Here is a 41,602-nt window from a genome sequence, read left to right as displayed (position 1 = left end):
GGCGCCCCCCCCCCCCCGCCCCGCGCCCGGGCGGGCGCGGGGGGGGGGGGGGGGGGGGGGGGGGGGGGGGGGGGGGCCCCCGCCCCCCCCCCCCCCCCCCCCCCCCCCCCCCCCCCCCCCCCCCCCCCCCCCCCCGGGGCCCCCCCCGCGGCCGGCCCGCCTCAGTGGGGACCCCGCAGGGTCCCCACTGGTCGCGCGTTGACCCGTTGTCAACCCAGGTATGGGGAGTCTCGACGCTCCAAGTGATGCCGGATGCGGAGTTGTTGTGTGTGGTGCATGGGCAGTTGGGCCAGTTCTGTCGGCGCTACGAACCGCAGCTCCGTGGACTCGTCGGAGATGGTCAGCGCACCGCCCGTGATGCGTGCGGTGAAGCACACATTGAATTGCCTACGCACTTCGCCATCCGTATACGCGATGACGTGACGCGGATCGGTGTACGTGCCCACCAGTCCCGTGATCTCCACGTCAAGGCCCGTCTCTTCCTTGACTTCGCGCACCGCGCACCCCGGCAGGGAGTCGCTCATGTCCATGCCTCCGCCCGGCAGTGCCCAGAGGTTGTTGTCCCGGCGGCGCTGGAGCAGGATGCGTCCCTCCTCGTCGGTCACCACGGCGGACGCTGCCACGACCATGCTGTTCGGCTCGGGTGCGTCCGGATCGTCGTAAAACTCGGAGCGTGCCACGTTCAATCCTCCTGGCGAACGGGATCGGCAGAGTTCCAGACTGCCGTGAAGCTGTCGGCATAGGTGTCGAATATTCCAGCCGCACCGGCCCGTTTGAGGTGCCACATAGGCGCCGCGTATGCGCTGACCCCCACACATGGACCGGAGTTGACGTCAAGAGCTGACCTACCGCCGCGGCGCGCCCACCAGGGGGCGCGCCGCGTTCGGCCCGCCTCAGTGGGGACCCCGCCGGGTCCCCATGGGTCGCGCGTTGACCAGCAGCAACCATGGCGCCGACAGCCAGTTGACATCGCTAAGCCCCGCTAAACCAGTCCAGCTCAGGGGTGGGCCGGTCGCCACAATGCGGTTGTCAGCCATGACGGCACCGCATTACGTTGCCGATGTGGATCTCTTCTCACGCTCTTGGGCGGCATTACGCGCGGCGGTCGCCGATCTCTCGGACGAAGACTTGGCGCAACCGTCCGGCTGCGCCGGCTGGCTCGTGCGGGACCTGGTGTGCCATCTGATCATCGACGCTCAGGACGTCCTGATCACCCTCGCGACCCCCGCCGAAACGGAACCGACCCGCGACGCGGTGACCTACTGGGAAGTCGCCCATACGCCGCCGACCGGCGACGATCCGCTCGACGCGCTGACCGTCCGACTAGCCGCCGCGTACGAGGAAGCCTGGCTGCTCAAGTTCCACCTCGACGACGTCGGCTCTGCCGCCGGCCGAGCCGCCCAACTCGCTCACCCTGCCCAGCGCGTGAGCACCCGCGATGAGGTCCTGACCGTAGGCGAATACCTCTCGGTGTACGTCCTGGAGTGGACGCTGCACCACCTCGACCTGATCGCGCACCTCACCGACGCGGCCCAACCGCCGGCGGAAGGGCTCGCCAGGACCCGTGAGTCGCTGGCGAAGATCGCCGGGTTCTCCTTCCCCTCGTCGTTCTCCGACACGGACGCGCTGCTGCTAGGCACCGGACGGCGCGCCCCGAGCGCAGCGGAGACGGCCGAACTGGGCGAGTTGGCCGGCAGGCTGCCGATCACCCTCGGATGATCGGCTAGCCGAACGAGGCCCTTGGCGTGGGCAGGGCAACGACGGTACGGGGGGCCGGGCCCCGCTCACCCCGGGCCAACCCCCGCGCGCCCCCGCGCCCTCAATGCCCCCGTGCTACGCCGACAGGTCCTCCGGAAGGAGGAGGCGCAGGTCGGTTACGTCGGGGGCGGTCATGGTGCCAAGGCGGCGGGCCTGGCGGGTCATCATGGTGTCGAGGAGGCCGCGGGCCGTGCGGGCGTTGCCGAAGGAGCGGTCGCGTGGCAGGGCCTGGACGTGGGCGCGTAGCGTCTGGAGCGTCTCCGGTGCGCAGTCGTAGCCGGAGTCCGACGCATGCCGCGTCAGGATGCTGACCAACTCGTCCGTCGTGTAGTGCTCGAACTCCACCGTGCGCGAGAATCTTGAGGCGAGGCCCGGGTTGGAGGCGAGGAAGCGCCCCATCTCCTCGGTGTAGCCGGCGGCGATGACGACTACGTCGTCGCGGTGGTCCTCCATCAGCTTCAGCAGCGTTTCGACGGCCTCCTTGCCGAAGTCGGACGTCGCCCCCTCGGGAGTGAGGGTGTACGCCTCGTCGATGAACAGCACACCGCCCAGGGCGCTTTCGAATACCTCCTTGGTGAGCTGCGCGGTATGCCCCACGTAGCGGCCCACCAGGTCGGCCCGTGCCACCTCCACGAGTTGGCCCTTGGCGAGCACGCCTAGGGAGTGCAGCAGGCCCGCATAGAGTCGGGCCACCGTGGTCTTGCCGGTGCCGGGTGGGCCCGAGAAGATCAGATGGTGGCTGATCTTCGGCGCGGGCAGACCGGCGGCTGCGCGCTGCCGGGCTGCGGCGAGCAGCGAGACGAGGTCGGTCACCTCACGTTTGACGGCGCCGAGGCCGATCATCGCGTCGAGCTGGGACAGCAGTTCATCGGAGCGGTGCGCGCCGTCTTGCGCGCTCCCCACGTCCTCCGCAACGTCCTCGGGTAGCAGCAGTGACAGATCGCTTTCGGCGGGATCGGCCATGGAGCTCAGTCGGTGTGCCTGGCGGTCCACCATCTCCTCGAAGACCCGTCGGGCGGCCCGGCCGTTGCCGAAGGTGGCGTCCCGTGTCATCTGCGCGTAGTGCACGGCCAGCGCGTCCAGGGTGCGTGGGTCCAGTGCGTACCGGTGCGCCTCACACATCGACTCGGTGATGGTGACCAGTTCGTCCACCGAGTAGTTGGCGAACTCGATGGTGCGGGTGAACCGGGACGCGAGGCCCGGGTTGGAGGCGAGAAAGGACCCCATCTCGTCGGTGTAGCCGGCGGCGATGACGACGACGTCCTCGCGGTGGTCCTCCATCAGCTTCAGCAGCGTATCGACGGCTTCCTTGCCGAAGTCGGCGCCGGAGCCCTTGCCGTCGGAGAGCAGGGTGTACGCCTCGTCGATGAACAGCACACCACCCAAGGCTTCGTTGAACGCCTCGGTGGTCTTGATGGCCGTGCCGCCGATGATCTGCGCCACCAGGTCGGCTCGGGAGACCTCCACCAGGTGCCCGGAGCGCAGCACGCCGAGTTCGGCCAGGATGCCGCCGTAGAGCCGGGCGACGGTGGTCTTGCCGGTGCCGGGCGGCCCGGAGAAGATCAGATGGCGGCTCATCGGTGGCGCGGGCATGCCGAGCCGGGCCCGGCGCTGGGCGAGTTGGTTGAGGTTGACCAGCGTGAGCACCTGGTGCTTGACGTCGGCGAGGCCGACGAGGGCCTCCAACTCTTCCAGCGGGCCCTGGGGGGCCTTGCGGGCGGCCGAGGTGCCGGGCCTGGCGCCCGGTCCCTTCGACAGGTTGTCGGCCAGGGTCTCGCCCCAGGCGTCGGGGACCGCGTTGCCCGCGCTGATCAGGCCCTCCACCGTGAGCCGTTCGCTGACTCGGGTCTGGCGCAACCCCGCGCCGCGGTTGTCGCGTACGGCGCAGTCGGTTGCGGAGACGGGCTCCGCACTGTCGACCCGGATGCCGTCTCCCAGGCTGCCGGTGACCTGGCAGGAGGTGAGCGTCGCCCGGGCGCCCTCAGCGAGGAGCACACCGTGTGCGCCGGCCTCCGCTATCTGGGTACGGAGCACGGTCAGTTCGCCACCGCCGTCCACGACGATGCCCGACGCGGAGGCCGCGTGCACCCGGCAGTCCCGCAGCGTGCCCATGCCGTCGCGGGCGGCGTGGATGCCCGCTTCGGCGGCGCCGCTCACGGTCGTGTCCCGCACCTCGGGATGGCCGCCCAAGGCGATCCGTACGCCCGCGCCGCCCGCACCCTCGATCGCACAGTTCTGGAACTGCCCGCGGCCGTCGTCGATGACCTCCACGCCATGGCCACCGGGGGAGACGATCCGCGCGTGGCGTATCAGCGGATGCGCGCCGGAGCGCACGAGCAGGCCCGTACCGGCCGCGTCCGTCACCTCCAGGCGGTCGAACTCGGCCACCGAATCGCCCTCGATGAGCACGGCCCCGGCCGGGTCGGCGCAGTCTCGGACCCTGGTGTCGGTGAGCGTCGGCGTGCTGGAGCCCAGGACCCGAATTGCTGGGGCAGCGGCCGTGTCGAACTCGCACTCGCGGAAGGTCCCGCGGGAGCGCTCGGTGACGGCTAGGCCGTTGCCCTCGGTGCGGCTGGTGCGGCAGTGCAGGAGCTCCGGATCGGCGCCGGAGGCGAGTGCGAAACCGGGTCCCGTCGTGTCGGTGACCGTAACCTCTTCGAGGGTGGGGCGCGAAGCGCTGGTCACATAGACGCCGACCGCCGTGTCATGGACGGTGGTACGCAGCACGCGGGTGCTGCTGCTCCCCTCCAGGGCGATGGCGGGCTTTTCCGCACCGGAGACGTCACAGTCCTCGATCAGCCCGCGCGCCTCGCCGCTTGCCAGGATGCCGTTGCCGCGGGCGTCGCGCACCCGGCAGCCGCGCAGGGTCGTACGGGCCTGTTCGCTGAGCACGACACCCGAGGTGCCGAGGTTTTCCACGACACAGTCAGCTATGACACTGCCGGTGGGTGCGGTGTCCACAATGCCCGCGCCGCTGGGGTTGCTCACCCGGCAATCCCGCATGGCGACGGCGCCGCTCTCGCGGGCGAGTACCGCGGTCCAGCCGGAGCCTATGACCGTGCAGCCGTCCATGGCGACCTGCCCGCGGGGCGCGTCCACCACGGGCAGGTCCTCGGTGCCGCCGCGCAGCGTCAGATCGGTGAGCATCACCGCGTCCGCGACCAGGACGAGCGCGGTGCCGCGGCGCGGGCAGATCTCGACGCTGCCCCGCTCACCATCGGCGACGATGGTGACCCGGTTTCGCACCGTGATGTTCTCCGGGTACCGGCCGGGCCTGACCCGGATCACCGCTCCCGTGCGGGCCTTGGCCAGGGCATCGCCGATCGTCGGGAAACTGTCTGGTTGATCCGCGCATACCGTGAGCATCTGCCGTGACACGCTCGCACCTCCTCTTTCTCGCCGCCAGCGCCGATCCTCCCTGTCCGAGGGGGCCCGAGAGGGAGGGGCCAGTGGAACGCCGGTATTTCTCCGGTGAATGCTAGGCAAACGGAAGCCTCATCACGCGTGCACACTTGGCGAGTTGATGTGCAGAGCGCGTCGGCGTGCCCTCACCTTGATTGCATAATATGCGGATCATGCGACGCGCCCGTATACCTCGGCTCCGTGCAGCGGGAGCGCTGACGGCTGCCACGCTGCTGACGGCCGCCGGACCACCGGCCGCCCTGGCGGCGGAGCCCGTAGAATTACCGGTCCTACGCAGCACTTTGACATCCGATGAGCCATGCGTACGCGCCTCCACGATCAGGGCCAAGGCCCAGCCGTGGACGGTTCCCGCCTTGGGGCTGCCGCGCGCCTGGTCGCTTTCGCAGGGTTCGGGGGTGACCGTCGCGGTGGTGGACACCGGGGTTGGGCGCGATGTCGCTGCGCTGGTTGGCCGGGTGGAGGCGGTCGATGGCGCGGACGAGGACTGTGTGGGGCACGGGAGCTTCGCGGCCGGGTTGATCGCTGCTGCCCGCCTGGATGGTGTCGGTCCTGCCGGGGTGGCGCCGCAGTCGCGCATCTTGGCCGTACGCGGCACGGACGCCCGAGGTGTCCCCACCCCTCAGCGCCTCGCGGACGGTATCCGGGAGGCCGCCGACGGCGGGGCCCGCATCATCTACGTGGGGTACGCGCTGCCCACCGGCAAGGCAGAGCTGACCGCCGCCGTCGCCCACGCGAGTACGCGTGACGCCCTGGTCATCGCGCCCGCCTTCCCTGACCCGGTGAGCCGCGAGCGGGGCAAGCCCGATGTGCCTGTCCCCACGACGCCCTGGTATTGGCCGGCTGCCGTGCCCGGAGTGGTGGCCGTGGGCAGCTACGGTCTGGACGGCGCATCGCCGGCCCGGGCCCCGCAGCCCCCGCGGGTCGCCCGCATCGATCTCGTTGCGCCGGGTGACGCGGTGGTCAGCGTCGGGCCCAGCGGATCGGGGCACTTCCTTGGCTCGGGGGCGTCGCTGGCCGCCGCGCAGGTGGCGGGGGCGGCGGCGCTGGTGCGGGCGCAGCGGCCCGAGCTGACGGCCCCCCAGGCCGTACGGCAGCTCACGGCCGCGGCCTATCCGGCGTCGCCGCCGCGCCTTGACCCGTACGCGGCGATGACGGCGGTGCTCGGCGAAGAACGCCCCACCGTGCCGCATCCAGCAGCCGCGCGGGTCCCGGAGCCGGGCTCCAGGGCGCCGCGTGACCGGGCGCTGATCGTCGCGGCTGCCGGCGGGGGCCTGGTACTCCTCACGGCGGCCCTGATGGTGGTCGTCCCCCGCGGCAAGGCGCGCGGCTGGCGCCCCGAAGGCGGATAGAGCGGGCGAACGGCCCCTGCAAGCTGGAGCGGACGCGTAAAGCCGCGCATCCGCTCCCTGCGGGGCCCGCAGCAAGCGCTAGACCCCCGCCCGGCAGCGAGTGCCCCGCGCCCCGCGGCCTGTCGGTCTCGCGGCGTGTCAGGTCTCGGGCGTGCTGCCTTCCAACAGAGCCGTCTGGACGCGTACCGTCTTGCGGCGCGCGACCCGGGTGCCGCGGCCCGCGGGCAGGATGCGGCCCTTCGTGTTGCCGAAGACGTAGCCCTCCGATGGCGGGCAGGACAGCAGCAGGCCCGGCGTGTTGACCTCCTGGAGCCGGCGGAGCAGATGGTCGCCGCCCAGACTGCGGCCGGCGCCCGACGCGGAGCGCGCTACGACGATGTGCAGGCCCACCTCGTACCCGAGTGCCAGCTGGTCCAGTAGCGGATCGAAGGGGGCGTTCATCGGGCCCGTACCGACCATGTCGTAGTCGTCCACCAAGATGAACAGCCGCGGACCCGTCCACCAATCGCACAGCCGCATCCGCGCGGGGGAGATCTCCGGGCCAGGGGCCCGCGTTTGCACCGCCCGGGCCACTCCGTCGATCAAGTCTCGCAGCGCGTCGATGGACACGGCGTGGCCGAGTCGGTACTCGTCGGGGACGGCCCCCACGAGTTCACGCCGGTAATCGACCACCATGATCCGTGCCTCCGCGGGGGAGTATCGACTCATGATGGCCTGGGCCGTCAGCCGCAGCAGGTTGGTCTTGCCGCTCTCCGTGTCGCCGACCACGATCATGTGCGGGTGCTCGCTGAAGTCGTGCCGTACGACCGACAACTCGTCCTCCTCAAGGCCGATCGGCACCCGGAAGTCGCCATCGGGCGCGGGCAGGTCGGCCACGGGCAGGACGGCCGGCAGCATCCGCACCGGCGGCGCCGGCTCGCCCAGCCAGCTCTCCTTGACGGCGGACACCAGGGCGGCGACACCCTCGCTGAGATCATCGGACCGCTCCACGCCGTCGATGCGGGGCAGTGCGGTCAGATAGTGGAGCTTCTCCTCTCGGGTCAGCCCGCGTCCGGGCAGCCGCGGAACGGTGGCGGCGCGCCGCATGTCGATTCCGGAGTCCATGGGGTCCCCCATCCGCAGCTCCAGGTGGGTGGCGGCCTGGTCTCGCACCGCAGAGGAGAGCTCCACCCAGCGTGCGGTGGTGACGATGAGGTGAATTCCGTAGTTGAGGCCGCGGCTGGCGATCGCGTTGAACGTCGCGAGGTGCCGTTCGTAGTCCTGCCGCACGGTGGACCAGCCGTCGATCACCAAGAACACATCGCCGTGCCGCTCGTCGGGGAACTCACCCGCTGCGCGACGGCGGCGGAAGGTCGCCATCGAGTCGATGCTGTGGTCGAGGAAGAACCGCTCCCGGGCCGCCAGCAGCGTGTTGACCTCGGCGATCGTACGGCCCACGCGCTCGCCGTCCAGCCGGGCTGCAACCCCGCTCATGTGCGGGAGGTCCGCAAGGCCGGCCAGCGTGCCGCCACCGAAGTCCAGGCAGTAGAACTGCACTTCCCGCGGCGAATGGGTCAGGGCGAGCGCGGTGAGGATCGTACGGACCATGGTGCTCTTACCGCTCTGCGGGCCGCCCGCAATGGCGATGTGCCCGCCCGCGCCCGTCAGATTGATCTCCAGGAGATCGCGCAACTGGTCAAAGGGGCGGTCGATGATGCCGATGGGCACCCGCAGCCCGCCACGCCCTGCCCAGCCGACCGTGGTCAGTCCCAGCTCGGGATCGGGGGTCAGCGGCGGCAGCACCTGGTCGAGCGTCGATGGCAGGTCCAGCGGCGGCAGCCACACCTGGTGGGCGGGCGGCCCCGCGCCGAGCAGCCGTTCTACGGCCACCGAAAGGAGCGTGTCGCCGCCCTCATCCGGCTCCGGGTCGGGAGGCGGCGCGGGCAGATGACGGGGCACCACGTAGCCGGTCGTCCACGGCACCGTCTGACTGGCGACCCTGGCCTGATGCGCGCTGCCACCACGCCGCCGGTAAGGACCCGATACGTACGCGGCGCGAAAGCGGGTCAGCGCTTCGACGCCCGATTTCAAGAAGCCGCTGCCCGGCTGCGAAGGCAACTGGTAGGCGTCCGGCACCCCAAGAACCCCGCGGCTCTCCATGGCCGAGAAGGTGCGCAGCCCGATCCGGTAGGACAGGTGGCTCTCCAACTGGTGCATCCGACCCTCGTCGAGCCGCTGCGAGGCGAGCAGCAGATGGACGCCGAGGCTGCGCCCGAGCCGTCCGATCATGACGAAGAGCTCCATGAACTCCCGGTGCGCGGCAAGCAGCTCGCTGAACTCGTCCACGATGACGAACAGACTCGGCAGCGGCTCCAGGGGCGTGCCCGCCGTCCGCGCCTTCTCGTAGTCCAGGGCCGAGGTGTAGTTGCCCGCGGAGCGCAACAGCTCCTGCCGACGTATGAGTTCACCGTGCAGGGCGTCCTGCATCCGGGAGACCAGGGCCGCCTCGCCGGCGAGGTTGGTGATGACAGCCGAGGTGTGCGGCAGCGTGTCCAAACCGAGGAAGGTCGCACCGCCCTTGAAGTCCACCAGCACGAAGTTGAGCGTCTCGGACGAGTTGGTCAGCGCCAGCGAGAGCACGAGCGTGCGCAGCAACTCGCTCTTGCCGGAGCCGGTCGCGCCGATCAGCATGCCGTGCGGCCCCGTGCCGCCCTGCGCCGACTCCTTGATGTCCAGCTCTACGGGGGCGCCGTCCGCGCCGACCGCGATCGGCACCCGCAGCCGGTTCGGCCCGGTGTTGCGCTGCCACAGCGTCGCCGGGTCGTGCCGGAACAGATCCGGGATGCCAAGCAGCGAGGACAGTTCCACATCACTGGACAGCGGCTCGGTCTCATCGGTTCCCATGCCCATGCGGTACGGGGCGAGCCGCTTGGCCAGTGCGGTGGCGCTGCCGCAGCCGAAGCTGTCGGGGCGGCCGAGCCGGGTGGTCTGCTCCTTGCGCTCACGGTCCGTGCGGACCAGGGCGAAGTCGGCGTCGCTCACCTCGAAGCGCAGGGTGACCCGGCCGGGGCGCCAGGTCAGCGCGCCGGTGAGGTCGAGTACCACGGTGTTGCGCAGCCCCGGGCCGTCCAGCCGATGACCACCGGGGACGGTGCCGCCATCCACCACGATGACGGTGAACGGCTCCTCGCGGCCCGGGACCGTCTCGGGGTCGAACGGCGGGCGCTCCAAGAACTCCGCGCCGAGCAGGTCCTCCAACTCGTGGAAGGCCGAGCCGATCATGCGGGCCGGGCCCGCCCCGTCACTCTCTTGCGGGTGCTGGCTGTGCGGGAGCCACTTCGCCCACTCCCAGTCCGCCCGCCGCTCATCCGACACGCACAGCGCCACCCACAGGTCGTCGGGGGAGTGGAACGTCGTGAGCTGCGCGACGAGGGCGCGCGCCAGCGCCCGTATCCGCTCCTCATCACCCCGGAACAGCACCCGCGCCCACGCCCGCAGATAGAGCGCGATGGGCTGCTCGGGCACGGTGGCGTAGGCCCGGATGAAGCTGCGCAGCGCGTGCGCCGACAGCGGCTCCAGGTCCTCTACCGGGCTGGTGGTCGTCGGGGTGAGCCGCAGGCCCAGCTTTTGGTCCCCGACGGCCGCCCTGACCTCGCCGAAGTCCTCGTCCTGCGGCCGGCGTTCCCACAGCCGCGTCGAGCCGACCAGCGACCACAGGGCGGCCGGCTCCGGATGCCGCCAGGCCAGCGCCCGCTGCTGGTCCACGACGGCGGCCCGCACCTTGCGCCGGGTCTGGGTGAGATAGCGCAGATAGTCGCGGCGCTCTCCCTTGAGCCGCTGCTTGCGCTCGCTGCTTCGGCGCATGGCCTGCCCGAGCATCATGGCGGCGGCGGAGATCACCATCAGGCCCAGGGCCAGATAGATGAAGCCGCCGCTGCCGCGGGTCATGCCCGGCCGCATGAACATCAACATCATGGACACGGACATCAGCGCCATGGGCAGATAGGTCCACACGGCGGAGCTGTCAGGCACCACCTCCGGCAGCGCCGGGGGCTCCTGGAGGTTCACCTCGCCCTCGGGCATCTCCGGGCCGCGCCTACGGGCCGGCCTGCGGAAGAGAACCACACTCACGGACGGGCTCCTTTTTCGGGACGGGCGGGGCGTGCGGGGACGTACGGAGCCGCACGATCGGAGGGCAGGTGCGCTCAACCGCCCGGGAAAGTGCGGGACTCAAGGAGACTGAATCCCGCTCAGACGACGAGGTCAGCACGCTGTTGGTGTACGGGTGGCAAACGTGCCGGGTTGATACGGCGAACGATCGCCAGGATGCGGTGCTTATCGCTCACCATGATCCCAAACCGGCGGGCGGCTGATATTACGATCCATCGGAAGCGGATCGCCAGGGACCAACTTGGCACACCTGCTGATTTGTTAAGGGGCCGGGCCCGGGACGCGTGTCGGCGTGCGGCAGACTCCCCGGTACCCCACCAACCCGTCAGCAGCCGGACATCCGAGAGGCGTGAACCAGCTCCATGACTGACAACCAGGTGGCCGGCCTGTGCCGCCTGACGGTGCGTGCCCCCGCCAAGAACATCGACCTTGCCGTGCCGTCCGACGTCCCCGTGGCCGACCTGCTGCCAGCGATCCTCGGTTACGCCGGGGACGATCTGGAGGAAACCGGCATCGAGCACGCGGGCTGGGTCCTGCAACGGCTCGGCGCCCCACCCTTGGACGAGGAGCGCACCCTCGATTCGCTCGGGTTGCGCGACGGCGAAACCCTCTATCTCAGGCCCCGCACCGAGGCACTGCCCGAGGTGCACCTGGACGACCTGGTGGACGGCATCGCCACCACCATGCGGCAACGCCCGTACAACTGGAGCCCGGAAGCGAGCCGCCGCCTGCTGCGCGGTCTCGCGGTGGCCGCGCTCGTGACCGGGCTGCTCGTACTCGCCCTGCCAGGCGGCTCAGCCACCCCGCGCGCCCTGTGCGCCGCCGTGGCGGGGCTGCTGCTGCTCGCCGGGGCAGCCGCCGCAAGCCGCGCGGTCGGCGACGCGGGAGCAGCCGCATCGCTCGGCTGCATGGTGAGCCCCTATCTTGCGCTCGCCGGCTGGCTGTTGACCGGCGGCGAGCTCAGCGGCCCGCACGAGGAGGTGCTCGGGCCGCGGCTGCTCGCCGCGTCCGCGGCCGGCGCGGGCGGCGCCGTACTGGCCCTTGCCGCGGTGGCCTCGTTCGCCGCGCTGTTCCTTTGCCTCGCCGTCGTCGCCGCCTTCGGCGCGCTCACCGGCGTTTTGGTCACCACGGCAGACCTGGCCCCGGGGCAGGCCGCGGCGCTCGCCGCCCTCCTTGCCGTGGTGCTCGGTGCCTTCGTACCCTCGCTGTCCTTCCGGATGTCCGGGCTGCGCATGCCGCCACTGCCCACCAACGCGCAGCAACTCCAGGAGGGCATCGAGCCGCACCCCACCGCCGCGGTCGCCAGCCGGGCGGTGCTCGCTGACGGCTGGATGACCTCGTTGTACGGGGCCGTTGGCGTGGTGTGCGCCGCCTCTTTGACCCTGCTCGTGCGGCACGGCGGACTGCCCGCCACCATCACGGCGGTGGCGCTGTGCCTGCTCCTCCTCCTGCACTCCCGGGGACTCGGCCAGGCGTGGCAACGGCTGTCCCTGATCGTGCCCGCGGCCTGGGGCGTGCTGCTCCTGGTGCACGACGCGGCGCACGAGGCCGCGCCAGACACCCGACTCCTGGTGGTGAGCGGGCTGCTCGCCGGCACGGCGGTCATCGCGATCGCCTCGTGGACCGTGCCAGGCCGGCGCATCGTGCCGTACTGGGCCCGCGGCGCGGAACTGCTGCACTCGACCATGGCGATCAGCCTGCTGCCGCTGACCTTGTGGGTGCTCGGCGTCTACGGCGCCCTGCGCTCGCTGCGCGGCTGAGCCCACCACACCGGCCACCACCACGTCGGTGACCTCGCACAACCTCATGACGCCGCAGACCTCATGAGCCGCACGCCCCGATGACGCCGCAGACGCCGCTGACGCGAAGGAGCCTCCGCTGTGCAGTCCACCCGTGACCAGGTACAGGCGCACATGTTTGTCATGGGGCGCCTGACCTCCGGCATGCTGCGCGGTGACCCGGACGCCCCGGAAAGCCCACAGGGCCGAACCAATCGGGGCATCGCCCTTGGCATCGTGCTCGCCGTGCTCTTCTCGGCGGGAGCTTTCGTCTTCGGGTTGCTCAAGCCCGGCACCAAGGACTCCTGGAAAGCGGCTGGCACCTTGGTCATCGAAAAGTCCACCGGCTCCCGCTACCTCTACCTGGACGGCCGGCTGCGCCCCGTACGCAACTACACCTCGGCGCGGTTGCTCGCCGGGGCCGACATGAAGACCGCCACGGTCCGCAGCGCCTCGCTCAAGGGCACCCCGCACGGCGCTCCGGTCGGCATCGGCGGGGCGCCCGACGCGCTGCCCCCGAGCAGCGCCTTGGACGACGGCCCCTGGCAGGTCTGCTCGGGCACCGCTACCGGTTTCGGCGCAGGCGCCCCCACCAGTTACGCCGGCACCACCCTCGCCGTGAGCGTGGCCAACGACGGCAAGGGCCTGGCCACCACACAGGGCCTGTTGGTACGCGGGCCGGACCGGGCCACCTACCTCGTATGGCGGGGCAGCAAGCTGCGGCTCGGCGAGCGGGACGGCGCCACCGAAGCACTCGGCTACGGTTCCGTGCCACCCGTACCGGTATCGGCCGCGTTCTTGAACTCCCTGCCGTCCGGGCCCGACCTGGCGCCGCCAGACGTCCCCGGACGCGGCTCGAAGGGCCCGCGACTGAGCGGCAAGGACACCCGGATCGGTGAGGTCTTCGAGATCACGGTGCCTGGCTCCGCCGGGCGGTACTACCTGCTGCGGCGCGAGGGATTGACCCCCATCACGGCCACCAGCGCGGCGCTGGTGCTCGGCGACCCACAGACGCGCGAGAAGGTGTACGAGGGCAGCGCCGCGGCGGCCAGCCTGGGCGCTGACGCGCTGCGCGGCCATCAGGCGCCCCAGCCCCAGGGTTCCGGCGAAGCCGGCGCCGCCGGGGCCCTCCCGGAGAACCCGCCCAAGGCCGCGACCGTGGAGCAGGGCCAGACGCCCTGCGCACGGATCGAGGCGGGCGGCTCGGGCACCCGGGTGAGCGTTGCCCTGGTCGGGCGGTCCGATCTTGGCCCGGCCGCCCAGCCGCCGCCCGATGGCTTCACCCCCGCCTGTGTGCCGGTGGGCCGGATCGTCGTACGGCCTGGCGGCGGCGCACTGGTGCACGCGCTGGGCGCGGGGGGCGGGGACGTGGGGGGCACGGTGTACCTGGTGACGGACACCGGCATGAAGTACCGGGTGGCCTCGGCGAAGGCGATGGAGGCCCTCGGCTATACGACGAGTCAGGTGCAGCGGCTCCCCGCGCCGCTGCTGGCCATGCTGCCGACCGGCCCCGACCTCAGCCCGGGAGCCGCGTCGTCGGGCAACGGGTCAACGACGACGACCGGTTGTGAGCCACTCAAGGCAGCCAAGCCCGTACGGAATGTGTCGGATGGCCTGGCGAAAACGTCGGCTGGGCGTCCCTGAGATGACGTCAAGGTGCCGTGGTGTAACGGGAGTTCCCATCGGTAGGCTTTTGGCACAAGAGTTCCACTGAACTCGTTGCAGACTGAACAGTTCGCTGTTTACGTTGATGCTCCGGACCCGATAGACGCGACCCAGGAGGTGCACGTCCATGGCGGGCATGCAGCAGTCAGAAGCAGGCGCAACCCAAAACGGCATCCAGGCCCTGGAGCAGGCGTTCACCGGCGTCCAGAACTGCCGGCAGGACGTGGAGAACATGAAGTTCAACCTCGCCTCGGGACTGAAGGGCTCGGTCGGCAAGGAATACCGGGACCTGCTCCAGCAGTGGGACGAGCAGGCCGAGATCATCTCGATCAACGTCCGGGACATGGTCGAGACGCTCACCGAGACCCTCCGCACGCAGGGCCACACCGAGACGACCTCCAACGACTCCATTCGCCAGGCGTACAGCCAGTCCCAGTCCGTGTTCGACGCGCTCAAGGGCTGAGCGGTCCAGCCACCGCCGCCCCGGCCCCCTCCCGGGGCTGTTGGAACCCTCCCGCGTCCCGCTGAGGCCCCGCGGGCCTCTCCGAGCACGCCGACACCTGACTGAACCGAGAGACACCGAGAGACGAGGCCAATGATGAGCGACTTCACCGACGGTTACATCTACGTCGATTACTCCCACATGAGCAACGCTGCGGACGACATGGTGCAGCAGACCAAGGCGATCGCCAGCATCCTCGTGAACCTGGACGCCGAACTCCAGGCACTCAAGGAGACCTGGCAGGGTGACGACCGGGAGGCCTACAGCCAAAAGCAGGCCGCCTGGAACCAGGCCGTTGACTCCATGAAGGCCCTGCTTGCCAGCCACTCCGCACTGCTCACCGACGTGTCGGAGGGCTTCCAGTACAGCGAGAAGTCCCTGACCCAGCTCTGGGAGGGCGTCCGCGTCGGCAGGTGACCTAGCCGCGCACGACACCAGACGGCAACACCAGCGGGGACCGGGGCGGCCGTCCTCCACCCGCGCGGACGCGACTAGGAGAGATCCGGCATGGCGGACAGGCCTCCCCTCAACTTCGACAAGACCTGGCTTGAGAACTTCAAGAACGACGACGTCAAGACGTTTCTGACGGCGATCACGGACATCCAGGGCGACAGCACCGCTGGGCCCGCCCTGGCCAACCTGATCGCCGGCGGTACGCGCGGCTCCAACGTCCCGGCTGAGATCAAGCTGCCGCTGTCGATCGGGGGCATGGAAGGCGATGGGACAACCAACGGTGGGCATTTGCAGACCGCGGTCAAGGAGTTCATCGAGGCGATCGTCGCCATCCTGAAGGATCAAAAGGAGCTCTTCGAGGAGCTGGACGATGCTCTGGAGGAGACGCTGAAGGAGCTCCTCGACGCGGAGGGGGACAACCTGAGGAAGATCGAGGGGGGCAAGCTTCTGGACATCTTCTCCGATGTGGAGGAGGTCCTCGAAGGCGACAGCGGCGGGTCCGGCGGAAAGAAGGACGACTGACGATGGCGGAAGAAAAGGAAGTCCCCCTTTCCGATGCCAACGACTCGTGGCACAAGGCTGTGCGGCTCTTCACCGGTTACAAGGCCCCGGATCGCAGCACGCTCTTCGAGGATCTGAAGGGCAACGAGGGCATCCCTCAGATGAAGGTGGAGATCACCAAGCAGAACAGCGTTGACTACGTTGATCCCAACGACCTCAACTGGCTCTCCGAGAACGCGGGTTGGAGAATCGAGAACACCGACTTCGTCATCCCCTTCTACGTCGCGGGCGGTGATGGGGACGAGGGTTCCCAGGTCACCTACTACAAAGCGCGCTTCACGCTGCTGGGAAACAAGGTGTCCGGCGGCCCGCCGGTGGGCGGTGTGGTGAAGGGCGGCGAATTCAAGAGCAGTTACGACAACCACCTCGGCCTATCCGGGGCGGACGCCACCTGGAGTACGCAGCATCTCACCCAATACGCCTACGGCACCGGCAAGGCCCTGGAGGCGTTGCTGACCCAGCCGAACGGCACTCACGGCTTCGCCTGGAACGAGTTGGACGTACCGAAGGATCAAGCCGTTTCGTTGGCCTCCTTCGACAACGCTGCTAGCGGATTCGACCGGGTCGCGCAGTTCTTCGCTAACCGCAAGACCGTCATCGAGGAGTGGGAACGGCGGGTCGGGACGGAGCAGAACAAGGCATGGCGCGGCCAGGCCGCCGGCGTCTTCTGGGACCTCATCCATGTGCTCGGCAAGCGGTACGACGGTTACGCGAAGGACACACTGGCCAAGGACGGTTTCGGGTCGTTGCAGGGCGACGAGATCCGCCAGGCCAAGAAGGACTTCTACAACGAGGCCGATGCGCTCTACGACCGGTGGTTGTTCTGGGAGTTGCGCATGGGGAATCCCCTTCGATGGCTGCATGACCTGCTATCGGAGATCACCAAGCATGTATGGAACCACAACATCACGAACATTACTTATAAGGTGCATCCGGCGGTTGGGCCGTACAGTACCCCCTCCACCACGTACCACACCATCGGTGAATTCAGCCAGGTCGCGAAGGACAGCAGCGGCGAGGAGTTCGGCCCCCTGAAGGACCTGACGACCTGGAAAAAGGTCGGCGAACAGGCCATCGAGAACTGGGCCAAGTCCGTCGTCGAACACCTTGGTGAAGCCGCCGACGAGGCCATGCGGAACGTTGGCAACAAGTGGGGCACCAAGGAATTCGACATCGGATCGATCAAGTCCCGGGGCGACGGCGACCTCTCCGGGCACCACTCCAAGGACAAGTCTGACAAGGCCGCTGACGACGCGGCGGCGGCAGCGGCTGCTGCGAACAAGAAGAACGACGACTTCATCAATTGGCAGAAGGAACAGGCCGCAGCTGCTGCCGCCGCTGCCGCAGCAGCGAAGGCCGAGGCGGAGCGCAAGGAGAAGGAAGCCAAGGCCGAGGCGGAGCGTAAGGAGAAAGAGGCCAAGGCCGAGGCAGAGCGCAAGGAGAAGGAAGCCAAGGAGGAGCAGGCCCGGCGCGACCGCGAGGCCAAGGAGGAGCAGGCCCGGCGGGACCGGGAGCAGACGGAGAAGGAGAAGCAGGCCAAGGCCGAGCAGGAAGCCAAGGAGAAGGAACAAGAGGCCAAGCAGCAGGAGCAGGAGGCCAAGCAGGAGGAAAAAGAGAAGGAGCAGGAACAGAAGCAGCAGGAACAGGAGGCCAAGCAGGAGCAGAAGCAGCGGGAGCAGGAAGCCAAGCAGGAACTGAAGGAGCAGGAGGCCAAGGCCGAGCAGGCGGCCAAGGAGAAGGAACAAGAGGCCAAGCAGAAGGAGGCCGAGCAAAAGCAGGAAGATGCGCAGAAGCGGCAAGAGCAGTTGCAGATCACGCAGGTGAAGCAGGCGAAGGACGAGCAGGAGAGCGCACGGAAAGAACAGGAGCGCAAGCAGTTCGAACAAGAGGCCAAACAAGAGGAGAAGGAGAAGGAGCAGGAAGCCAAGCAGGAACAGAAGGAGAAGGAGCAAGAGACCAAGCAGCGGGAACAGGAGGCCAAGCAAGAACAGAAGGAAAAGGAACAAGAGGCCAAGCAGGAGGAGAAGGAGAAGGAGCAAGAGGCCAAGCAGCGGGAACAGGAGGTCAAGCAGGAGGAAAAGGAAAAGGAGGCTCAGCAGCGTCAGGAGGAGTTGCGGGGCGAGCAGGAGCGTAAGCAGGAAGAACAAGAGGCGAAGCAGGAGGAGAAGGAGAAGGAGGCTCAGCAGCGTCAGGAGGAGTTGCGGGGCGAGCAGGAGCGTAAGCAAGAAGAGCAGGAAGCCAAGCAGGAGGAGAAGGAGAAGGAGCAGGAAGCCAAGCAGGAACAGCGGGAGAAGGACGCCCAGCAACGCCAGGACGAGGTGCGGGCCGAGCAGGAGACCAAGCAGAAGGAGCGCGAAGAGGAGCAGAAGCGGGCTGAGGAACGCTACGGCCAGGAGCGGCGGGGCCTCCTCAACGAAGGCGACCTCATCGATCGCGACCCCTCGTCCTTCACATCGCCCTCCATCGGCGGGCCGACCGTCCCCAGCGACGGCCCGTTCGCCCCCGACGCCGGCGTGCCACACGTGGACTCGCAAGGCAGGGTCGTCACCGAGTACCCAGACGGCACCCGTACCGTCATCGACCCCGACGCCCACACCGCGACCATCACCCGCCCGGACGGTGGCACCATCTCCGGCCCGCTGAACAGCGGCGACCTCCTGCCCAACCCCGACGACAGCGTCTCCCGACTGGACCCGGACGGCAAGGTGGTCACCGACTACCCGGACGGCAGCCGGTCGGTGATCGACCCGAAGACGGGCGAGACCACTTACACGCACTCGGACGGGACGACCAGCACCGGTCAGTTGAACCCCGGCGGCGGCCCGGAGACCGGCTCGCGGCACATGCCCGGCGCAGGGTCGTACGACTCGCTTCGGTACGAGGAGGAGTTGTACGACGACGAGCCGTACGAGTCCCCGTACGAGCGCTCCCTGGCCGGCGCGACCGCAGGCACGTCCGCGGAGTCCGCGGGCGGCACGCCGCTCAACTCGGGAAGCTTCCCCGGCCCCCCGCCGGGCGGCTCACCGATGGGCGGCGGCATGCCCATGGGCGGCGGTATGCCGATGGGCGGTGGCGGTGGCGGCGGGCAAGGCGGCCAGTCCAGCTCCGAGCGGGTCCGCAACGTGATGGACCGCGACCACGTCGCCGGCCGTGGCACGCCGGTCGGCACAGGGGCCGGCCGCCGCCCCGACGAGCCCGGCGCCCCGCGCGGCAGGACCGGCACCACCGGTGGCGCGCCGTTCATGCCGCCGGTGACCGGCGCAGGCGCAGGAGGCTCGGGACGGCCGCAAACCCAAAGCGGCGACCGGACCAGGGAAGCGTGGGCCGAGGAGGACGAGGACGTCTGGGGAACCGACGAGGGAGGCTCGCCCGCCGTGATCGGCCGATGAGCCGCATGCCGGACGGCATCGGGCCGGGGGAGCCGATGGAACAACGACTGACCAAGGCCATGGCCGAGTTGGACGCCGTACGCACCGCCGCCGCGGCAGCGGAGGAGCAGTTGCGTAACGCCTCACTCACCGTCCGCTCCCGGGATCGCGCGGTCGAGGTCAGTGTCGGCGCGAGCGGGGAACTGCTGGACCTGAGATTCCTGGACGGCAAGTACCGCACCATGACCGCCGCCCAGCTGGCCGCCTCTGTGCTTGAGGCCGCGCGGCAGGGCCGTACGGAGATGGCCCACCGGGTGATCGAGACCTTCGAACCACTGACCCGGCCGAGCGGCGACACACCGGAGTTCGGCGGCATCGACATCGACTGGGAACGGATCTTCGGCTCCGCGCTCGGCGGCGGGCCCGGAGCCCGCGGCGCGCGCTCGGCGGGCGACCGCCTGCGTGACGAGATTCACGAGGACACCCCCGATGCCCCGCGGCCGACGAGAGGGAGAGACCAGACATGAGCGGTAGCTACGAGGCGCACCCGGCCGCCCTTCGCCGGTTCACCGAAGACATGAAGCAGTTGCCCGCACAGGCGAAGCAGTTGGGCAAGGACTTCCAGGAAGACCAGTACCACTACGTCGAATGGCCGGGCTGGACGGATGACTTCGCACACACGGCGCGCCCGGCGTACAACAAGAACAACGAGTTCTGCGTGCAGATCACTGGAGCCCTGTATCAGGCCTTCGACGCGGCGGTATCGGCGACGTTGATGAACCTGGGCGACATCGAGGGAACGGAGGGCGACATGCGCGACCGCATCGATGCCCACCGGCGACGCACGACAGACGGCCCCGACGACCCCGATGGCGGGAAGCGCTGAGTGCAGGAGATCAACTTCCCCGAAGACGTCAGGAAGATGCTCTTCGTGCTGCTCGGTGAGATGCCGTTGCAGGCCCGGGAGAATCTGGCTTTCGCGAGCCGTGCGCTCTACCTCAATCTCGCGAAAGGCGTCTTCGACCTGCGCGACGCCGCGCGACGGTCCGTCCGGGACGCGGCGAGCACGCTGCCCCCGGCCGTCGCGGAGCGGTACATCGAGGCGTTGTCGCTGCTGACGGACGACGGCGGCATCGACCGCCTCCAGGAACTCACCGACCAGCTCGATGACATGGCCGATGGCCAGATCGACTACTCGATGAAGATCCAGGAGGCGAAGTGGGAGATCATCGCCGAGATCGTCATGCTGCTCATCGAGTTGGCCTTGTTGGCGGCGCTGGCCGCCTTCACGGGCGGCACCTCGCTGTCCCAGATGGCACTGGCGCGGGCCCGAAGCCGACTCGCGATCCTCATCATTCTCGACCGCCTGCTGCGCATGACCCATCTGGCACCCACGCTCAGCGAGGCGTTTGAAGAGGCATTTCAGACCCTCGCGGTGAACCTCGCACAGATCGCCTTCAACCCTCCCGAGCGCAAGCCGCACGGCATTGACTGGGCGGACGTCGGCAAGGCGGCGGCTTTCGGGGCCCTCGCCGGGCTGTTCATCAGCGGGCTCGGAGGGCTGTCGAACCTGTTCAAGAACTGGCTCAAGAACGGCTTCGACAACTTCGACAACTTCCTGAAGGACAACCCCTTCCTCGGCAGAGTCCTGAACGACGTCTACGACGTGCCCTCCATCTTCGTGGTCAACGGGCTCGGCGAGAGCGCGGCCGAGGTGTTGGTCGGCGGCATCTTCGACGGCAACTGGCAGTTCAAGTGGGAAACGTTCGTCGGGGGCGGGACCAGTGGCATCTTCGACATGTACGCCCAAGCCGGCGCCGGCGGCCTGGGCAACTGGCTGAACAACAAGTTCTTCACCGATCTCGGCCCCAGCACCAACTACAACGACCTGCCGTCACCGCATGGCGGTGGTGGTGGTGCCGGGCCGGGCACCAGGGGGCCGGTTCCCGTGCCGACCACGGGTGGCACCGGCCCGTTCATCGGCAACGGCACGCCCGTCCCGCCTCCGTCGCCCCTTCCTCCGGTCGGCGTCACCGGGCCGGTGCCGGAAGCCGCGCCGACGCCCTCGTACCAGCCGCCGCCCCGCGTCGCGCAGGTGCCGCCTCTCATGGCCCCGCCGATACCGCCACTGCCCGTATCGGTCAACACGCCTAGTTCTACCGAGGGTTCGAGGCCCATAGCCGAGAACGATCCGTCGCCTCCGTACTCCCCTGACTCGCAAGAGCCGCCCGCACCGATCGACACAGTGCCGTCCCCGCTGCCGCTCGACCCGCTCGGCATTCCCTCGCCGCTCGCGCCGCTCCCGCTCGCCCCTCTCCCGCAGAGCACGACGGGGCCGGTCACGCTGCCGAGCGACCTTGACCCGACGGCATCGCCGGACCCGGTGGCATCGCCGGACCCGGCGACGTTGCCCGATCCGGCGGCATCGGTGTCACCCGACGCGGGGCGGTCCCCTGCGTCGGGAGGCCCGGCCTCCGCCCCGCCGATCAGCTCGCGCACGCCCACGGACGGCTCGCCGGAGACGACCACCAACATCCCGGAGGACGAGAACCCCGCCCTCACCGATGAGTTCTCGGACGATCTGCCGGTTGACGGACAGGACACACCGGACGGACAGAGCGCGCCGGACGTACGGAACACATCGGACGGATCGAACGCACCGAGCGCCAACTCGCCGCACGTGGTGACCGACCCCGCGACGGGTGCGCGTGGGAACACCTCGGCGGGTACGAGTCCGACCGGGCACCCGGAAGCCCCCGCCCCCGCTCCGCACGCCCCCGGGTCGCAGCCGAATACCGCGCAGCCCCCCGCGGCGCAGCCCACCGCACGGAGCCAGCCCACCTCAACTAGCGGGTCGGGCAACGAAGATGGGACCAACGCGAGACCGCAGCAGAAAGTTGCGAACGACGCGGGGACGGACCCGGGAGTAGAAGACGACGCGGGGACGGACCCGGGAGCAGAAGACGACGCGGGGACGGACCCGGGAGCAGAGAGCGACGCGGGGACGGAGAGCGGCCCCGAGACGCAGAACGCCCCGGGGCCGGACGTTGCCCCCGCGCCGCAGTCGGGCCGCCCTGGGTTGAGGAGCGACCCCGGCCCGCAGCAGGGCACCGACGCGCCCGTAGCAACCGAAGCGCCGCTGCGCGAGGAGGCCGACGCGACCCCGCTGCCGGCTGCCACGCAGGTTCACGCCCCTGGTCCAGGGGCGCCGTCCCCAGGCGTCGATCCGGCCTGGGCGGCAGCCCGGGCCGCGGTCGAGCCGGTCACCCGTTCGCACACCTGGGTGGACCCCATCTCCACCCCGCCGGACCCCGGGCAGCCCGGAAAGACGACGCAGTTCGCGGTCCGGTCGAAGTTCGAAGCGCGCCGTTTCCTGTACGAGGGGGAGTGGTTCACCGATCTGACGGTCAAGGTGGCCACTGGCCCGCACGGGATGCCGGCGCAGACCTGGAACGCGGTGCGCAGCGGTGTCGCGGACCTGTTGAACGCCCCCGGCCACCGGCTACCGAGCGGGGACCGGCTGCATGTGACCGTGGAACAGGTCGCGAGCGACTCACACCTCAACGCGCTGACCGTCCAGTTCGTCGGTCGTGACCAGCGGATGACCCGATCCGCATGGTGGCTCGATGCGGCCCCCATCGACTACGCGCACGAGATCGCCCACCAGATCGGGCTGCGCGACGAGTCACCCGACGCGTACGCGCCGCACCGCCCTGACATTGCGGGCAGTCTGCTCGGGGACTACCACGATGCCGCATTGCCCGGCCTGTCCCAGGGCGGTCTGCGCGATCGCCACCTCCACCTGCTGGCGGCACACATCGGTGACCTCGCGTCCGCAACGCCCGCCCCCACCACCGGCGACCACGGCACCCGCGCCACCGGCCCCATCGGCGCAGACTCCGCCGCCCTACGGCCAGCCAAGCCGGTGGCGACGGTCGGCGGGCAACCCGGTGCGGAACCCTTCGCGCCGATGCCCCCCAAGCAGCCACAGCCCAAGCAGCCACAGCCCAAGCAGCAACCCGAGCAGGCCCAGCCCATACCGCCGCCCACACTGCTGAACGCGCCGCCGCCACCGGAAACCGCTCCCGCGCTGCCAACCACGCAAGCCCTCACACGGCCGCAGCCGCAACCCGAGTTCCCGACCACCGGCAAGCGCCCTCTTCAGACCACACCATGGATGGGCCGCACGCTGGACGCCACCCACCCGCCCGTCCTGGAACAGGGTGCGACGAGGCCGCCGGCGGGGCGGCGACCGCCGATGGAGTTCGAAGACGGCAGCAGCATCCCCGCCTACCTCGACGATCTCCCATCGCTCCTGCCCGATCTGCCCCAGGACATCCTGGCCGAGTTGCTCAGCAGTGCGAGCAGCTTCGGGCACGGCGACGTCACCTTGCGCGGCATCGACCTGGTGGTAGCCGAGATCGACGGGGCGCTGACACGGGATGCCATCGGCCAGCACGAGAGCAAGCTGCCCGGATTGCCGGGCTTGCTGGGAAGCGCCGGTCTGCTCACTGATGTGGAACGCGCTCTGCGGCACGAGCCACGTACCTTCGCGAGTGGCAAAGGCCGCGCCTTCCCGTACACCAACGCACAGGGCGAGACGCGAAAACTGTGGATCAAAGGCACTCACTACGGTGACTGGAAGCGGTTCGCCGATGGTCAGGGCGCGCCACAAAAGGTGGACGCCATGGATCGGGCCGTCACCACCGCAGGGCAGAACAAGATCATGCAGTCTGTCACCCAGGTGGCTCTCTCCGGCCCGCTCGGCCCGGTGGGTGCCGCGGCCTTCTCCGGGTTCGGCCGCATAGGGCTGCGGTTGGGCTTCACCACCAAGGTCGGCTTCACCCAGACCGATCAGAGCACGAACCAGTCCGAGACCCGCGCACTCGACGGCTCGCATCTACATCTGGACGATGTGTACTTCGACGTGCGCGTGACCGATGCCGAGGACCGCATCGTGCCGCGCCCGGCAACCGGTCCGTCGCGCCCGTCCACCGATCCGCGCCCGGAGGCGCGGTACGGCTTTGCCGTACGCAACGGGCTGCTGGTGCGGCTGCCGGACAGCGCCACGAAAAAGGGTGCGCCGGGACGTACCCCCCAAGACATCACGCTCGACCGCAACTCCACCTACCGGCTGGTCCGCTCCGAGGGAGCCGGTGCAGTGGAGCCGATCCGTGACTGGGCGGTGCAGGACATCGGCGCGGCTCCCGACAGCAGTGCTCACCGCGAGCTCGACGCGTTCTTCTCCGATGGCAGCTTCCAGCGCGAGTTCCGTGCGCTGTCAAGCGGCCGGGTCACCACGGTGCCGTTGTTCACCGACGACAAGCAGCGCAAGCCGCTGGGCTTCTTCGTGGTGGACGTGGTGCCCAGCCGGGCGATCCTCGTCAGTGAGACGACGCAAAGCGAGATGCGCGACGTCAACACCTCCACCGTCCGCAACGAGCGCAGCCTCGCCAAGACGGCCGCGTTCAGTATCGACGGTGTGGCGGGGCCGGCGTTCAACCTCTTTGACCTGGGGCTGCCCGCGATCAATCTGCGCCTCCAGTTCGGACCCGCCTTCCGGTACCTCTTTTCCGTATCGCGCTCGGCCCAGCTGGGCGGCTCCGGGGCCATCAAGTCAGCGGGACAGGTGAAGGGCGACCCCACCGCCCTCTACCTGGTCGTCAAGACGGCGTACGTGGCGCGCAGCGGCAGCACCGTACCGCCTCGGCGGTTCCACATTTGGGGCCTTGAGCGGATGACGCGCTCCGAGGCCCGCCGGCTGGCCGGGTGGGATGACGGGACCAGGTTGGCACTGACCCAGGGGGCGCCTGAGCCCTTCGCGCCGGCCTATCTGACCCGGGACCACCCGCCCACCCTGGGCATGCACCGGCTGGAGGAGCTGGTGTTCGACGACGGGCTACGCACCCGTGAGACCAGTGACGGCCGAGCCGCCCGCACCTTCCTCGACACCTACATCGACGCGGCGCTTGAGACCATCGCCGCTCAGTACCCGGGGTTGGTCGCCCCGTTGCACGAGCTGGCCGCGCCGGAGCAGCGTGACTGGAAGAAGCAGTTCAAGGGCCTGTTCACGTCGTCGGGGCCGCTGCCGATCGACCGGCCCACGCAAGCCAAGTGGCACGACGACGCTGCGTACAGCACGGCCGTGGCCAACACCCGCGAGGTGCAGACCATGCTGTCCTACATCTATGTGGCGGGCGGCCTTGATGCCCTGGTGACGGTCGGCGTCCGCATCCGGCTGACCGAGCCGGGTCAGTTCGGTCAGGGGCATCGCTACATCTGGGTGCGCGGTGCATTGACCAATCGGCGCTTCGAAGGCACACAGCAGGAGAGCAAGATCCGTTTCAGCGCCGTTGGCGCGGAACGGCTCGATGGGCAGAAGGGCGCCAAGCGGGTGGCGGAGGGGGGCGTGGACGGCCAACTGGCCGTCCGCGATCCCAGTGCCGATGACATCGGTATGCCCAACAACGTGGGCACCGTGGCCGTCGGCGCGCGCTGGGGCCGGCAGTCCGACCGGGAGAACGGCTTCGGGTTCACAGTCGGCAACGAGCCGATGTCGGTGAGCACCGGCCCCTCCCATCTGTACCGCTACGACATCGCACTGTCCGTGAGCCACGGCGGGTACTGGCGCTTCCGCGGCCTGGTACGCGGTGTCGCGACACTCGGGCTGCTGGGTACGCAACCGTTCGTCTTCAGCCGCCCCGAAGACGTGTTGATCGGGCAGCGGCCGGACGGCTCCCTGGTCAGCGGCGGCCCCCGCAGGGGGCAGGTGCTCATCAGCAGCCCCGTAGCCCACGCTCCCACCCACGATCCGCACCGCCCAGGGGCGAACAACCCCTTCCGGTCACTGAGCGGTCCCCTCCCCACCAGCCGCATGACGCCGGAACGCGCCCGCGCGCTGGCTGTCGGAGATCTGTCGCGACCGGGCAGCCTGATCCGTACCGAAGATCTGGCCCCCCTGTCCACACCTGGTGCCCTCGAGCTGCCCGCACCCTCCGGCGAGCGTGGGTCGCAGGTCTTTCGCGAACTCCTCACCCACCCCTTCCTGACCGTCAGCGTGCTGATCCCACCCGCCCTGCTGACCCACCTGGGCGAGGTCATACAGACCGCATCCGGCGGCGCCTGGCAACTCACCGAGGAGAGCGCGCCGACCAGGGAGGCGGTGCTGCGCCCCTTCCAACCGCAGTACGCGACCGCCAACTTCGACCAGACCTCGGGGCCGCTCGGCTGGACCGCGAGCGGCCTGATGGGCAAGGGTCCGGGCACCGACCTGTGGGCGACGCTGCGCCATCTGACGACCGTGGACGCCATCCAGCCGCTGACCGATCCGGTGCCGATGGACTCCGAAATGTTCCTCAGCGGCACCGGCCAGACCTCCGGCAAGCTCAGCAAGGGCAGCACCTTCACCCTCGGCGGGCAGCTGGTCTACGCCCGTACGCACACCGCGGGCCCCGGCATCCTCGGCAGCCAGGCCCTGGTCCTCAACCCGTGGTCGTTGTCGGCGTCTCGGAGCCAGACGGTGGCCATCACCGTGGTCGCCGAGATGAACCGCAAGGGCCTCGGCCATCAGGTGCTGGTGACGGGCACGGCCGAGCACTGGACGGCGCTGGCGTCCAGCCTGATCGGCACGAGTGCCATAGGCAAGTCCTATGTGCCCGGCTTCCTGGCCGGGGCGGCGGGCCAGATGACCCAGGTGCCCGGCGGGTGGCTGGCGCACGTACCGGAGAAGAGCGCCTATCAACTCGGGATCATCGACGACGGGCTTGGCGACGTCCCCCACTACAGCGCACACGCCTGGTCGCCCCAGCCCTGGATGAGCGGCTTCAACTTCGGCACGTACCCCGTCAACGCACTCGACCCGAAGGCCGCACTGGCCGCCTTCCAACGCCAGGTGCACACCCTTGGCCTCGATGACGCGGGAGAGGAGCGCGTGCGCACCCTGGTCTCCTCCCGGGTGCAGCGCGCTCTCGGTAAGGGAATGGCCCGCACGGGCGCGTCGGCACCGGTGCGCACCGGCGGTTGGGGCTGGCACGGCATCCGCATCGGCAACCGCAATGTGCGGGCCCGCGTCGAGCTCATCGCAGCCGGACCACCCACCCTCGACATGCTCGATCACAGCACCGAGATGGAGGAGGACCGCGGCGCCGCCGAGACCTTGCAGAGCAGCGCCGACTCCACGCGGGGCCGCACCTTCGGCCTCCAGGTCAGCGAAGGCGTACACACCGGTGACCCCACGGCCGTGGCCAGCGGCCCCACCCTCACCGAGACGGGGACCAGCCAAAAGACGATCGGGGCGAGCCACTCCGCCACGACCACCACGGTGTTCCGCGCGGCGACCACCGAGCCGTACGCCAAGATCGCGACCCCTTACCGGCTGCGGATCACCCTGGAGGTGGCCGCCGCCACCGACACCCGTGATGCCACCGAAACTCCCGATGCCCCCGACACTGCCGGTGCCACGGGTGCCACGGGTGGCACCGCTCCCGCGCATGGCCCCGCCACCGATCTGCTCGGCACCCGTGGGACCGCGCTCGCGCGACGGGCTGCCGCGTGGCGCGACCAGTTCACGGGCAAGAAGTCGATCAGTGTGGAAGAGGACGCCGGCACGCAGTACGAGGAGGTGCCGCTGAGCCTGATGCGACCTACGCCGCCACCCGGCTCGCCCGCCGTGGACCCCCGGCTAGAGCCGCCGGTACTCGCTCTACTGGACCCGCCGCGGGCCGGTTACGACCTGGACATGACGAGACCGGACGTTCGGCAAGCGGACGGCACCATGCGGCCGTTCACCTTCCCCGCGACCGGTTACGACGTTCGTGGCCTGCTCGGGTACGAGGACGTGTTGGCGGCCAGCACCCTGGCCATCGCGCTATCCAGCGACACATCCTTCTCACCCGCTGCGCCCAACGCTCTGGAACGCTCCAAGAACACCAGTCTCACCCGCGGGGGCACCGGCGCAGCGCAGGTCATTGAGGACGGTACGAGCGAGGCGGTGCTCGCGGCGCACTACCACCAGGCCGTTACGCCCGCCGCCTACCGGCTGCCGGGAATGACGGAACGAAACCTCATCGGTACCCATGAGGCCCAACTCGCCCTGTACGCCAAACCCGACTTCAGCCGCCCGACGCTTCTGACCGTCAGCGACGGCATGAAAATGGAGGTCCTGCGGCGTGTCAGCGAGGGTGCGAATACCTCGGTGACCCAAGAGGACGTGCAGGACCTGTCCCTCGGCGGCGGCGTCCTGGTCACCTCCCCGCAGACGGGCTTCGGCCAACTCGGCGCCGCCGCGACGGCTGCGTACGCCGCGGACGGTGTCAGCACCTCGGCCGCCGAGGACCAACTCACCTCGATCAACGTCAAGCCCAAGACCGGGCGGGTGTTCCTGTTCGCCGTCCCCACCACCTGGCTCAGCGTCGCCGACGTACAGCGCGCGCTCAAGGACACGCGCGTCGGCAAGTTCGTCGCGGGAACCTTGGGACACGTCAGGCCGGGCATGAAGATCACCACCTCGCAAACCTATGCATTGACGTGGATACGGGATGACATCGCCCGAGACCTCGGGCTGATCACCGACCACAACTTCCCCAAAGAAGTGGGCGCGGCGTGGGATGCGGTAACCCAGGCAGCCAAGGCATGGGTCGCGGCCGACACGGCGTACCTGGAGCGCCGCCGCCCCGCTATGGCACTGCTCACGGAGCTCAATGACGCGCGGAGCGCCCGCAACGAGGCGCAGGCCGCGGCCAACGCCGCGGCGCTGCAAAGGGACCGCTTCATCGATGCGGCGAACGTGGCCGATGCCGCCCTGGATCGCGAACTGGCCGATCAGGCCACGAGCCTGGAGACCGGGCAGCAGACCGTACAGACCGCCCGTACCACCCTGGCCACCTTCGACGACGTGGACCTGGGTGAGGCCGCGCACGAGGGATGGGCGAACCTGATCGAGGAGCAGATACGGGCGGCCCGCGCGGTGTTGGCGACTGCCGAGCAAAGCGCCGCCGATGCGGCGAGGGCCGCGGCAGCGCGCGTCGAGGCCGCGCGAGCGGCCAAGGCCCGGGCGGACAACCAGGCGAAGCAACCCAGCCGCAAGGCGGCGGACACCGCGCTGCGACTCGCGGAGGCCACCGACCGCTGGGCGGCTGCGGACACCGCCTATACGGACCTGCGCGGCAACCTGGACCTCCTTCGTCGCACAGCAGAGGAGGCGGTGGCCGAGTACCACCGGGTGCGGGCGGCAACCGACCAGCTCACCCGCTGGCACCAGGAGGCGGCCACCGCCGAGGGCCGCGCCCGCCTCGGTGACCTCGCGAAGCCGCCCGCCGTCACTTACCGGCCGCCGCCCGCACCGCCGAAGCCAGGCCCCCCGACCTGGCCGACGTACACCAGGGCCGTCACCGCCTCCGCGACCCTGCTGACCTCGCCGAACGGCCTCACGTACCAGGTCCCGCCGCACGGCGCCGAACCGTCAGACGGCGACGGTTTTTTCCACGCCCTAGCCCGCGGCCTTGGCGCCAGCGCGCCACAGGCGCTCATCGACCAGGGCGTGGACATTACCGACCCGCCGGCCGCCGTGGCACGGCTACGCAGCGTGCTGGCCGGCAGGTTGAGCGATCCGGCAGATGCGGACCTGCTGAACTTCGCCACTCCTGACGAGACCGACCGGTTCAGCGATGGGGAGATCGCGGGCGCGGGCCTCGATCTCGATGGCGTAAGCGGTACGGGGCCAACCGGGGCGCCCGCCGCCGCCAACGGTGACGGGCGGACGCCCGCTCGCCGGGAGTTCGACGGGCTCGGCGGTCTGCTGCCGCACTCCGTGACGCCGGACGCGCAGACCAGGGCGGCCCTTGCCACCACCCAGCTCACCCGGCCGGGCGATGCCGCCGATGAGAGGGGCTGGAACCATTCGGCGGCCGACCTGCTGCCCATCCTGGCCGCCAGAAGCTTCGGCGTGGACATCACCGTGGTGGCCGGTGACGGGCGGTATCAGCGCTTCGAGGCGGGTGAACCCCCGGCCGGCCACCAGCTCGCAAACCTCCTTGAGGAGCCCCTAGGCCCTCGCCCGCACCTCGTCCTGAGCCTCACCGACCGGCGCTACCAGCTCGCGCTGCCGGTCGGCGATGACCTTCAGCTGGCGACGAAGGGCGCTCCGCCCGTTCCGGACGACGCTTCGGGCCAGGACGACACCTCGCCCGACACTTCCCCGGCCGCTGCTATCAAGCCGGCGCCGGCCCCGCAGACACCGGCCCCGAAGACACCGGCCCCGCAACTTCACGTGCCGCCGCCCGGCCCGATAGCGAAGGCGGCAGCCGCGACGACGAAGCCGGCGGAACCAGCAACGGACACGACGACAGCGACAATCGACCCGGTGGACCCGGTGGACCCGGTGGACCCGGTGGACCCGGTCACCGAGCCGACGCAGCCGATACAGCCGACGCATCAGACGCATCAGACGCAACAGATACAGCCGACGCAGCAGACGGAGCCGATACAGCAGACGGAGCCGGCACAGCCGACAGCCGTGCCAAAGGCGCCGGACACGAAACCGGTCTCGGGTCCAGTGGTGAAACCGGTCACGGAAGCGGTGCCGGCCCCGGCGGTGAAGCCGGTGCCGGTGCCAGTGACGGGTTCGGTGACCGACCCGGTGCCGGCCCCGGTGGCGACATCGGACCGCGTGCTGGCCAGGGGCAATCCGATCCCCGTGCGCGGGAACGGTGAATGCCTGCTCTTCGCTCTGATGGCGAGTGACGCCACCCGCGTCAGGGACATGCTGCCCGCCCTGGCCGCGGAAGCCCCAGACGCGTACGCGTGGCTCTCGGACCCCACCGCGGTACGCGATCGACTCCGTGCACAGGCCACCGCGCGGCCCACTACCAAGGGTGCGGGGGCCCAGGAGAGTACGGGCCCCGAGGCCGTCGTCGCCGAGGCCCTGCGCGTTTTGGTGACGGACTATGTTTTGGTGAGCGACGGTCGGCTCGACGCGCAAATCATCGGTCAGTTCCGGCAGTCGAGCACTCATGAGTTCGACGCCCGGGTGCGCGCCATGAACCGGGACGAGGTCCTCGCGCTCTTCGCCCACCACGGCGCCGCGCTGGACGTGGCGACTGTCCTGTCCGACGACGAGTTGCGTGCTGAGTTGATCAGTTGGTACCCGACGAGCCAAGCGCCCTTGGACGATGACGAGTTGCAGACGGTCTTGAACGCCGTCCAGGACTGGGGGAAGAACTGGTGGAAAACGGTGGGCGAGATTTTCCCACCCCTGCTGGCTTTCGCCCTCGACGTGCGGATCGACATCGCGCAAGACGGCGAACAACGGGACACCAGGCGTGTGGGCAGCGACAACGCGGCGCGCTTGGTCGAGGTGCACTACAGCGGCCTCAACCACTATGACGGCAGCGACGCCGCACCGACGATGGGGCCGCGAGCCTTTGGCGATCCGGTATCGCCTAAACGGATCAAGTCACAGGAGCGCGATGACGGCGGGGACGTACGGCTGAACCCGCTGTGGGTTCCGCTCGATCAATTCCCCCCGGCCCTCCTGATCACCGAGGACAAGGACGCGGTCTGGCTCTACACCGTCACGCGCGACGGCCAGGTGTTGTTGGGCAGCGAGGAGCCCTCGGCGATCATTGCGGAGGAACAGTTCGATGCGTTGCTCGCCGGAATGCGAGCGAAGAATCCCGAGTTGACCGCCGAGACCCTGCGCGCGAGTCTGACCGGGCTCGGCCATACGGGAATCGCCGCCGAGTTCGCCGATGACGGCCGGTCGCTGCCGGGGAGGAGCCGGGTATCCGGTGAGTTCCGCTGGAGCCCGGAGCAACAGCGTTGGTCAGTCAACGACAAGTCGGGCCGCTATATGAGCGAGTCGGTGCGGCCGGGCCTGAAAGCGGAGGTCGCGGCCGGCTGGTTGGCGAATGTGGCAGGGGTTTTCAGCACCCGGCTCGGAGTTGAGGTCGTGCCCGTCCAACTCAAGACCGCCGCCGCCCCGGCGCCTGTCGGTGCGGGCGGCGGCGGACCGATCGCGGCTGCCGCGGGCGCTACGAGCGGTGACCAGGTCGCGGCCCCGGTCGCCGCCAAAGCCGCCGTGGCGAGCGCGCCTACTGGCATGGGCACGACCGCGGGTACGACCGCGCCCACGACCATGGTGACGGCTAAGGCCGGGCCCGAAACAACGACCACGGCCGAGGCTGCGCCCGTGCCGACGGTGACGGCCAAGGCCGCGCCCGAGACAACCGGCTCAACCGAGCCCGCGCCCACCACCATGGCTACGGCCAAGGCCGCACCCGCCACCACGGTCGCCGGTCCGCCCGGCACGCTCGCCGCTGACGCCCTTGTCGGTGACCTGTTCGCCGTGGCCTTGCTGCGGGCGTTGAACGGAGCGGACATTGACCCGATACTGGTACCGATACCGATTGCGGGCGATGTGCCGGTGGCTGACCTCATTGCCGTGGGCGTGAAACTCACGGCGGGGCAGCATGCTCAGGCCATCTTGATCGGCGGGTCGCTGAACCCTGCGGACCTGGAGCTGACGCCGGTTCAGCGGTTGTTCTTGCTGCTACGGCTCGGGAGCCCGCCGCCACGCGAGACCCTCGACGCGGCGGCGTCCGCCGTGGCGTCCGCTCTCGGCGTCACTGTGGTGATCGTCGGGCCGGGGGAGCAGACCAGAAGGTACGGGCCGGACGCGGGCCCGATGGTGCGGCTGTTCTTCGACGGAACGGTCTTTACTTCGCCGGGCGCTATCAAATAGCGAAGGACATGGCCCAGATGGAACGTCGGCAGCGCGCACCGTGGATAAGGCGGGTTGATGTTCGTCCGCTGTTCATGTGTCAACTACTCAGTTGGCGACGGTAGTTCCATGACGGCTCGACGCCGCGCCGCATGGGCGGCCGTTTGCGTAGCGATCAATGAAAACATCCAAGACTCAATGGTTTGGCGCCCGAGTCGTGAACTAATATCCGAACGGTACGGCTGGACCATTTCTTCGGCAGGCGAGGTTCGTATGAGTGAGTCCGGAGCCCGCTGGTGAGCCGGTGGTCCTTGGGGCGCAGGGGCCTCATGCGGCGACGTGGCACGGAGTCCCCGGGTCGGGAAGCCGGCAGGCACGGCTCTGCGGCGGCGTCCGGCGCCGACTCCGGGGAGGCATCGGCGTTCGCCGTCGAGGAGTTCGGCAGCGTTTTGCTGATCAGGCTGCCTACGGACGACATGCTTGGCCCCGCCGATATCGAGGACCTGACCCGTTCCCTGGCACCGGGCGATGACGACCGCACGGTCACCGTGGTGGCTGGAGCCGATGAGCAATCAGCCGCGGGACTATGGCCTCGCCTGGCCTCGCTGCTCGACGCACTGCGCGAGGAGGGCACCACCACCGTACGGCTTGTCATGTCGGGCGTGGGCGCCGATCGTCCGGGCCGTGCGGCCACTGCGCGTCGTATTGCCGATGCGTGGAACATCGAGGTGATCGCCCCTGACGGGGTCGTGCTCGTCGTGCCGGGCGGCGGTCTCTTCGTGCCGGGTGGTGAGGACGAGTCCACCGCCGGCAGCGGCTGGTGGCGCTTTAGCCCGGGTGCTGAGCCGATGCCGCTGGGACCGCGCCAACCCGCGCCCACCTGGCAGCCGCCCCCCGGCGCACTCCTCACGCGCACCCGCGGTGGCTGTCGTGTCGCGCAGATCCCGGCCGGGCTACTGATACGCCCCGATGGCGCGCCCGCGCCCCGCCCCGGAGACCTGTGTTACGCGGTCCCCGTGGCGGCGCGCACCCCCGTGGTGCTGGTAGGGGTTCCGGCGGCTGACGATGTTTCGGCGGACGATGTGACGGAAGCGGTTGCCGCCCTGCCTTCGGTGGGCCGCGACGAGGTACGCATCGCCCCCGGTGGGCGCCGGGACGTGCTGGGCATCGGCCAGTCGGTCGCCGACACGCTCGGCTCAGCCGTTGTGGTCCACTCCGGCCCGCCCCTGCTCTCCGGCGGCGGTGGCACCGGCCGGCCCGATGCACGGTCCACCTTCGCCGATGCGGATGGCGTTCCGCGGTGGCACCCCTACGTGGACGCCGTGCTGTGCCGCCCCCAGCGCGAGCTGGAGGCCGGGGCGGCGACGGGCCCCGAGGTGCTCCGCTGGGAACTGCCGCTGACCGGCCCGGCCGGTGGGGGACCCGGCGTGGTGGCGCTCTCCGACCGCTGGCACGTCGCCGCGACCCGCGCTGGTCTGTGGATCGGCGGGCACGACGGACAGCGACCACCGACAACGGCACAATCCGTGACGCCGGACGGCCCGTTGATCGAGGTAGGCCGCCCCGACGAGCCACTCGACGCCTCGCTATGGCCTGAACTCGCCGGGTTGCTCACCGCACTTGGGCCCGAGCTCTGCGCCCGCGCCAGGCTGCGGGTGCACGGCACCTGTGCAGATGGTGGGCATGAACTACGGCGGCTTGCGGGCCAACACGCGCTGCGGAGCGTACGCCTCGCTACCGGATCAACCCCGGCGCCCGCCCCTGCTCCTGAGCCGGCGACTGCGCCGGCCCGCCCTGCTGTTGCGGCCCCCGCCCCTGCGCCCGAGGTTGCACCCGCTCGCGCCGCTGGCTTCGAGCCCGCCCCGATTCGGGCCCCTGTTCCCGCCCCGATTCCGGCCGCTGTTCCGGCACCGGTGTCCGCCTCGGCACCGCTCGTGCCGGCCGGGTCGCCCGTGCCGGCCTCACCGCCCTTGGTAGGCGCTGACGTGCCGGCTTCGGCACGTACTGTTGCTGTGAGTACATCCGGTGAGGGCCCGCCCGAGCCGGGACCTGCGGTGCGGCCCTCCCTGTCCGGTGGGGTGCCGGTGTTGGGCGACCCGGGGCCGGCAGCGTCGTCTCCAAGCGCGGTGGCGATGGATGGCATATCCCGCGCCCGGCCGCCCGGAGCGCCGACATCCGAACGCGAGTCAGGCCCACGGCGCGCGGGGGAGGAAGAGGCGCCGGAGCGTACGCCCGTACGCGAGGAGCTGCGATCTGGCGCGGAACCCAGCCCTGGCGCGGAACCCAACCCTGGCGAGAAGCCCAGCCCCGACCCGGAGCCCAGCTTCCAAGAGGCCGGCGCCGAGGGCGCCCCGGGGCCTGCCCTGGTGTCGGGCCCTGCCGGGCGGGACGTGCGCACGGCCGCACCGCGCTTAGCGCCCGTGCAGTCGGCGCCACCTCCCGCCGCGCTCGATGCGGCGGCCTCCGGTTCCGTTCAGCCACCTCACCAGCCTCAGTCACCTCTCCAGCCCGAACGCGCCCACCAGCCTCAGTCGGCCGCCCCCAAGTCCGGCTCTGGCCCACCTGTTGTGCCTGTCGCTCCCGGCACTCCTGTCACCCGCGCCACCTCGCCCGTGCTCGTCCTGCCGCCGGTTCCGTTCGTTCCCGGACATGCCAGTACCGAGGCGGAGCAGGCGGCCTTTCGCACGCTTGCGGAATCGCAGTGGGAACGGCTTGGGTCTGCTGTCGCCCGTACGTTGATGCGGATGCCCGCGCTGCGTGGGCACGAACAGATCGCCGCCCGTGCCGACCTGATTGCGCTCCAGCTCTATTTGCGGGGAACCCAGAGCGAGTTGGACCACGAGGCGTTGCGCCGGGCGCTGCACTCGGGAGACGGCCGGCTGCTGCCGTACGCCGCATGCGTCGCCTCGGGGCTGCGGCGCCTGCCCTCCTTCCGGGGCGCCGTGTTCCGGGGTGCCCCGTCGCTGCTCGCCGTTGGCGGTGGGCTGACCCCCGGTCGGCTGCTGCGCGATCCAGGTCCGGTGAGCGGGCTGCCAGTGGAAAGTGAGGGGCCCTCGCCAGGAGGCGCGCGCTACGTGATCTGGTCGGTCACCGGTCGGCGCGTACGACAGCTGTTTGACGCGCCCGGTGCTGCCGCTGTCAGCACCTCGCGCGACGAGGTGGTCTTCCCGCCCGGAACGGTCTTTCGTGTCCTCGACGCCAGCACCGATGGGCCAGGCGGCGAAGCACCGCTGTTCCTCCTGCGTGAGCTGTCGGTGTTGCCCGCGGTCACGACTGTACGGCGGGACCCGCTCGATGATCAGGACCGTGCCGCGCTCGTGCGGCTCCAGGAAACGCTGAGCCGGCATCCGGCGGCGGTAGGCCCGTACCACTGGCCCGACCGTTGTGCAGGGCCGGTCGGCTCCACCAGCGACTGAGGGGACCGTCGATGCCGCGTCACCAAGAACCTCCCAGCCAGCGCCCACAGAACCAAGAACCATCGGGTGCCGACCCGCAGGGCCAAGATCCTTCCGGCCCTGGTCCGCAGGGCCAAGATCCTTCGAGCCCTGATCCGCAGGGCGAAGGCGTACGAGAAGAGTCACCGGGCCAAGGATCGCCGCGCCGAGCGTCTCCGGACAGTGGCCCGCGCAGCCCCGGGCCCGCGCAGCCGACGTCCTCGGCCCCGGCCGTACGCCGCGCCACCGCACTGCCGCAACTGCCGGATGAGCCCGCTGGTGCCTCGGCCCTCGCTCCGCGTACCGGGACCGCTGCCACAACCGCCCTCGTGGGCGCGGCGGCTACACCCGGGCAGGAGCCAGCTGGCCCGCCCGGCCTTGCCGCAAGCTCGGCGGGCGCCGCCAACACCACCGCAGGAACAGGGGAGTCCGCCACCGGCGAGTCCCGCGGAACCAGTGCGTCCGCCCCTGCGCCCGCCGGTTCGGCTGCTTCGGCATCTCCCGCCGCTACCGCATCGGCGGCCAACCCCGCGACGCGTACCGCCGCGGCAACCAACGGCGGGGGCCCCGCGGAGCCTGGTGCCGTGGCGGTGGGGGAGGGCGGGCTGCCTTCGGGCCGCCCCCATAAGCAACTTCTGGCCGGAGCGGCGATTGCTGGGACGCTGCTAATCGGTGTGCCGCTGCTCTTCTTGGGCCTTGGTGATGACGGGGACAAGACGGATACGACCGGAGCGCAGCGGAATGCGTCCGGCACGGTGTTGCAAGGGGACCGCTCCGGTCGTCAGGGCCCCGATGGGTATGCCCCTGCCTCGAATTCGCCCTCAATGCGCCCTTCTCTCGGGAAGACAACCCCCGCGCACGAACCACGGGGACAAAAGGAGGCGGCGCAAAAGGAGGCACAGCCCGCGCCGCGCTCCGGTGGTGAGCGGCCGGCGGACGAGCCCTCCACGACGCCGAATGCCGCACCGAAGGGCGCGCCCAAGGCCGAAACGAGCAAGCGGGCCGAGCGGCCCGCCGCGCCGCGGGCCAAGAAGGACCCCGCCGCGCCGCCGGCCAAGAAGGCGCGTACTCGGGTGGCGAAGGGCAACGGACTGCCCCAGGGCGCGAACTTCCGGACCGTGAAGGGCGTCGTGCTGAAGAACCGGATGACCGGCATGTGCGCCGATGTCCCCGGCTACGGCATGGGAGCGCTCGATGGGCCGGTGAACCAGTTCACCTGTGACGGTTCCAGCAAGGACAACCAGCGGTGGGACCTCATCGTCGGCCAGAAGCGTGGCGGCCCTGGCGACGCTGACTTGTTCAGCATTCGCAACAGCAAGGACGGCTACTGCCTCGACCTGCCCGATGGTGGTGCCAAGCCATCGCGTACGGGCATCTTCGAGTGGCACTGCAACCCGGGGCCGGGCGACAACCAGATGTGGTATCTCGACAAGAAGGCGAACGGCGCATTCTGGATACGCAACCACGCCAGCAGCAACCGGTGCTTGGACGTGTCGGGTTACTACGGCTCCGGCGGCCGGGACGCGCATCTCACCCTCTTCGACTGCGACGCCAAGGACGACCACCTGTGGTCCTTCTCATGAGTGCGCGGCCCTCCTCGGGCCCCGCCGACCAGGACGGCCCGCAGGACCCACGCGGCAGGGGTAGTCGAGCGCCACACAGCGCCGCGAGCGCACCGCGCGGGCTTGCGGTACGCGGTGACGCGCCCGCCGACCACACCGCATCGCCAAGCGTCATAGGTCCCACGTTCACGGAGGATTGATGTCCGCCCAGAGCCTTCCCGATCCAGACTCCGGTGCCTCCCCGGCCCCCGCTGCCGCCCCGAGTACGCCCCCGTCCGCCGCTGCCTCCCCGGCCGGGCCTTCGGCCGCTGGCGTCACCCCGGGCACGTCCCCGTCCACCCCGGACACGTCCTCGGCTGCCGCGTCAGCCTCACCCGCCGCATTGGCCTCACCCAGCGCGGCCTCACCCAGCGCGGGGGCGGCGGGCGCGGCGGCTGGGGCCACCGGTGGTGCGTCGCCGGTGCGCCAAGCGGTCGCCTTGCCCGGGGTGCCCGATGGCTCCCCCGCAGCCTTGACGCCCGCGCGTGCTGACGGTCGGGCTGCCTCGGCCGCAGCCTCGACCGCCGGACGGGACCCGGGACCCGATGGGGAGGCGACGGTGGCCACCCTCGCCTCGCCGCCAGGTGCCGGCGAGCCGGGCGCCGACGTGGGCGAATCGTCTGCCTCCGGTCGCCCCAAGAAGCCGATGCTGGCTGCCGCGGCGATCGCGGGCGCACTACTGATCGCGGTCCCGTTCTTGGTGGCTTCGGACGGTGACGACGACGCCGGCACCACCGTCGTAGGGCAGCCCTCCAGCGGTACCGTCCTCGACAACCTGACGCCCGGCGGCCCGGGGGCCTACACCGCTGAATCCCCCTCCGCGTCGGCGACCACCGCGCGCCCCTCGCGCTCCGCATCACCCACCCCGGCCGGCTCCACCCCCGCCAAGCCATCGGCCAACGCCCCTGCGCCGGACGCCAGTCGCAGTGCCACGGCGAAACCGAAGGAGGTCAAGCCGCCCGCCAAGGCGTCCACCAAGCCGCCCGCCAAGCCGCCTGCCAAGGCGTCCGCCAAGCCGCCGCGTCACCAGCCGGCAACCAAGCCATCCCCGAAGCCGACCCGCAAGGCGCCGCCGCCCAAGCCCAAGGCTAAAACCGTCATCCCGGGCCGTGCGCTGGTGAACGCCAAGTCCGGCAAGTGCCTGAGTGCCATGCAAGGCACAGACGGCACCCAACTGAGACTTGCCTCCTGCAACGGATCGGCCGCCCAGCACTGGGAGACCAAGTCGGACGGCACTGTACGTTCCATGGGTTTGTGCATGGACGTGGCCTGGGCCTCCACCGCCGACTTCGCGGCCATCCAGGTGGCCGTGTGCAGCGGCAACCCGGCGCAACTCTTCCGTCTCAATAAGACCGATGACCTGGTGTCCCAACTGGCGGCCAAGTGCGTGGACATGTACCACGGAGGGACGGCCAACGGCACGCCGGCCGTGCTCTTCTCCTGCACCGGTAGGGGGAACCAGACTTTCACCTGGCGCTAACGCCCGGACCCGTAACCGGTGCTGGGCACCGGGACGGGTGGCGGCTTCCATAAGGGCTTCGCATTCGGGGTCGGGCCATGGCCGGTCGTGCGCGAGGGCGCGGCGGTGACCGGCGGCGATATCCGCGTACAGCGCCGCGTACAGGGCTGTGTACAGCACGGCGTACAGCACCGTGTGCGGCCCGGCGGGGGCACTGCGGTAGTCGGTGAATGCGGTGGCCGGTTCACGCCCAGTGCAGGGACGCTCCCAAGGTGAAGAGTTCGACGGCCGGGGCGAGTTCGACGTGATGGCTTCCGCCGCAGTTCCTGGATGCCCTGGGCTCGGGGTATATCGCGAGCGTATGGAAAAACGCATACGCCACCGCAACAGTCATCCGCCTTCAGTGGACGCCTGGACCACCGCACATCGACGGTCGGTTCGTCGATCGGAAAAGAAAAGTGATCATGGACTCGGATTTTGTACGTGGTATCGACCGGCGGCGGCTGCTCAGGTGGGGCGGACTGGCGACCGCCGGCGTGGCGGCGGCCGGCGCACAGCTGGTGGACACCCCGCCCGTCCACGCCGACTCGGCTCCAACCGACCTCAAAGCGATCCCGCCGGACACCCGGCCCGGCGGAGCTTACGACCGGTATGTGGCGAAGCTAGCCGCTGAGGACAAGTTCTCCGGCGTGGTGTTGCTGTCGCACCGGGGCCGGACGGTGTTATCGCGCAGCTACGGCATGGCCGACAAGGAGAAGGAGATCCGCAACCACGAGGGCGTCGCGTTCAACCTGTCCTCGGCGGGCAAGCCGTTCGGCGCGGTGGCCATCTTGCAGCTGGCGCAGCAGGGCAAGGTGACGCTCTCGGACTCGGTGGGCACCCACCTGACGGGCTTCGCCAAGGAGATCGCCGAGAAGGTGACCATCCACCACTTGCTCTCCGGCACCTCCGGGCTGAACACCCCGCAGGAGGATCTGCAACGCGTCTTCCAAAGCCGGGATGAAGTGCACGAGTTCTACGAGCGATGGGCCCGGCAGTCGGAGTTGGTGGCCGCTCCCGGCACTCCCACCGACCACGCCGGCGCCGAGGTCGCCATCCCCGCACTGATCGTCGAGGCCGTGACCGGCATGACGTACTGGGACTACGTCGAGGAACACATCTTCGGGCGTTGCGGCATGACCGGCACGGCGTTCTACACCAGGCCGCAGTGGCTCACCGACAAGCACATCGCGCACTCGTACATGCGGCAGGCCGATGGCAGCCGGGTGGATGCCGTCCGCAACTTGGACAAAGGCAGCCCGGACCCGTACCAACTGGGCAAGAACCCAGGCCGCTACTTCATCGATCCCCCCGGGGACGGCGGCTTCGCCACCGCGCCGGACCTGGTCCGATTCGCGCACGCGCTGGGTGACGGCACGGTGCTGGACCGGCCCTACGCCGAGCTGTTGACCGGGGCCAAGATCCCGCTGGCTCCGCAGGGCGGTGGCCTGGCCGGCCAGGCAGCTCCCGCCGACGCGTCGTTCGCGGCCTACATGATGCCGGTCAACCTCATCAAGGGCCAGTGGGTGAACGGGCGCGCCGGCGTCAACCCCGGCAGCTTCGCCAGTTGGAACATCTACCCCGCCACCGGTTGGGTCGGCGTCATCCTCGGTAACTACGACGACGTGCCGTTCCCGGAGATCATCCAGCAGGAGATGCAGGCCATCATGGGCTAGCTCTGACCGCCCAGCGCCTGCTCGTCGGTCAGAACTCCACTGGCACGCATCTGAAGCTCACGACGTCCGCAGCCGATCAGGGATCTGCTGCCGAACCCCGTCGCCGGGCCAACCGAGTGTGCTGGACGCTTAAGTCGGCGGGTCACGTCGTGTCTTCGCTGAAGGCTCCGCACGATGCAGAGGGCGGGCCGGTGTCACATGTCGCCGGTGTACGAGGACGTCGAACCACTCGGTCAGGGAACCGCCCGTCATGTGGTGAGCGGTGTCGTTGTCCGGGTCGTAGCGTGGTCCGATGGCCCGGAACGTGGCGGTCTGTACGAGCCAGTCGGTAACCGGCTGCGGAGCGGCCGTGCGGAGATTCAGCAGGTAGTCACCTGCCGCCTCGTCGCCCAGTACCGACTCCACCAGTGGTGGCGCGGGTCTGGGCACCCGGTGGGGCGGGGTGTCGGCGTACGTGGCCAGTTCACCGCGGCCGAAGGTGAGCCCGATCGACAGGTACCGGTCCCTGAACTGGGCGTGGAGGTGACTGCCGGCGTTGCGCGAGGCATGTGCCGGGTTCGGCGGGAAGCTGATGGCCCGGGCGTGCGCCTTGGCGGAATGGGAGCTGGAGGTCCACAACAGCACCTTGTGCCCGGTGTGTTGGTGCCACCACGCGACGTTCTCGGCGATG

20 protein-coding genes (1 of these 20 running past the window's edge) are annotated in these 41,602 nt (G+C 69.9%); 15 read left to right on the top strand and 5 right to left on the bottom strand.

Going from position 1 to position 41,602, the window contains the following annotated elements; genetic code table 11:
* Positions 1-209: 209 nt before the first annotated feature.
* A complete protein-coding gene (locus tag FHS42_RS32495) occupies positions 210-680 on the bottom strand; it encodes an NUDIX hydrolase (protein WP_184579244.1) in 471 nt (156 codons plus the stop codon).
* Between the two features lie 382 nt (positions 681-1,062).
* On the opposite strand from FHS42_RS32495, the gene FHS42_RS32490 reads away from it, so the two are divergent.
* Entirely contained in the window at positions 1,063-1,719 is a 657-nt protein-coding gene (locus FHS42_RS32490) for a maleylpyruvate isomerase N-terminal domain-containing protein (RefSeq protein WP_184579265.1), read from the top strand.
* Positions 1,720-1,833: 114 nt separating this feature from the next.
* Here the strand turns inward: FHS42_RS32490 and FHS42_RS32485 are convergent, their stop codons facing one another.
* Positions 1,834-5,136, bottom strand: a complete 3,303-nt coding sequence (locus FHS42_RS32485) for a right-handed parallel beta-helix repeat-containing protein (protein WP_184579241.1) — start codon at positions 5,134-5,136, stop codon at positions 1,834-1,836.
* 197 nt (positions 5,137-5,333) lie between these two features.
* On the opposite strand from FHS42_RS32485, the gene FHS42_RS32480 reads away from it, so the two are divergent.
* Entirely contained in the window at positions 5,334-6,530 is a 1,197-nt protein-coding gene (locus tag FHS42_RS32480) for a S8 family serine peptidase (RefSeq protein ID WP_312867136.1), read from the top strand.
* A gap of 138 nt (positions 6,531-6,668) precedes the next feature.
* On the opposite strand, the gene eccCa is transcribed toward FHS42_RS32480, so the two are convergent.
* A complete protein-coding gene (eccCa, locus tag FHS42_RS32475) occupies positions 6,669-10,634 on the bottom strand; it encodes a type VII secretion protein EccCa (protein WP_312867137.1) in 3,966 nt (1,321 codons plus the stop codon).
* A gap of 407 nt (positions 10,635-11,041) precedes the next feature.
* On the opposite strand from eccCa, the gene eccD reads away from it, so the two are divergent.
* The 11 genes from eccD (at position 11,042) to FHS42_RS32420 (ending at position 37,740) form a co-directional block, all read left to right on the top strand.
* Complete coding sequence (gene eccD / locus FHS42_RS32470) at positions 11,042-12,439, top strand: type VII secretion integral membrane protein EccD (protein ID WP_184579234.1); 1,398 nt, start codon at positions 11,042-11,044, stop codon at positions 12,437-12,439.
* Positions 12,440-12,559: 120 nt separating this feature from the next.
* On the top strand, positions 12,560-14,101 hold the full coding sequence (eccB, locus tag FHS42_RS32465) for a type VII secretion protein EccB (protein WP_184579230.1): 1,542 nt from the start codon (positions 12,560-12,562) through the stop codon (positions 14,099-14,101).
* Between the two features lie 148 nt (positions 14,102-14,249).
* Positions 14,250-14,585: a hypothetical protein gene (locus FHS42_RS32460; RefSeq protein WP_184579227.1), complete on the top strand. Its 336-nt coding sequence runs from the start codon at positions 14,250-14,252 to the stop codon at positions 14,583-14,585.
* Positions 14,586-14,720: 135 nt separating this feature from the next.
* Positions 14,721-15,041 (top strand): WXG100 family type VII secretion target, encoded by a 321-nt coding sequence (locus tag FHS42_RS32455; protein ID WP_184579226.1) that lies wholly within the window; start codon positions 14,721-14,723, stop codon positions 15,039-15,041.
* 90 nt (positions 15,042-15,131) lie between these two features.
* The gene (locus FHS42_RS32450; protein WP_184579223.1) at positions 15,132-15,599 is read left to right on the top strand and encodes a type VII secretion system-associated protein; all 468 of its coding nucleotides are present in this window, start codon (positions 15,132-15,134) and stop codon (positions 15,597-15,599) included.
* Between the two features lie 2 nt (positions 15,600-15,601).
* Positions 15,602-19,027 carry an AAWKG family protein gene (locus FHS42_RS32445; RefSeq protein ID WP_184579221.1) on the top strand — a complete coding sequence of 1,142 codons (3,426 nt, stop codon included), beginning with the start codon at positions 15,602-15,604 and terminating at the stop codon, positions 19,025-19,027.
* Positions 19,024-19,533 (top strand): YbaB/EbfC family nucleoid-associated protein, encoded by a 510-nt coding sequence (locus tag FHS42_RS32440; RefSeq protein ID WP_246495721.1) that lies wholly within the window; start codon positions 19,024-19,026, stop codon positions 19,531-19,533. Before FHS42_RS32445 ends, FHS42_RS32440 begins: the two co-directional genes overlap by 4 nt.
* On the top strand, positions 19,530-19,892 hold the full coding sequence (locus FHS42_RS32435) for a hypothetical protein (protein ID WP_184579219.1): 363 nt from the start codon (positions 19,530-19,532) through the stop codon (positions 19,890-19,892). The genes FHS42_RS32440 and FHS42_RS32435 overlap by 4 nt, the downstream gene beginning before the upstream one ends.
* Entirely contained in the window at positions 19,893-32,744 is a 12,852-nt protein-coding gene (locus FHS42_RS32430; protein ID WP_184579215.1) for a WXG100-like domain-containing protein, read from the top strand. It abuts the gene before it with no gap.
* A 308-nt stretch (positions 32,745-33,052) separates the two neighbouring features.
* Positions 33,053-36,139: a hypothetical protein gene (locus tag FHS42_RS32425; RefSeq protein WP_184579212.1), complete on the top strand. Its 3,087-nt coding sequence runs from the start codon at positions 33,053-33,055 to the stop codon at positions 36,137-36,139.
* A gap of 11 nt (positions 36,140-36,150) precedes the next feature.
* Positions 36,151-37,740 carry an RICIN domain-containing protein gene (locus FHS42_RS32420; protein WP_184579210.1) on the top strand — a complete coding sequence of 530 codons (1,590 nt, stop codon included), beginning with the start codon at positions 36,151-36,153 and terminating at the stop codon, positions 37,738-37,740.
* 165 nt (positions 37,741-37,905) lie between these two features.
* Here the strand turns inward: FHS42_RS32420 and FHS42_RS32415 are convergent, their stop codons facing one another.
* Positions 37,906-38,325, bottom strand: coding sequence for a hypothetical protein (locus tag FHS42_RS32415; protein ID WP_184579207.1), 420 nt, complete (start codon positions 38,323-38,325; stop codon positions 37,906-37,908).
* Here FHS42_RS32415 and FHS42_RS38340 point away from each other — a divergent pair.
* Entirely contained in the window at positions 38,318-39,238 is a 921-nt protein-coding gene (locus tag FHS42_RS38340) for a ricin-type beta-trefoil lectin domain protein (protein ID WP_184579205.1), read from the top strand. The genes FHS42_RS32415 and FHS42_RS38340 overlap by 8 nt on opposite strands.
* A gap of 443 nt (positions 39,239-39,681) precedes the next feature.
* On the top strand, positions 39,682-40,932 hold the full coding sequence (locus FHS42_RS32405) for a serine hydrolase domain-containing protein (RefSeq protein WP_184579202.1): 1,251 nt from the start codon (positions 39,682-39,684) through the stop codon (positions 40,930-40,932).
* A gap of 129 nt (positions 40,933-41,061) precedes the next feature.
* On the opposite strand, the gene FHS42_RS32400 is transcribed toward FHS42_RS32405, so the two are convergent.
* Positions 41,062-41,602, bottom strand: partial view of an erythromycin esterase family protein gene (locus tag FHS42_RS32400; RefSeq protein WP_184579199.1) — the 3' portion only. The gene runs 764 nt beyond the window's last position; only the last 541 of its 1,305 coding nucleotides appear in the window; its start codon lies off the right edge, out of view — the gene reads right to left on this strand; it ends in the stop codon at positions 41,062-41,064.

It is taken from the genome of Streptomyces zagrosensis, from assembly GCF_014203645.1.
Classification (GTDB): domain Bacteria; phylum Actinomycetota; class Actinomycetes; order Streptomycetales; family Streptomycetaceae; genus Streptomyces; species Streptomyces zagrosensis.
The sequence above is the reverse complement of the archived record's forward strand: the minus strand, read 5'-3'. Positions and strand labels throughout refer to the sequence as shown.

Bases quoted from the DNA above. Each gene is read 5' to 3' on its own strand.
- FHS42_RS32480 (WP_312867136.1), top strand. From the start codon at position 5,334: ATGCGACGCGCCCGTATACCTCGGCTCCGTGCAGCGGGAGCGCTGACG.
- eccD (WP_184579234.1), top strand. From the start codon at position 11,042: ATGACTGACAACCAGGTGGCCGGCCTGTGCCGCCTGACGGTGCGTGCC.
- FHS42_RS32460 (WP_184579227.1), top strand. From the start codon at position 14,250: ATGGCGGGCATGCAGCAGTCAGAAGCAGGCGCAACCCAAAACGGCATC.
- FHS42_RS32455 (WP_184579226.1), top strand. From the start codon at position 14,721: ATGAGCGACTTCACCGACGGTTACATCTACGTCGATTACTCCCACATG.
- FHS42_RS32450 (WP_184579223.1), top strand. From the start codon at position 15,132: ATGGCGGACAGGCCTCCCCTCAACTTCGACAAGACCTGGCTTGAGAAC.
- FHS42_RS32445 (WP_184579221.1), top strand. From the start codon at position 15,602: ATGGCGGAAGAAAAGGAAGTCCCCCTTTCCGATGCCAACGACTCGTGG.
- FHS42_RS32440 (WP_246495721.1), top strand. From the start codon at position 19,024: ATGAGCCGCATGCCGGACGGCATCGGGCCGGGGGAGCCGATGGAACAA.
- FHS42_RS32435 (WP_184579219.1), top strand. From the start codon at position 19,530: ATGAGCGGTAGCTACGAGGCGCACCCGGCCGCCCTTCGCCGGTTCACC.
- FHS42_RS32425 (WP_184579212.1), top strand. From the start codon at position 33,053: ATGCGGCGACGTGGCACGGAGTCCCCGGGTCGGGAAGCCGGCAGGCAC.
- FHS42_RS32420 (WP_184579210.1), top strand. From the start codon at position 36,151: ATGCCGCGTCACCAAGAACCTCCCAGCCAGCGCCCACAGAACCAAGAA.
- FHS42_RS32405 (WP_184579202.1), top strand. From the start codon at position 39,682: ATGGACTCGGATTTTGTACGTGGTATCGACCGGCGGCGGCTGCTCAGG.